Origin of the sequence: Pseudomonas fulva (assembly GCF_023517795.1) — a bacterium.
Classification (GTDB): domain Bacteria; phylum Pseudomonadota; class Gammaproteobacteria; order Pseudomonadales; family Pseudomonadaceae; genus Aquipseudomonas; species Aquipseudomonas fulva_D.
Genome location: NZ_CP082928.1, coordinates 738,226 through 794,575 on the forward strand (window position 1 = coordinate 738,226; position 56,350 = coordinate 794,575).

Below are 56,350 nucleotides of genomic sequence, written 5' to 3' on the forward strand. Positions count from 1 at the left end.
TTGGCTTCTGGACAGCGCTGCCGATCGCCGGCCTGATGGCTGCCACCTTCGGCTGCCTGCTGGGCTTCCCGGTACTCAGGCTACGGGGTGATTATCTGGCCATCGTGACCCTGGGCTTCGGCGAGATCATCCGCATCATGCTGCGCAACCTCACCGACATCACCGGCGGCCCGAACGGCATCAGCTCGATTCCCAAGCCGGAACTGTTCGGCCTGTCGCTGGATCGTCGCGCGCCGGACGGCGGCCAGACCCTGCATGATTTCCTCGGCATCGCCTACAACTCCACCTACAAGGTGATCTTCCTCTACCTGATCGCCCTGCTGCTGGTGCTGCTGGCCATCTTCGTGATCAACCGCCTGATGCGCATGCCGATCGGCCGCGCCTGGGAAGCGCTGCGCGAAGACGAGATCGCCTGCCGCGCCCTGGGCCTGAACCCGACCACGGTCAAGCTTTCGGCCTTCACCATCGGCGCCAGCTTCGCCGGTTTCGCCGGCAGCTTCTTCGCCGCCCGCCAGGGCCTGGTGACGCCGGAGTCGTTCACCTTCATCGAGTCGGCGATGATCCTCGCCATCGTGGTGCTCGGCGGCATGGGCTCGCAGCTCGGCATCATCTTCGCCGCGGTGGTCATGACCCTGCTGCAGGAGATGCGCGACTTCAACGAGTACCGCATGCTGATATTCGGCCTGACCATGATCGTGATGATGATCTGGCGTCCGCAGGGCCTGATGCCCATGCAGCGCCCCCACCTGGAGTTGAAACAACGATGAGCCGCCCGATTCTAGAAGTGAGCGGCCTGTCCATGCGTTTTGGCGGCCTGCTGGCCGTCAACGGGGTCAGCCTCTCGGTCAATGAAAAGCAGGTGGTGTCGATGATCGGCCCGAACGGTGCCGGCAAGACCACCGTGTTCAACTGCCTGACCGGTTTCTACAAACCGACCTCGGGCAGCATCCGCCTGGGCGGTGAACAGATCGAAGGCCTGCCGGGCCACAAGATCGCCCGCAAGGGCGTGGTGCGTACCTTCCAGAACGTTCGCCTGTTCAAGGAAATGACTGCGGTGGAAAACCTGCTGGTCGCCCAGCACCGCCACATCAACACCAACTTCCTCTCAGGGCTGTTCAAGACCCCGGCGTTTCGCCGCAGCGAGCGCGAAGCCATGGATTACGCGGCGCATTGGCTGGAGCAGGTCAACCTGACCGAATTCGCCAACCGCCCCGCCGGCACCCTGGCCTACGGCCAACAGCGCCGCCTGGAAATCGCCCGCTGCATGATGACCCGGCCGAGCATCCTGATGCTCGACGAGCCAGCCGCCGGCCTCAACCCGCGGGAAACCGACGACCTGAAAGCGCTGATCGGCGTGCTGCGTGACGAGCACAACGTGACCGTGCTGCTGATCGAGCACGACATGAAGCTGGTCATGAGCATTTCCGACCATATCTTCGTGATCAACCAGGGCACGCCCCTGGCCGACGGCACGCCGGAGCAGATCCGCGACAATCCGGACGTGATCAAAGCCTACCTGGGGGAAGCGTAATGCTGTATTTCGACAACGTTTCCACCTTCTACGGCAAGATCCAGGCGCTGCACGGCGTCAGCGTGGAAGTGCGCCAGGGCGAGATCGTCACCCTGATCGGCGCCAACGGCGCCGGCAAGTCCACCCTGCTGATGACCCTGTGCGGCACGCCCCAAGCCACCAGTGGCAGCATCCGCTACCAGGGCGAAGAGCTGGTCGGCATGGAAACCCCGCTGATCATGCGCAATAGCATTGCGGTGGTGCCGGAAGGCCGCCGCGTATTCGCCCGCCTGACCGTCGAGGAAAACCTCGCCATGGGCGGCTTCTTCGGCAGCAAGGCGGACAATCAGGAGCAACTGGACAAGGTGCTGCACCTGTTCCCGCGCCTGAAGGAACGCCTGGTGCAGCGCGCCGGCACCATGTCCGGTGGCGAACAGCAGATGCTCGCCATCGGCCGTGCGCTGATGAGCAAGCCCAAGCTGCTGCTGCTCGACGAACCATCGCTGGGTCTGGCACCGATCATCATCCAGCAGATCTTCGACATCATCGAACAGCTGCGCAAGGACGGTGTGACCGTGTTCCTGGTCGAGCAGAACGCCAACCAGGCGCTCAAGCTCGCCGACCGTGGCTACGTGCTGGAGAACGGCAGGATCGTGATGCAGGGCAGCGGGCATGAGCTGCTGAATGATCCGAAGGTGCGTGACGCCTACCTGGGCGGCTAGAAAACTACCTACGTTGCCATCGCTGCGTTGAAAGCAGGCTAAAAATGCTCATGTACAGCTCGTACACTTCGCTTTTTAGCCTGCTTTCGCGGGGCCGCCATCGGTATTGTGCTGGCTGCCTCGCCTACGTTTTCGTACATCTGTGCGAGCAGAGGACATTTACCCTGAACGTTGCCCGGCGCGCTCCAGTCCCAATACTGAACGGACAAAACAGGAGTCGCACCATGCTGAAGTTTCTGGGCAGCACCATCGGCATCATCTTCCTGATCGGCCTGCTGGTCGTGATCGGTATCTTCTCACTGATCTTCTGATCACCCCATCCATAAGCCGGGCACCTTGCCCGGCTTTTTTCATGCCGCGCGCATGAGTCTCTTCGCGACGCTACAATGGGCATCACTTCGCTGACGATGCTCCGCCATGACCGCCCCCCTCCGCCTGTCCAAACGCCTGATCGAACTCACCGGCTGTTCACGCCGCGAGGCTGAACTCTACATCGAAGGCGGCTGGGTCACGGTCGACGGTGAGGTGGTGGACGAGCCACAACGCAAGGTCACCGACGAAACCGTCGCCCTGCTGCCCGATGCCGTTGCCGAACCGCTGCTGCCGGTTACCCTGCTGCTGCATATTCCAAGCGGGCGTTTTCCAGAGCGCGCGGCCGAGGAGATCGGCCCGGAAAGCCGCTGGCCCGAAGACCGCGCCGAGCAACGAACCCTGAAGGGCCACTTCGCTCGCCTGACGCCCTGCATTCCCCTGCAGGCCGGCGCCGACGGTTTGCACGTGCTGACCCAGGACTGGCGCACCGAGCGCAAGTTGCGCGAAGACCTGGCCAAGCTCGAGCAGGAATACGTGGTGGAGGTCAGCGGCGAGCTGTCGGAACGTGACCTCAAGCGCCTCAACCATGGCCTGGTGTTCAACGGCTCGCCACTGGCGCCTTGCAAGGTCAGCTGGCAGAACGAAACCCGCCTGCGCTTCGCTCTGAAGAACCCGCTGCCCGGCCAGCTGGTATTCATGTGCAACAGCGTCGGCCTCAAAGTGCTGGGCCTCAAGCGCATCCGCATCGGCGGCGTGCCCATGGGCAAGGTGCCGCCGGGCCAGTGGCGCTACCTGGGTGCCAAGGAACGCTTCTGAGCCACGCCCCTCCCCTTTCACAGGGTTGCGCCACGCTGGCGCGCCCGTCATCAGGAATACCCATGATCAACAACGATGTACTGCGCAGCCTGCGCTACATGCTCGACATCAGCGACGAGCAACTGGCCGAGATAGTCGAACTCGGCGGTCACGCGGTGAGCGAGGAGCAGATCGCCGACGTGCTGAAAAAGGACGACGAGCCAGGCTTCCAGCCATGCAGCGATGAACTGCTGGCCCATGCTCTCGATGGCCTGGTGTACTTCAAGCGCGGCAAGGACGACAGCCGCCCGGCGCCCGCCCTGGAGCTGCCGGTGAGCAACAACCAGGTGCTGAAGAAACTGCGCGTGGCCTTCGAACTCAAGGAAGACGATATCCACGCCATCATGCGCAGCGTCGATTTCGTGGTGTCGAAGCCGGAAATGAGTGCACTGTTCCGCAAGGCCGGTACCAGCAATTACCGTCCCTGCGGCGATCAGTTCCTGCGCAACTTTCTCAAGGGCCTGACCCAGCGCCTGCGTGACTGACGCGCCATGATTCATCAGGTCTCGCCCATCGGCTACGTGCGCTCCTGTTTCAAGGAGAAGTTCGCCATCCCCCGCCAGCCGCAGCTGGCGCCCGCCGCCCGTGGCGTGCTGGAGCTGTGCCCGCCATTCGACAGCGGCGACGCCGTTCAGGGCCTGGAGCAGGTCAGCCACGTGTGGCTGTTGTTCCTGTTTCACCAGGCCCTAGAAGACAAACCACGCCTGAAGGTGCGCCCGCCGCGCCTGGGCGGCAACCGCGCCATCGGTGTGTTCGCTACCCGGGCGACCCACCGCCCCAACGGCATCGGCCAGTCGGTGGTGAAGCTGGACAAGGTCGACAAGGATCGCCTGTGGCTGTCCGGCATCGACCTGCTCGATGGCACGCCGGTGCTCGACGTCAAACCCTACGTGCCCTATGCCGACAGCGTGCCGGGCGCCCACAATCACATCGCGGCCGATGCGCCGGCGCAAATCGATGTGCTCTGGCAGGACAACGCACTGGACAGCGCCCGCAGCCACGCCCTGCGCCTGGGCGAACCACTGGTGGAACTGATCGAACAGTGCCTGGCCCAGGACCCGCGCCCGGCCTATCAGCAGCCACAACCCGAACGCCGCTATGGGGTACGTTTGTGGGACGTCGATGTGCACTGGCACTACCCGCAGCCGGGCTGCATCAAGGTGCTGGCTATCACCTTGCCCTGAAGGCGCCCCATCACAAGCGGTTTAAGGCAATACGCGGACGGTGAGCAGAGCTTTTGTGGGGGAGGCCGGGCGGCGATCCGCTTTAGCCTCGATTGTGCCTGGCTAGGCGTAAAGAGCTCGGGGCTAAAGCCCCTCCCACAAGATCGTGGCAACGGCCGCTTCGCCACATCCTTGCCTCAATACAAGCACCGGGTCACCTTCCCGCAGACGAAAAAAATCCGCAGCCATCGCTGGCTGCGGATTCGGGATCGTCAGTCGATCAGGCGCCGGCTTTCTGCACGGCATCCTTGATCAGGGTCTGCAGCTCACCCTTTTCGTACATTTCCAGCAGGATGTCGCTGCCGCCGACCAGCTCACCGGCTACCCACAGTTGCGGGAAGGTCGGCCAGTTGGCGTACTTGGGCAGGTTGGCGCGAATTTCCGGGTTCTGCAGGATGTCGACATAGGCGAACTTCTCGCCGCAGCCCATCAGCGCCTGGGAAGCACGGGCGGAGAAACCGCACTGCGGCGCATTCGGCGAGCCTTTCATGTACAGCAGAACGGTGTTGTTGGCGATCTGCTCTTTGATGGTTTCGATGATATCCATTAGGCACCTCAGAACTGGACTATCCGACTCGTGGGTCGATACGGTGCGCGCATTGTAACCAAAAGCCGAGCGCAATGCTCAGTCATGCAGACGCACCGCACCTGATTCAGGCCGCCACCACCTCCACCGGCACGCCGTTGAGCGCAGCGTTGCCCGATAGCGCGTCGAGCAGGCGTTCGTCGGTCAGGTCGTTGGCGCTCACCCCGGGTGTCGCCTGGGCGATGCTCATCTGCACGCCGGGGCGGCCGTGCCCCCAACCGTGGGGCAGGCTGACCACGCCCGGCATCATCTCGGCGCTGCCGAGCACCTCGACCTCCAGCACCCCGACCCGCGAGCGCACGCTGACCCGCTGGCCGTCCTGCAGCCCGCGGCGGGCCAGGTCCTGGGGATTCATCAACAGCTGATGGCGCGGCTTGCCCTTCACCAACCGATGGTAGTTGTGCATCCAGGAATTGTTGCTGCGCACATGCCGGCGACCGATCAGCAGCAACTGGCCATCGGCCAACGCCGGCTGCGCCGCGAAACGCTGCAAGTCCTCCAGCAGTAGCGCGGGAGCGATCTGCACCCGACCCTCGGCGGTTTTCAGGCGAGTCGCCAGGTTTGGCCTCAGCGGGCCGATATCCAGGCCATGGGGATGGGCCAGCAAGGTCTGCAATGACAGTTTGCGTGGCGAGCGATCACCATAGGGCCCCATCCGCAGGCCCAGGTCGATCATCTGCGCCGGCGGCTGGGTCGGCTTCAAGGTGGCACCCGTCTGCGCCGCGAAGGCCTGTGCCAGGCCGACGAAGATCTCCCAGTCATCCAGCGCACCCTCGGGCTTGGGCAGCACCGCCTGATTGAACCGGGTGACGTTGCGCACCGCGAACAGGTTGAAGGTGGTGTCGTAGTGATCATGCTCCAGCGGCGCGGTGGACGGCAGGATCAGGTCGGCATGGCGGGTGGTTTCGTTGATGTACAGATCCACGCTGAGCATGAAATCCAGCCCCTCGAGGCCGCGCTCCAGTTGCCGCCCGTTGGGCGTGGACAGCACCGGGTTGCCGGCCACGGTGATCAGCGCCCGCACCTGCCCATCGCCCGGGGTCAGCATTTCCTCGGCCAGGGCGCTGACCGGCAGCTCGCCGCCATATTCCGCAAGCCCGGATACTCGGCTCTGCCAGCGATTGAAGTGCCCGCCGGAGGTGGCACCCACCAGATCCACCGCGGGCTCGGTGCACAGCGCCCCACCCTCGCGATCCAGGTTGCCGGTGACCAGGTTGACCACCTGCACCAGCCATTGGCACAGGGTGCCGAACACCTGGGTCGAGACGCCCATGCGCCCGTAACAGACGGCACGCTCGGCCGCGGCGAAATCGCGGGCCAGTTGGCGGATCGTCCCCGCCGGTATGCCGCAGCGGGCAGCCATCTCATCCACGCCGAACGGCAAGAGCGCATGGCGCAGCTCATCCAGTCCCGCCGCCGGCAAGTGGCTGGCGCGCCCCAGCCCTTCCTCGAGCAGCGTATTGAGCATACCCAGCAGCAAGGCGGCGTCCTGGCCGGGGCGAATGAACAGGTGTTGATCGGCGATGGCCGCGGTTTCGGTATGCCGCGGGTCGACCACCACCAGCTTGCCGCCGCGGGCCTGGATGGCCTTGAGGCGCTTTTCCACATCCGGCACGGTCATCAGGCTGCCGTTGGACGCCAGCGGGTTGCCACCGAGAATCAGCATGAAGTCGGTGTGATCGATGTCCGGGATGGGAATCAGAAAGCCGTGGCCGTACATCAGGTGGCAGGTCAGGTGATGAGGCAGCTGATCGACCGAGGTGGCGGAGTAGCGGTTGCGGGTCTTGAGCAGGCCGAGGAAATAGTTGCTGTGGGTCATCAGCCCATAGTTGTGCACGCTGGGGTTGCCCTGATAGACCGCCACCGCGTTCTGTCCGTGGGCCGCCTGCACGGCGGCCAGGCGGCTGGCCGCGAATTGGAAGGCCTCCTGCCAGCTGATGGCCTCCCAGCGATCGCCGCTACGGCGCATGGGCTGGCGCAGGCGATCCGGATCGTTCTGGATATCCTGCAGGGCGACCGCCTTCGGGCAGATATGCCCGCGGCTGAAGGGATCGTCGCGGTCACCCTTGATGGCGCGCACCCGGGGCTGCCCATCGGCAGCCTGCTCGACTTCCAGCGTCAGCCCGCAGATGGCTTCGCACAGGTGACAGGCACGGTGATGGAGGGTCGTGGTCATGGCCAGCCTCGCTTTATTGTTGAAGGCCCATCATGGGCGCCAGCGCCGCTGCCTACCAGCAGCTTCGACGCCGTGAATCGCGGGCCATCAGGGCCATGCATCAGGTCGTTCGGAGGCCCGAAATGCCCGTCACATCTGGCAATCCGGGCAAATTTGCGCCTAGGCGTCATTTACTTATAAGATCGGCGGCTTCCCGTTTCGTCGCACTGTGCGGCCCCCAGCCGCAGGTTCTCGCGTTTTTACCGAAAAAAGAGCCTGCGGCCTGTATGTCAAAAGGTAGTTAACGATGAGCGCAAGACACTTTCTCTCGCTGAAGGACTGCACACCGGACGAACTGGTGGGCCTGATCCGACGCGGCATGGAGCTGAAAGGCTTGCGCAACAGCGGCGTACTGTTCGAACCGTTGCGCAATCGCGTGCTGGGCATGATCTTCGAAAAGGCCTCGACCCGTACCCGCGTGTCCTTCGAAGCCGGCATGATCCAGCTCGGCGGCCAGGCCATCTTCCTGTCGCCGCGCGACACCCAGCTGGGCCGCGGCGAGCCGATCGCCGACTCGGCCATCGTCATGTCGCGCATGCTCGATGCGATCATGATCCGCACCTTCGCCCACAGCACCCTGACCGAGTTCGCCGCCAACTCCCGCGTGCCGGTGATCAACGGCCTGTCGGACGACCTGCACCCCTGCCAGCTGCTGGCCGACATGCAGACCTTTCTCGAGCACCGCGGCAGCATCGTCGGCAAGACCGCCGCCTGGATCGGCGACGGCAACAACATGTGCAACTCCTATATAGAGGCGGCCATGCAGTTCGATTTCACCCTGCATGTCGCCTGCCCGGAAGGCTACGAGCCAAGCGCTGCATTGCTGGCCGAAGCCGGCGAGCGGGTGAAGATCTTCCGCGATCCGCGCGAGGCGGTGGCTGGCGTTCATCTGGTGAGCACCGACGTGTGGGCCTCCATGGGCCAGGAAGAGGAAATTGCCGAGCGCCACAAGCTGTTCGCCCCTTACCAGGTGAACCGCGCGCTGCTCGATGCCGCCGACGAGAACGTGCTGTTCCTGCATTGCCTGCCGGCCCACCGTGGCGAGGAAATCAGTGTCGACCTGCTCGACGACCCGCGCTCGGCCGCCTGGGATCAGGCGGAGAACCGCCTGCATGCGCAGAAGGCACTGCTGGAATTCCTGGTCGAACCGGCGTACCACCACGCATGAGCCAGCCGATGCTGTTGAGCCTGCGCAACCTGGGTTGCGGCTACGGTGACCAGCGCATCGTGCAGCAGCTGAACCTGCACCTCAATGCCGGGGAAATCGGTTGCCTGCTCGGCCCTTCCGGTTGCGGCAAGACCACCACCCTGCGCGCCATCGCCGGCTTCGAGCCGGTGCTGGAAGGTGAAATCGCCCTGGCCGGCGAGGTGATCTCCCGCCCTGGCTTCACCCTGGCGCCGGAGAAGCGCCGCATCGGCATGGTGTTTCAGGACTACGCCCTGTTCCCGCACCTGAGCGTGGCGCAGAACGTGTCCTTCGGCATTCGCAAGCAGGCGGACTGCGAGCAGGTGACCCGCGAGCTGCTGGAACTGGTCAAGCTCGACCACCTGGGCAAGCGCCATCCCAACGAGCTGTCCGGCGGGCAGCAGCAGCGCGTCGCCCTCGCCCGCGCCCTGGCCACCAACCCGCAGCTGCTATTGCTCGACGAGCCGTTCTCCAACCTCGATGGCGAGCTGCGCCGGCGCCTCAGCCATGAGGTGCGCGACATCCTCAAGGCCCGTGGCACCAGTGCGATCCTGGTCACCCATGACCAGGAGGAAGCCTTTGCCGTCAGCGATCAGGTCGGTGTGTTCAAGGCCGGGCACCTGGAGCAATGGGACACGCCGTTCAACCTCTACCACGAGCCGCAGACGCCCTTCGTGGCCAGCTTTATCGGCCAGGGCTACTTCATTCGTGGCCAGCTATTGGCGCCCGACGAGGTGCAGACCGAACTGGGCCTGATCCGCGGCAACCGCGCCTACGCCTGGCCGGTTGGCAGCGCGGTGGATGTGCTGCTGCGCCCGGACGATATCGTCCACGACCCCGAGAGCGCGCAAACGGCCAGGATCGTCGGCAAGAGCTTTCTCGGCGCCGCCACCCTGTATCGCCTGCAACTGCCTACCGGCAGCCAGCTGGAAGCCCTGTTCCCCAGCCATGCCGATCACCAGCCAGGCGAGCAGGTCGGTATCCGCATCGCTGCCGATCATCTGGTGGCATTCGCAGCACCAGGCAGCGTGGCTGCGCCTTCGACGCTGGAACTGGCCGACTAAAAGGCTTTATAGGTGCAGCTGGCCGCTGCTCACCAGCCGTGCATGGCCAGCGATCCTCACCCGCTCCCCGCTCAGCCTGCACCACAGAAAACCGCCGCGCTTACCGCCCTGGTAGGCGCTCAGTTCAGCTTTGCCCAATTGCCGCGCCCAGTAAGGCGTAAGAATGCAGTGCGCCGAACCGGTGACCGGGTCTTCGTCGATGCCCACCGCAGGCGCGAAGTTACGTGACACGAAATCCACCGAGTCGCCCTTTGCGGTGATGATCACCGCCGGCCAAGGCAATTGCGCCAACGCGTTGAGATCCGGCTGGCAGGCAGCCACAGCGGCCTGCGACTCGAGCACGACGAGTAACTGCGGCGCATCCAGTACGGCAATCGGCGTCTGCCCGAGAATCTCTGCCAGCCCCTCAGGCATGGCAATCGGCGTCGGTGGCACGCAGGGAAAATCCAGCACCAGGCGATCGCCTTCGCGGCCGACCGACAAGGTGCCGTCCACATAGTTGAAATCGATACGCTGCCCCGGCTCGCCATGGCATTCGAACAAGGCATGGGCGCTGGCCAGCGTGGCATGCCCGCATAGCGGCACTTCGGTGGTCGGGGTGAACCAGCGGATGCGCCAGGCAGCGCTCTCCTTCACCACGAAGGCGGTTTCGGCCAGGTTGTGTTCGGCGGCGATCTGCTGCATCAGCCCGTCCTCGAGCCAATGATCGAGGCGATAGACCACCGCCGGGTTGCCCGCGAAAGGCTTGTCGCTGAAGGCGTCGATCTGGTGAAACGGCAGAGGCATCGGGATTTCCTTATAGGCGGCAAATAGACTCAGCATGCCTGCATCGCGCCGTCTGGCTGCGATACAGCGCGGCGCCAATACGGCGCAACAGTGCGATCAGGGCTGCGTGTGGATGCCGTAGCGCTGCAGCAAGGCATCGAGACGGCCATCCTGCCGGAAACGCCGCACACCGTCGTCGAAGATGTCGCGATAGCGGGGGCTGGAGGGCAGCGCCGGGGAGAACGCGATGTAGATCGGCACGTCCGGCACCCGGCAGCCAACTTCGACCAGTTCGTCATGATTGCCGTGCTGATCCTGGTACATGGCCATGATCCAGGTGTTTTCCAGCAAGGCATCCAGGCGCCCCAGCTCGACCTTGCGCACGTTCAGCGCCAGCGCCTGCTCACCGGCTGCGAGCTGCAGGCGCTCCTGCTCCCGCTGATGACGGCGAATGTATTCATCGAGTTCCTGGCCGTAGCTGTAGCCATTGATCACGCCCAGGCGAATGCCGGCGAGCGAATCCAGCCCGGTATAGCGCCAGGTGCTGTCGGCTCGGGCATAGAAGCAGTTGCGGGAGATACCCGGCGCCGACCTGCCGAAGAGAAAGTCCGGCGCATCGCGTACGCCTGCGCCGACCAGTGCGTTGGCGCGGCCGCTGCGCACGTCCTGCACGGCGCGCGCCCAGTTGGTGACGCGGTATTCGACCTGAATGCCGGCCTCGGCAAAGATCTGCGTGGCCAGCTCGACGAAGATGCCGGGGCGCTCGGCGTCCTGCGCGCAATTGACAGGGCACCAGACGTCGGCCTCCATGACCAGGGTTTCAGCCCGGGCGCAGACGCTGCTCAGCAGCAAAGCCGCCAACAGGCCTCCCGTCACCCAACCAACGCCTTTCACTGTTCGCCTAGCCTCCTGCCGATGCGGACGCCGTTGCCGCCCACTCCATGATACGCCGTACCTGACCCTGACAGGGAAGCGCGGCGGCGATGCCGACAGTGCCAGTGTCTGGCGTTCGCTTCAAGCTCGACGCACCGGCTCGGCAATGCTTGCTGAGCGCCAGGCTGTGGCGCCGGGCGGATCAGCGACCGATATCGGCGAACTGCGCCTGGGTATGTTCGGCCAGGACCTCGGCGCTCAGCTCGACCTCCAGCCCGCGCCGCCCGGCACTGACATAGATGGCGGAAAAATGCTTGGCGCTACTGTCGATGAAGGTTCGCAGGCGCTTCTTCTGGCCCAGCGGGCTGATGCCGCCGACCAGATACCCGGTCGCGCGCTGCGCGGCGTCGACTGGCGCCATGTCCACCTTCTTCACCCCGGCCGCGCTCGCCAGGGCCTTGAGGTCGAGGCTGCCGACCACCGGCACCACAGCCACCAGCAACTCGCCCTTCTCGCTGGCCGCCAGCAGCGTCTTGAACACCTGGGCCGGCTCGAGGTCTAGCTTCTCGGCCGCTTCCAGGCCATAGGAAGCCGCCTTTGGGTCATGTTCATAGCTATGGATTCGATGCGCGGCACGAACCTTCTTCAACAGATTCAATGCGGGTGTCATGCAGGCTCCGGGAGGCGTGGAAAACGACGGGTGCCCGGCGATTCTAGCGCCACGACCGGCGAAACGCTGCGTCAATCTGCAGCCGCCGAGGAAACTTGTTTCACAACGGAACCTATCAGTCGCGAAACTGACCTATTGAACTGTACGTGCGATTGATATCGAAAATATCTAGCCCTTACGCGGTTCGATTTTTGACAATACGCGCAAACCAGATTTACTTTTTTCGATTACGAACATCCAGAGACCCTTATCCCGATGGCAATGGTGCAAACGCCGCCCTATCCCGCAGTGGGCCGCCGTACCTGACACCAGCGCCGCACAACAACAAAAAAGAGGCATCCCCATGACAGCTGCACTACAACAACCCTCGCTATCGGGCCAATGTATGGCCGAGTTTCTGGGCACGGCCCTGCTGATATTCTTCGGCACCGGCTGCGTTGCCGCCCTCAAGGTCGCAGGTGCCAGTTTCGGCCTGTGGGAAATCAGCATCATCTGGGGCGTCGGCGTCAGCATGGCCATCTACCTGACGGCTGGCGTGTCCGGTGCGCACCTCAACCCGGCGGTGAGCATCGCGCTCTGGCTGTTCGCCGGTTTCGAAAAGCGCAAGCTGCCGTTCTACATCCTCGCCCAGATCGCCGGCGCCTTCTGCGGTGCGCTGCTGGTGTACACCCTGTACAGCGGGCTGTTCAGCGAATTCGAACAGGCCAACCAGATGGTTCGTGGCTCCCAGGCCAGCCTGGAACTGGCGTCGGTGTTCTCCACCTTCCCCAACCCTGTGCTGTCCACCGGGCAGGCCTTCATGGTCGAAGTGGTGATAACCGCCATCCTGATGGGCGTGATCATGTCCCTCACCGACGATAACAACGGCCTGCCCCGCGGCCCGATGGCACCGCTGCTGATCGGTCTGCTGATCGCCGTGATCGGCAGTGCCATGGGCCCGCTCACCGGCTTTGCGATGAACCCGGCACGGGACTTCGGGCCCAAGCTGATGACCTTCATCATGGGCTGGGGGGAGATCTCCCTCACCGGCGGCCGTGACACCCCCTACTTCCTGGTGCCGATCTTCGCGCCGATTCTGGGTGCCTGCCTCGGCGCTGCAGCCTATCGCACCCTGGTCGCGCGCCACCTGCCCAGCGTGGTGGAAACGCCGACGGCAGAACGCGCCGCCGACCGCGACGTCAAAGCCTCCTGATTTCAACGGCGTACGGATCGGCACGAGACGCACGCCATTTTGTCCTCCGCTTACCTCAAGGCAATCGACATGACCGACAAGAACTACCTCATTGCCCTCGACCAGGGCACCACCAGCTCCCGCGCCATCATCTTCGATCGCGATGCCAACGTGGTGTGCATCGCCCAGCGCGAGTTCACCCAGCACTATCCGCAAAGCGGCTGGGTCGAGCACGACCCTATGGAAATCTTCGCCACCCAGAGTGCGGTGATGGTCGAGGCACTGGCGCAGGCCGGTCTGCACCATGACCAGGTGGCCGCCATCGGTATCACCAACCAGCGCGAAACCACCGTGGTGTGGGACAAGAACACCGGCCGACCGATCCACAACGCGGTCGTCTGGCAGTGCCGGCGCAGCACCGAGATTTGCCAGCAGCTCAAGCGCGACGGCCTGGAGCCGTACATCAAGGAAACCACCGGCCTGGTCACCGACCCCTACTTCTCGGGTACCAAGCTGAAGTGGATCCTCGATCACGTCGAAGGCAGCCGCGAGCGCGCCCGCAAGGGTGAACTGCTGTTCGGCACCATCGATAGCTGGCTGATCTGGAAATTCACAGGCGGCAAGGTGCACGTCACCGACTACACCAACGCCTCGCGCACCCTGCTGTTCAACATCCACACCCGCGAGTGGGATGCGAAGATGCTCGAGGTGCTGGATATCCCCCGCGAGATGCTGCCGGAGGTCAAATCCTCGTCCGAGGTCTATGGCCATACCAAGAGCGGCATCGCCATCGCCGGTATCGCCGGCGACCAGCAGGCCGCGCTGTTCGGCCAGATGTGCGTCGAGCCGGGCCAGGCCAAGAACACCTACGGCACCGGCTGCTTCCTGCTGATGAACACCGGCGACAAGGCCGTGCACTCCCAGCACGGCATGCTCACCACCATCGCCTGCGGCCCGCGTGGCGAGCCGGCCTATGCGCTGGAAGGGGCGATCTTCAACGCCGGCTCCACCATCCAGTGGCTGCGCGACGAACTGAAGGTTGTCAATGACGCCTACGACACCGAGTACTTTGCCGGCAAGGTCAAGGACAGCAACGGCGTGTACTTGGTCCCGGCCTTCACCGGCCTGGGCGCGCCCTACTGGGATCCCTACGCTCGCGGCGGGCTGCTCGGCCTGACCCGTGGCGTGAAGATCGACCACATCATCCGCGCCGCCCTGGAGTCCATCGCCTACCAGACCCGCGACGTGCTCGACGCCATGCAGCAGGATTCCGGCGAGCGCCTCAAATCCCTGCGCGTGGATGGCGGTGCCGTGGCCAACAACTTCCTGATGCAGTTCCAGGCGGACATCCTGGGCACCCATGTGGAGCGCCCGCAAATGCGCGAGACCACCGCCCTGGGCGCCGCCTATCTGGCCGGCCTGGCCACCGGGTTCTGGAGCAGCCTGGACGAACTGCGTGGCAAGGCGGTGATCGAGCGCGAGTTCGAGCCCCAGTTGGCCGATGCGGACAAGGAGAAGTTCTACGAGGGCTGGAAGAAGGCCGTGGGCCGCACCCGCGACTGGCAGCCCCACGAAGAGCAGCAGTGAGCCCTCAGCCGGGCGAGGGCCCGGCTGTCGCTGGCAGTGAGCAGATTCGTGCGGCATCATGGGGAAATTCCGTGCGGCCCGAAGGACATTCAATGAATCTGCCCCCTCGCCAGCAGCAAATCCTCGATCTAATCCGTGAACGCGGGTACGTCAGCATCGAGGAGTTGGCCACCCAGTTCGTCGTTACTCCGCAAACCATCCGCCGTGATATCAATCAACTGGCGAATGCCAATCTGCTGCGCCGCTACCATGGCGGCGCGGCCTATGACTCCAGCGTCGAAAACACCGCCTACGCGATGCGCGCCGATCAGATGCGCCAGGAGAAACAGCGCATCGGCGAAGCGGTGGCCGCGCAGATTCCCGACCATGCCTCGCTGTTCATCAACATCGGCACCACCACCGAAGCCATCGCTCGGGCGCTGCTCAACCACAACCACCTGAAGATCATCACCAACAACCTCAACGTCGCCGCGATGCTCGCCGCCAAGGATGACTTCGACGTGCTGCTGACCGGCGGCAACGTGCGCCGCGATGGCGGCCTGGTGGGCCAGGCGAGCGTGGACTTCATCAACCAGTTCAAGGTCGACTTCGCCCTGGTCGGTATCAGCGGCATCGACGAAGACGGCAGCCTGCTGGATTTCGACTACCAGGAAGTACGGGTTTCCCAGGCGATCATCGCCAATGCTCGCCAGGTGATTCTCGCCGCCGACTCCAGCAAGTTCGGCCGCAACGCGATGATTCGCCTGGGCCCGATCAGCCTGATCGACTGCCTGGTGACCGACCAGCAGCCGGTAGCCGGCCTTTGCCAACTGCTCGATCAGCACAAGATCCGTCTCGAAGTCGTCTGACGCCCCTCCTGCAAACCGCCGCCGCCCCGGGCCTGACACGCCCATCGCGGCGGTGCGTGTCGTTTTTTATTCCAATTCGAACATCGGGCGAACCTTCTCGGCCCGCAGGCATCTGTAATTGTGTTCGCGAATTTTCATTTCAGCGCATTCCGTGGTTTTTTTGATCGAACACCACTGGATACCCATCTATTCATGCGCTAGTATTTTCGAAAGTGAACATTTATGTTCGATTTGAAAATACAAACGCTATACGAGGCCACGACGATGTCCACATCCAGCCTGTCCACCAGCCCACTGTCCGAGGTTTACGATATTGCCGTCGTCGGCGGCGGCATCAATGGCGCCGGTATTGCCTGTGATGCGGCAGGTCGCGGCCTGTCGGTGTTCCTTTGCGAGAAGGACGACCTGGCCCGCCATACCTCCTCGGCGAGCAGCAAGCTGATCCACGGCGGGCTGCGCTACCTGGAGCACCACGAGTTCCGCCTGGTGCGCGAGGCCCTGGCCGAACGCGAGGTGCTGCTGGCCAAGGCGCCGCATATCGTCAGCCCGATGCGCTTCATCCTCCCCCACCGCCCGCACCTGCGCCCGGCCTGGATGATCCGTGCCGGCCTGTTTCTCTACGACAACCTGGGCAAGCGCAAGGCGCTGCCGCGCTCGCGCGGCCTGAGCTTTGGCGCCGACAGCCCGCTCAAGGCCGAGATCAGCAAGGGTTTCGAATACTCCGATTGCTGGGTCGACGATGCCCGCCTGGTGGTACTCAATGCCATGGCGGCCCGCGAGCACGGCGCCCACGTGCATACCCACACCCGCTGCGTCAGCGCACGGCGCAGCAAGGGTGCCTGGGAAGTCGATCTGGAGCGTGCCGATGGCAGCCGTTTCTCGATCCGCGCCAAGGCGCTGGTCAATGCCGCAGGCCCCTGGGTGGCACGCTTCATCCGTGACGACCTGCAGCAGAAATCGCCCTACGGCATCCGCCTGATCCAGGGCAGCCACATCGTCGTACCGCGCCTGTTCGAGGGCAAGGAAGCCTATATCCTGCAGAACGAAGACCGCCGCATCGTCTTCGCCATTCCCTACCTGGATCGCTTCACCCTGATCGGCACCACGGACCGCGAATACCAGGGCGACCCGGCCGCCGTGAGCATCAGCGAGGAAGAAACCGGCTACCTGCTCAAGGTGGTCAACGACCACTTCCGCAAGTCGCTCAGCCGCGAGGACATCCTGCATAGCTACGCTGGCGTACGGCCGCTGTGCGATGACGAGTCCGACGAGCCCTCGGCCATCACCCGCGACTACACCCTGTCGCTGTCCGCCCAGGGCAATGAGCCGCCGCTGCTGTCGGTATTCGGCGGCAAGCTGACCACCTACCGCAAGCTGGCGGAGTCGGCGCTGGCCCAGCTGGCGCCGTTCTTCCCGAACATGCAGGCGCGCTGGACGGCCGAGGCACCACTGCCGGGCGGCGAGAACATGCAGAGCCGCGAAAGCCTGGTAGAGGCGCTGCGCGCCCGCCACGGCTGGCTGACTACCGAGCTAGCAAAGCGCTGGGCAATCACCTATGGCAGCCGTACCTGGCAGCTGCTCGACAACGTGCAGAGCGAAGCCGACCTGGGCGAGCACTTCGGCCATGGTCTGTACGCCCGCGAGGTGGACTACCTGCGCGAGCAGGAATGGGCCACCGAGGCGGACGACATCCTCTGGCGCCGCAGCAAGTTGGGGCTGTTCCTGACTGGCGCCGAGCGCAGCCGACTGGAAGCCTACCTGGCCCCCGAGGCGCCTGCATTGCTTACATCTGTACCAGCTGCACATCCTGGCGATGCGCTTGCAGATGTGGCAGTACCGCGGCAAGCAACGGCGCCTTGAAGCGCTCCTGAAAGCGGTGGGCCAACCCTGGAATCAGGCGCAGCTCACTGCCCCGGATATGCGCGGCGACATGCACGCCGTGCATCACCGGCAGCAACGGGTCGGCGGTGCCATGCACCACCAGCGTCGGCACCTGCAGACGATTGAGCAGGTCGACCCGGCTGCCTTCGGCAAGAATCGCCAGTAATTGCCGCTCCACCCCCGCCGGGCTGAAGGCCCGGTCGTAGGCGATTTCGGCCTGCTGCAGCAGCGCCGCACGATCATCTACCACACTGGGACTGCCCAGGGCGGCCAGCAGATCGGCCTGTTGTTCCAGGGCCACCTCCCGGCTCGGTGCCTCGCGGCGTGCCAACAGGTGCAACAGCGCCGGACTCGGTGCCGGCAGCCCCTGAGCGCCTGAACTGGTCATCACCAACGTCAGGCTGCGCACCCGCTGCGGCGCCATGTCGGCGATATGCTGGGCGATCATGCCGCCCATGCTGGCACCCAGCAGGTGAAACTCGTCAATGCCCAGTGCATCCATCAGCCCCAGCGAATCGCCGGCCATATCGCGCAAGCTGTACGGCGCACCCACTGCCAGACCAAGACGGTAGCGCAGCACTTCATAGGCCAGGTTGGCGCTGGGCGCCTCGGCGTTCCAGCGGCTCAGCCCGACGTCACGGTTGTCGAAACGGATTACCCGAAAGCCCTGTTCGCACAGCTGCTCGACCACGTCGTCGGGCCAGTGGATCAGTTGCCCGCCCAGGCCCATGACCAGCAACAGTGCAGGATCATTACGGTGCCCGATGCTCTGATACGCCAGGCTAACCTCGCCCACCGAGACGCGCTCGACATCCGTGCCGACCTTGCATGTTTCAGCCGCCAGGGACGGCAGGCTGCACAGCCAGGCAGCCAGAAAAATAACCACGCGCATCTTGGGTTCCACGAACGATAAGCCGGATAGCAGGCAAGTCTCGCAGTGATGGACCATGGCGCGCTGCCACAGATTGGTGACAGTTTGATGAAACCTGCCGGGCGGGCACGTGGAGCGCGACTCGACAGCGGAGCAGCTGATCGGCGACACTGCCCCGCATGAATACTGCTCATCTTATTTCCTGGGCAGTTGAATAGCCTGCAGGTATCCAGATGCTCGAAATTCGCCATTTGAAGACCCTTCACGCTCTGCGTGAAACCGACAGCCTGGTCGAGGCCGCCGACCGGCTGCACCTGACCCAGTCGGCGTTGTCGCATCAGTTCAAGGAACTCGAGGAACGCCTGGGCATGCAGCTGTTCGTACGCAAGACCAAGCCGGTGCGTTTCACCAGTGCCGGTCTGCGCCTGTTGCAACTGTGCGACAGCGTGCTGCCACTGCTGCGCAGCGCCGAGCGCGATCTGTCGCGCCTGGCCGGCGGTACGGCAGGCCGCCTGCACATGGCCATCGAATGCCACAGCTGCTTTCAGTGGCTGATGCCGACCATCGATCAGTTCCGCGACGCCTGGCCGGAGGTCGAGCTCGACCTGGCCTCGGGCTTTTCCTTCGCCCCCCTGCCCGCCCTGGCCCGTGGCGATCTGGACCTGGTGGTGACCTCCGACCCGCTGGAGCTCTCCGGCATCACCTACGTGCCGTTGTTCACCTACGAAGCCATGCTGGCGGTAGCCAACCAGCACATCCTGGCCAATCGCACCTATATCCGCCCCGAAGACCTGCTCAAGGAAACCCTGATCACCTATCCGGTGGAGCGTGATCGCCTGGATATCTTCACCCGCTTCCTGGAGCCGGCCGACATCGAGCCGGCCCAGGTGCGTACCTCCGAACTGACGGTGATGATGATGCAACTGGTGGCCAGCGGGCGCGGTGTCTGCGGCCTGCCCAACTGGGCACTGCACGAGTACAGTTCACGCGGCTACGTGACGGCCAAGCGCCTGGGCGACAAGGGCCTGTTCGCCACGCTCTACGCCGGGGTGCGCACCGACATGCTCGACGCGCCCTTCATGCGCGACTTCCTGCTCACCGCCAAGGACACCTCGTTCGCCAACCTCGAAGGCGTCAGCGTTGCCCGCTAATAACCCCCTTTGATTGCAGGGCCATACGATGAACATCAGCGATATCCCCTTTGGCGTCACCGATTGGAGCAAGATCGAACCGACCGAACATGCCGGCGAAACCGGTGTAGCCTACTGGCGCACCTGCCAGTTCGGTGCGCTGCGCGTGCGTATGGTCGAATACACGGCGGGCTATCTGGCCGACCACTGGTGCAAGAAAGGCCATATCCTGCTGTGCCTGGAAGGCGAGCTGCACACCGAGCTCGACGATGGCCGCCGTTTCGTGATGACCCCGGGCATGAGCTATCAGGTGGCCGACGGGGCCGAAGCGCACCGCAGCTCGACGACTGGTGGCGCCCGCCTGTTCATCGTCGACTGAATAGCCCGCGGGCGGGTTACAGCCCTGGTGTTCTGCCGTTATGCTGACGGTCGATTTCTGCGCCTGGAGCCCGTCATGATCAACGCTTATCGTCTGCCTCTTCTCGCTGGCCTGGTTCTGCTGAGCGCCTGCGCCAGCCCCTCGAAGAGCCTGCAGGTGCAGAAACAGAGCCAGTGCCCGATCGCCCTGCAGGCTGGGCAGCAGTTGATCCTCAGCCTGCCGAGCAACCCGACCACGGGCTATCGCTGGACAGTGCAGGAAGACGCGGCCGCAGTGCTCAAGGCCCTGGGCCCGGAAGTCTACAGCGCGGCCGAAGACTCCGACCTGGTCGGCGGCGACGGCAACTCCACCTGGCGCTTCCAGGCCACCGAGCCAGGCGAGGCCCAACTGCTGCTGACCTACGCCCAGCCCTGGGACACCAGCGCCGCGCCGGCCGACACCTTCGACTGCCAGATCCGCGTGCGCTAGGGCGCCCCACGCAGGCCGACCATCGCATCAGGCGTGCGGCGAGGTTTGGCTAATCGCCGGACTTGGCTAAAATGCGCGCCTTTCCAGCGCCATGCAGACCGACCGTGAACAGACAGCCCGACCAACTCTTCGCCCAGCCACTGGATCAGGTGCCGGATTTCGTCTTCAACGAGGACGTGGCCCGGGTGTTCCCGGACATGATCAAGCGCTCGGTGCCGGGCTACCCCACCATCGTCGAGAACATCGGTGTACTGGCCGGCCAGTTCGCCCAGCCCGGCAGCCTGCTGTATGACCTGGGCTGCTCGCTGGGCGCGGTTACCCAGGCGCTGCGTCGCCATGTGCAGATCGAAGGTTGCCGGGTGATCGCGGTCGACAACTCCGCGGCGATGGTCGACCGCTGCCGCGAATACCTGCACGCCCAGGACGCCATGTTCCAGGAGTTGCTGCCGGTCGAGGTGATCGAGGCGGACATCCTCGCCATGGACTGGCAGCCTGCCTCGCTGGTAGCGATGAACTTCACCCTGCAGTTCATCGCCCCGGAAAATCGCCTGGAGTTGCTGAGCCGTATTCACCGCACGCTGCTGCCGGGTGGCGCCTTGATCCTGTCGGAAAAGCTGCGTTTCGAAGACGACCAGCAGCACAGCCTGCTCACCGATCTGCATATCGCCTTCAAGCGGGCCAATGGCTACAGCGAACTGGAAATCGCCCAGAAGCGCAGCGCCATCGAGAACGTCATGCTCCCCGACAGCCTCGAACAGCACCGTGAGCGCCTGCACGCCGCCGGCTTCAGCAAGGTGGTGCCCTGGTTCCAGTGCTTGAACTTCGCTTCCCTGGTGGCCCTGCCATGATGCGCCGCATGGACCTGGACGCCCTGCAGGCCGAGCTCGCCGGCACGCCGCTGCAGGATTGGAGCGCCGACCTGCCCGCGCAGATCGACGCCAAGCTGGCCATCGGTCATGGCGACCTGCAGCGCTGGTACGCCGCTGTCGAAGCGCTGCCGCCACTGAATGCCGAGCAGATCGACCTGCAAGAGGACTTCCGCCTCGACGGCCCCTGTGATGAGGCCACCCGAACGGCGCTGGACAGTGCTCTGCGCGGCCTGATTCCCTGGCGCAAGGGCCCCTTCCATCCGTTCGGCGTGCACGTGGACACCGAATGGCGATCGGACTGGAAATGGCAGCGGGTCGCCCCGCACCTGGATCTGCAAGGCAGACGGGTGCTCGACGTCGGCTGCGGCAATGGCTACTACATGTGGCGCATGCTCGGCGCCGGCGCCCGCAGTGTGGTCGGCATCGACCCGAACTGGCTGTTCCTCTGCCAGTTCCTGGCCATGAAGAACTACCTGCCCGATATGCCGGCCTGGCACTTGCCGCTCGGTATCGAGGAGCTGCCGGCCAAGCTGCTCGGCTTCGACACCGTGTTTTCCATGGGTGTGCTCTACCACCGCCGCTCCCCCATCGATCACCTGCTGGAACTCAAGGACTGCCTGCGCAAGGGCGGCGAGCTGGTGCTGGAAACCCTGGTGGTGGAAGGTGACGCTCAACAGGTGCTGGTACCTGAAGACCGCTACGCGCAGATGCGCAACGTCTGGTTCCTGCCGTCGGTCCCTGCGCTTGAGCTATGGCTGCGCCGCGCCGGGTTCCTTGATGTGCGCTGCGTGGATGTCAGCGTCACCTCGGTCGAGGAACAACGCAGCACCGACTGGATGCGCTACCAGTCGCTGCCCGAGTTTCTCGACCCGCTCGACCACCGCCGCACCCTCGAAGGCCTGCCGGCGCCACGCCGCGCCGTGCTGGTAGCACGCAAGCCGTGACAGAGACCTAGCCGGCGCCATCACCCTGGCGGCGCCATTCGGCCTGCCGCGCCGCGATCACCGCCAGGGGCATCTGTGCCCCGGCACTGACACGCCCGTGAGCGCTTCCCAGGCGAATCTGCCCGGCGCGATCGAGCATCAACAGGCGGCGCATCCTGCGTCTCCAGCACCAGGCGAAATACCAGTCGCCCAGCCACTGCATCAGCTGGTGCGGGTCGACACCCGGCGACCTAGCCGGCTTGGCGCGCCCGCTGGGTGCGGCGTGCTGATCAGTCGATTTCATGACAACGCTCCTCGGCAGCCTTTGCTCACCGGTTATCGATGAGTGCTTGCCGACAGCTTGGGCTGCGCTTATCGTTAATTAAATCGACAAATACCTAACAGCCGATTAAAAAAAAATTAACCAAAAATGAACAGTCCATCGCCAGCAGACGTGCCCGCCGCATTGCCGCTATTGGAAAGCGATGTGCTGAAGACCTTTGTCGGCATTGCCGAAAGCGGCAGTTTTACCCGCACGGCCGCGCAGGTGTTCCGTACCACGGCGGCGGTCAGCCAGCAGATCAAGCGCCTGGAGGAAACCCTTGGGCGTACGCTGTTTCTACGCGAGAGCCGCCGGGTGCGTCTCACGCCGGATGGCGAGATCCTGCTCGGCTATGCCCGCCGCCTGCTCAAGCTCAACGAGGAAGCGGTGGCCCATTTTCGCGTGCCCGACCTGACGGGTACCGTGCGTTTCGGTACTCCCTTCGACATCGGTGTCGGCTCGCTGCCGGATCTGCTGTCGCAGTTCGCCCTCAGCCACCCGGCCGTACAAGTCGATGTCTCGGTGGGTCGCAGTTGCGAGCTGATCGAACGCCTGGACGCTGGCGAGCTCGACCTGACGCTGCTCAATAGCGGCGACGCCAACGCCGATGACACCCGTGGCGAAGTCATTTGCAGTGAGTCACTGGTGTGGGCAGGTCGCGAAGGTGGCCTTGCCGTCAGGCGCAACCCGTTACCGCTTGCCCTGGCCAATACCGGTTGTGCCTGGCGCCGTGCCGCCCTGGACGGCCTGGATCGCCTCGGGCGCAACTACCGCATCGCCTATTCCAGCGAACAGTGCGCGGGCCAGGAAGCCGCGCTGCTGGCCGATCTGGCCATTGCGGCCTTCCCCGCCAGCCTGGTCAAACCGCCGCTACGCCGCCTTTCTCAGCAGGAGCACGGTCTGCCACCCTTGGGCGACTATCACATCAAGCTGCTGCGCGGCAGCAACCGTGGCGCAGCCGCCGAAGCACTGGCGGCGCAAGTGGCGGTGGCCTACGGCGCAATGCGTTAGCGTGCCGCGGCGCCTGCGATCAGCTGCTTCATCTCCCGCACGGCCTCCTTGAAGCCGACGAACAGCGCGTGGCTGACCAGCGCATGGCCGATGTTCAGCTCGTTGATGCCCGGGATCGCTGCCACCGGCTCGACGTTGTGGTAATGCAGGCCGTGGCCGGCGTTGACGATCAGCCCCAGGGAAACGCCCAGGGCGACACCCTCACGAATACGCTGCAGCTCGGCAACTGCCTCTTGCGGCGTATGGGCATCGGCATAACGCCCGGTATGCAGCTCGATGGCCGGCGCGCCGACGCGCTTGCTCGCCTCGATCTGCCGCGGGTCGGCATCGATGAACAACGACACCTCGCTGCCAGCGGCCGCCAGGCGCGTTACCGCTGCGGCAATCCGCGCCTCCTGACCCGCCACGTCCAGGCCGCCTTCGGTGGTCAGCTCCTGGCGGGTTTCCGGCACCAGGCACACGTGCTCGGGGCGTATCGCCTCGGCGAAGGCGAGCATGAAATCGGTCACCCCCATCTCGAAGTTCATGCGCGTCTGCATGACCTCCTTGAGCACGCGCACGTCGCGCTCCTGGATATGCCGGCGATCTTCGCGCAGGTGTACGGTAATGCCGTCGGCACCCGCCTCTTCGGCATCCAGCGCGGCTTTTACCGGGTCGGGATAGCGGGTGCCGCGCGCCTGGCGCAGCGTGGCGACGTGATCGATATTCACACCCAGCAAAACACGGTTGGCTTCAGTCACGGGTCGGCTCCTTGAGCGTCATGAACAATTCGCGGCTGACCAGGGGCCGGCCGCCGAGATGAGGGGCGAGTGCCTGGCGCATCAGGCGCTTGGCAGCGGCCAGCGCGCCGGGCGTGCTCCAGTCGGCATCGGCCATGGCCAGCAGCTCACGACCGAGAAACGCGCCCGGCTGCCAATGGCCGATGGGCAGAAAACCGCTGTCGGCCTCCAGCCGGTACAGGCCGTCGCTGACCACGGCATTGCCCTGCACATCGCTGTCGAGGGCGAAACCGTAGCCGAGTTCGTCGAGCAGCCGCCATTCGAATGCGCGCAGGATCGGCTCCAGTGGCCGACCCTGAGCCAGCGCCAGGATGCTCATGGCGTAATGCTCGAAGATCACCGGGTGTGGATCTTCGGCGGGCAGCACGCGAATCAGCAATTCGTTGAGGTACAGGCCGCTGAACAGCGCCTCGCCGGTAAGCAGGTTGGGAATGCCGGCAGCTTCCAAGCGGCCGACGTTCTTCAGCTCGCCGCGGCCGCGGGTTTCCAGCTCCAGGGGAATGAACGGCCGGGCCAGGCTGCCGGCCTTGCCCCGCGCGCCACGCAGCACGGCGCGCAAGCGGCCTTGCGGGGTGAGGAAATCCACCAGCGCACTGCTTTCGCGGTAGGCGCGGCTGTGCAGGACATAGGCGGGCTGGCTGGGCGCAAGCATGGGGATAAACTCGCTGGGTTAGCCAGCCGCGGCGCGGCGGATGCCGGGGTCAGATATCGTCGTAACCGAGCGAACGCAGGGCGCGCTCGTCGTCGGACCAGCCACTCTTCACCTTGACCCACAGGTTGAGCATGACCTTGGTGTCGAACATCGACTCCATGTCCTTGCGCGCTTCCTGGCCAATGCGTTTGAGGCGCTCGCCCTTCTCGCCGATGATGATCTTCTTCTGCCCGTCGCGTTCGACCAGGATCAGCGCATGGATGTGCATGATCCGTCCTTCGCGCTTGAACTCCTCGATCTCCACGGTGATCTGGTACGGCAGCTCGGCACCGAGCTGACGCATGATCTTCTCGCGCACCAGCTCGGCGGCGAAGAAGCGCCCGGAGCGGTCGGTGATCTGGTCTTCGGGGAAAAAGTGCAGGCCCTCGGGCAGGCGTTCGCCCACCAGCTTTTCCAGCGCGTCGAGGTTGTGGCCGTGCTGCGCCGAAACCGGCACGATCTCGGCATTGGGCAACTGCTCTGCCAGCCACTGCAGGTGCGGCATCAGGTCGGCCTTGTCTTCCAGGCGATCGGTCTTGTTGACCGCCAGGATCACCGGGCCTTCGACGTACTGGACGCGCTCGAGGACCATCTGGTCCTCGTCGGTCCAGCGGGTGCGATCGACCACGAAGATCACCACGTCGACGTCCTTGAGGGCCGACGCGGCGTTCTTGTTCATGTAGCGGTTGATCGCCTTGTCGTTGTTCTTGTGCAGGCCGGGGGTATCGACATAGATGGCCTGCACCTCGCCCTCGGTCTTGATGCCGAGCATGTTGTGGCGAGTGGTCTGCGGCTTGCGCGAGGTGATCGCCAGCTTCTGGCCGAGGATGTGATTGAGCAGCGTCGATTTGCCCACGTTGGGCCGGCCAACGATGGCGACATAGCCACAGCGCGTTACGGGCGAATCAGTCATTGCCGTTCTCCACACCCAGGGCGATCAGCGCGGCAGTAGCCGCGACCTGTTCGGCGATCCGGCGGCTGGCGCCTTGGCCCAGGGTCTTGTCATTGAGTAGATTGACCTGACATTCGACCACGAATGTCCGGCAATGGGGTTCGCCCTGGATGTCGACCACTTCGTAACGCGGCAGCTCGCAGGCGCGCGATTGCAGGAATTCCTGCAGGCGGGTCTTGGGATCCTTGTTGGTGTCGACCAGGGTCAGGCCGTCCAGTTCGTTGGTCAGCCAGGCCAGCACGCGTTCGCGGGCGACCTGCATGCCGGCATCCAGGTAGATGGCGCCGATCAGCGCCTCGAGGGCGTCGGCAAGGATCGAGTCGCGGCGAAAGCCACCACTCTTCAGTTCGCCGGAGCCCAGGCGCAGGTACTCGCCCAGGTCGAAACCGCGGGCCAGCACGGCCAGGGTCTCGCCCTTCACCAAGCGCGCACGCAGCCGCGACAGCTGGCCTTCGCGGGCCTGGGGGAAGCGCTCGTAGAGCGCCTCGCCGGCGACGAAATTGAGGATGGCATCACCGAGGAACTCCAGCCGCTCATTGTTGCGGCCGGCAAAACTGCGATGGGTCAGGGCCAGGATCATCAGATCCTGGTCCTCGAAACTGTGCCCGAGCTGGCGCTCGAGGCGGGTCAACGAAACACTCACGGCATACGCACACGAAATTCTTTATCGAAATTAACCACCAGATCGATGTTCTCGATCAGGTGCTCACGTTTTTCATACTTGAGGTGGGCAAGAAATTCGTTGCCATCCTGGGTCACTTTCAGCACGTCCTGCATGTTCAGGTCGCGGATGCTGTTGACCGTCATGCCACGGCTGACGTGACTGTAGAAATCGCCCACGGTTTTGACGCTATCCACGCGGTCGGTCTCCACCGAGGTGATGATCTTTTCCATCGACATGTAATCGAGGTAATGCGGCACCACCTTGAACGCCGTGCTGGCCAGAAACGCCACAACAGCCAGTACCACCAGCCAGCTGACGATCGACAAGCCCTGCTGCGAGCGTGCGAATTTCATGTTCATCCCCAAAAATATCCAGATAGTCCGATGCGCACCGGGCGCATCACAAGACTATAGATAGCTGGCAGCGCCGTATTGAACGGCGCCGCAAATTTTCATCAGATCAATGAATCAGCCCGACACGGGAGAAGTTCGGCAGGGTCTTGAACTTCGGATCCGGCCAGCTCATCCAGATGGCGAATGCCTTGCCGACGATGTTGCGATCCGGAACCATGCCCAGCACGTCTTTGGGGATATTCGGGTCGTTCCAGTAACGGCTGTCGTTGGAGTTGTCGCGGTTGTCGCCCATCATGAAGTAGTGCCCATCAGGGATGGTCCACTCCTTGCCGGGCTCGGCGCGATAACGGGTCATTTCCTTGCGGATGCGGTGCTCGACATCGCCCAGGCGCTCGCTGTACAGCGTGGCGCTGCCCAGGCTGCCCGGCTCCTCGCCGATCAACTGCTCGGCAACCGGCTTGCCGTTGACGAACAGGCGCTTGTCGCTGCTGTAGCGAACGTGGTCGCCCGGCAGGCCGATGACGCGCTTGATGTAGTTGACGTTGGGATCGCTCGGGTAGCGGAACACCATGACGTCGCCGCGCTGCGGGTCGCCGACTTCGATCACCTTGGTGTCCAGCACCGGCAGGCGGATGCCGTAGGCAAACTTGTTGACCAGGATGAAATCGCCTACTTCCAGGGTCGGGATCATCGAGCCGGACGGAATCTGGAATGGCTCGACCAGAAAGGAGCGCAGCACCAGGACGATGGCCAGCACCGGAAAGAACGACTTGCCGTATTCAACCAGCAAGGGTTCCTTGTTGAGCTTCTCGACCACTGCGTCGTCGACTTGCTCGACCTTGCCCTGGTAACTGGCGATCGCTGCACGACGCCGCGGCGCCAGGAATACCAGATCGAACAAGGCCAGGGCGCCGCACACGGCGACGGCAATGACCAGCAACAGCGGGAAATTGAATGACATAGGCCTCAGCTATCCAACTTGAGTACAGCAAGGAAGGCTTCCTGTGGAATCTCCACGTTCCCCACCTGCTTCATGCGCTTCTTACCGGCCTTCTGCTTCTCCAGCAGTTTGCGCTTACGGCTCACGTCACCGCCGTAGCACTTGGCCAGAACGTTCTTTCTCAATGCCTTGACAGTGGTCCGCGCCACGATCTGGCCGCCGATGGCCGCCTGGATCGCCACGTCGAACATCTGCCGAGGAATCAGGTCCTTCATCTTCTCGGTCAACTGGCGCCCTTTGTAGTGGGCGTTGTCACGGTGCACGATCAGCGCCAGCGCATCGACCTTGTCGCCGTTGATCAACACGTCCAGCTTGACCAGGTTGGCCGACTGGTAACGGTCGAAATGGTAATCCAGCGAGGCATAACCACGGCTGGTGGATTTCAGGCGGTCGAAGAAGTCGAGCACCACTTCGTTCATCGGCAGGTCGTAGCGAACCTGAACCTGAGTGCCGAGGAACTGCATGTCACGCTGCACGCCGCGCTTTTCGATGCACAGGGTAATGACGTTGCCCAGATGTTCCTGCGGAACCAGAATCGTGGCTTGTACGATCGGCTCACGGAAATCTTCGACCGAGGACACATCCGGCAGCTTCGACGGGTTGTCCACGTAAATGGTTTCACCGGTCTTGAGTACCACCTCGAAAATAACGCTCGGCGCCGTGGTGATCAGGTCCAGGTCGTATTCGCGCTCCAGGCGCTCCTGGATGATTTCCATGTGCAGCATGCCCAGGAAGCCGCAACGGAAGCCGAAGCCCAGGGCGTCGGAGCTTTCCGGCAGATACTGCAGGGACGAATCATTGAGGGTCAGCTTCTGCAGGGCGTCGCGGAAGTCCTCGAAGTCGTCGGAGCTGACCGGGAACAGGCCGGCGTAGACCTGCGGCTGGATGCGCTTGAAGCCGGGTAGCATTTCCACGTCGGGTGTGGAGCTCAAGGTCAGGGTGTCGCCCACCGGCGCACCGTGGATGTCCTTGATGCTGGCTATGATGAAGCCCACTTCGCCGGCCTTGAGGTCGGCAGTGGCGGTGTGCTTGGGATTGAACACCCCGACGCTGTCGACCAGGTGCACCTTGCCGGTGGACTTGACCAGAATCTTGTCGCCCTTCTTGACGCGGCCGTGGCGCACGCGCACCAGGGACACGACGCCCAGGTAGTTGTCGAACCAGGAGTCGATGATCAGCGCCTGCAGGGGCGCCTCGACCTCACCGGTCGGCGCCGGAATGGCCTGCACCAGGCGCTCGAGCACCTCGTCGACGCCCATGCCGCTCTTGGCGCTGCAGGCCACGGCGTCGCTGGCATCGATACCGATGATCTTCTCGATCTCGTCCTTGACGCGATCCGGATCGGCCTGCGGCAGGTCCATCTTGTTCAGCACCGGCATGACCTCCAGGCCCTGCTCGATGGCGGTATAGCAGTTGGCGACCGACTGCGCCTCCACGCCCTGCCCCGCATCGACGACCAGCAACGCACCTTCACAGGCGGCCAGCGAGCGGCTCACCTCATAGGTGAAGTCGACGTGCCCCGGCGTGTCGATGAAGTTCAGCTGATAGGTGATGCCATCTTTCGCCTTGTAATAGAGCGTGACGCTATGGGCCTTGATGGTGATGCCGCGCTCGCGCTCCAGATCCATGGAATCGAGAACCTGAGCCTCCATCTCGCGCGCGGTCAGGCCGCCGCACATCTGGATGAAACGGTCAGCCAGCGTCGACTTGCCGTGGTCAATGTGGGCAATGATGGAAAAATTGCGGATATGACTCAGGTCACTCACAGGACAACACTCGAAAAAGGTCGCAGGCGAATGCCTGCCGAAAATAGCCGCAAAGTTTACCCGAGTGGTTGCCCCCACGTCACGTCAGGACAAGCGTGACAGCGCAGTAATTGAGACCCGCTTGCCTCGCCTGCCTCGAGCGGCCGGTATTTCTCAGGGCATGGCCGGCCAGCTGAGGTCATCAGGCGGCCATAAAAAAGGGCGACTTTCGTCGCCCTTCTCTGCTATTCGGCCAAGCCTACTCGGCCAACTTGAAAGTAATGAAGCTGGCGCGGCCCTGACGCAGCACGCGCATCGACACCGAACGATTCTTCGGCAGCGATTGCGCCACTTCGGTGAAGTTCTTCGCCGAGCTGATCGCCTGATTGTTCAGGTGGGTGATCACGTCGCCAGGACGCAGGCCGATCAGTGCGGCCGGACCATCCTGAACTTCGCGAATCACCACGCCACCGCGCAGGTCCAGGGCCTTTTTCTGCTCGTCGGTCAGTTCGGCAACGCTGACGCCCAGACGGTTGCTGCTGCGCTCGGCGCCTGGCGTGGCACCCGGGGTCGCTTCGTCGGCGTCATCCGCCGGCATGGTGCCCACTGCCAGCTTCAGATTCCGGCGTGCGCCCTCACGGACGATTTCCAGGTTGGCCTTGGTGCCCGGCTTCAAGGCACCAACCAGATGAGGCAGGTCGGCAGACATGATGATCGGCTTGCCATCCAGGCTGAGGATCACGTCACCGACCTGCAGCCCGCCCTTGGCAGCCGGGCCGTCTTCAAGCACCTGAGCGACCAGGGCGCCGGCGGGTCTCTCCAGGCCAAACGACTCGGCGAGATCCTTGTTCACTTCCTGGATCACCACACCCAGCCAGCCGCGGCTGACCTTGCCGCTGGCCTTGAGCTGGTCGGCCACATCCATCGCCACGCTCATGGGAATGGCAAAGGACAGGCCCATGAAGCCGCCGGAGCGGGTGAAGATCTGCGAGTTGATACCGACCACTTCGCCATCCAGGTTGAACAGCGGGCCGCCGGAGTTACCCGGGTTGATCGCCACGTCGGTCTGGATGAACGGCACGTAGCTCTCGTTCGGCAGGCTGCGCCCCTTGGCACTGACGATACCGGCGGTGACCGAGTGATCGAAACCGAACGGCGAGCCGATGGCCAGCACCCACTCACCGACCTTGAGGTTGTCGGAATTGCCCAGCTTCACGGTGGGCAGGTCATCCGCCTCGACCTTGAGCAGCGCCACGTCGCTGCGCGGGTCGGTACCGATCAGCTTGGCTTCCAGCTCGCTGCGGTCGGACAGCCGCACGATGATTTCATCGGCATCGGCGACCACATGGTTGTTGGTCAGAATGTAACCATCCTTGGAGATGATGAAGCCCGAGCCGAGCGACTGCGCTTCACGCTGGCGACCACCACCTGGCGCGCGAGGCTGCTGGGGAATGCTGCGCTCGAAGAATTCGCGGAACATCGGCGGCAGGCCTTCCAGGTCCGGAACGGCGAGCCCGCCATTGCTGGCGACGGCATTCGGCACCTTCTGCCGGGTGCTGATATTGACCACGGCAGGTGAGGCCGCCTCGACCAGGGGGGTGAAGTCCGGCAGCTGTGCATGCGCCGCCACGGGTTGCCCCATCAGAAACACCGCGAACAACGCGGCCGCATAATTTTTCAGGCTAGGCATCGACATTGCAGTTTCTTCCCCATCCAGAACAAACGAGGCCCCTGTGGGGCCAGTGGTACAACAAACAGGCGGCACATCGGCCTTGATCGTTATCGTCGACCGTTACGGCGTGGCATGCACGTCGTCCGCACGCATCGACATGGCGACACGCTCCGCCGTTCCCAGCGGAATTTCGCCCACCACCGTTACCATGACATCTCCATCGTCCGTTGTCAGGCGCCGGGACACTGCCACGGTAGGCCCAAGCTGGTTGCGCGCATCGGCTACGGCAGCATCGTGCAGGGGCTCGAGAAAGACGGAAAAGCGCGCCAGTCCGTCATCATAAACCAGACAATCGACGCTATCGGTGGATAACGGGCTGCGCTGACGGGTTACCGCGCTGAGATTGAAGCCAGGCGGCAACCATTCGGAGCGCCAGGATTCTGCAGACGGCGTACGCGCCTTGACGACGCGCACCGGCGTGCAGTGGGTAGAAGGCTGCAATACGGCAGTTGGCTGCATAGCCGCCGTATCGAGCTGGGTGAACTGGAATCGCTCGAGCAGTTCACCGCGGTCATTGACCAACAGCGACTTGAGCGGCAGGCCGGTTTCCTTGTCCACGTACAGCTGAACGCCGTAACGATGCTGATCACGCGGAACCAAGCCGAGCACCACGGCCGAGCGCCCGGCCACCCGGGACTCGCCACGCAAGCTCAGCTCGTACCATTGCTCGATCTGCTTGGCATCGAGACCATGGGCGGGCCAGGCCTGCTCATCGACGACGGCAGAGGCAATCGGGCCGTTGACGCATTGCGCCTGACCATTCACCCGCAGCATTTCCTGGGGCGTCCCATCGAGTTGCAATAATCGCTCGCGCACAGTTCCACCCGGCTCGACCTGACGCCAGATGCTGTGAGTGGAGAGATTGCCGTTGCGTTCGTAAACGAAGGTGCCTTGGAAGCTTTGCTTGCTTTCGGCCTGACTCAGCCGTTGCAACCATCCCTGTGCATCGGCGGCCATGGCAGGGGTTGCCAAAATACCACCGAGCATCAGGGACGTGACGAGAATGGAGCGCATACGCGTCGTTCTTAACGCTCTTCTACACTCGCAGACCGTGCGAACGGCAGTGCATTTTCAGCAGTGCCAGGGGCGGATTGCTGACCATGCTGACGCAGGTACTCAGGCAGACGCTGTTCATGCCAGCCTTCACCTTCGGCAGACACGGTCTCTACAGCCGGCTGCTCGTCCGAAGTCTTGAAGCCTGCCAGAATGGCCGGCCCCTGAGCTTGCGGCAGGGCGATGGAAGGCTGATCCTGCTGCGCCAACTGGGCACCAGAAACGTCATCCTGATTGTAGAAGCGCACGCCGGCCAGTACGGCGACCGTCACGGTCGCAGCAACGGCTACGCGCCCCAGGCTGCGCCACGGACCACGCACGACCTTCTCCTGCACAACTGGAGTGGCATCGTTTTCCAGAGCCGCGGAAACGGCTGCAGCGATGTCCAGTTTTGGCACGAGCAGGTCCTTGTGCATCGCGGCACGGGCTACCTGGTAACGCGACCAGGTGGCACGCAGATCGGCATCGTCGCTCGCACCGAGCACACGCCGAAGTTCAAGTTCATCCGCTTCGTTATCCATCACCGCGGACAGCGATTCCTGCAGGGCTTCACGACTCATAGCGGTTCCTCTCTTGGCTGTCGCCGCTGTCTCAGGCTTCCTGCAACAGAGGTTGCAGGGACTTGTCGATGGCTTCACGCGCCCGAAAGATTCGCGAACGCACGGTACCAACTGGACACTGCATGACGCTCGCAATGTCTTCATAACTAAGACCATCAAATTCACGTAACGTTAGCGCCGTTCGTAAATCTTCTGGCAGTTGCTGGATGCTCCGATGCACGGTGGCTTCGATTTCATCCCTCAACAGGGCTCGCTCGGGAGATTCGATATCCTTGAGGGCGTGGTCGCCATCGTAGAACTCGGCATCCTCTGCACTTACATCGTTGTCCGGCGGCCGGCGGCCGCGAGAAACGAGATGATTCTTCGCCGTGTTGATGGCGATGCGGTACAGCCATGTATAGAACGCGCTGTCGCCGCGAAAGTTTCCCAGTGCCCGGTAAGCTTTTACAAAAGCTTCCTGGGCGACATCCTGAGCTTCATGGGTGTCGTGCACGAATCGCACGATCAACCCGAGAATCTTGTGCTGATACTTCAGCACCAACAGATCAAATGCTCGCTTGTCACCACGCTGCACGCGCTCGACCAGCTGCTGATCTTCTTCCTGGGTTAGCATGAATACTCCTCGTTGAGCCCGTAGGAGGTCTGCGCCTGCCAGAAGATCGATCTGCCGAAATAGACTCGAGTCATATGCAAAAGTTCTCCCCCTACGAACAAGCTTCCCACAAAACATTTTTTGGTTTTGCACGAAACCACGCACCAGGGCCACTGCCTGCTGCGCGAATTGTCTTTAGATCACCTGACGGGTCGAGTCGAATGGCACGACCACTCCGCTCACCAACTCGCCAGACACATTCCCTCTCCGGGGCGACTCCGCTATAGAACCCTGCCCCATGACAAAGTTCAGACAGGTTTCAGCGGATGAGATGCAGCTCCAGCATGGCGGCCAGCCGCGCAGGCATATCGCCATCCCAACACGATACACGTTCTGCGCCGGACAACCTACCAGGTCGGCTATTGTGCCGTTGCCCCCCTCTATATACTAGGGGCCACCGAGCCGCCGACATGGCCTCCCAAGCCCCACCGCAGGCTCATAGCGACCATCGAGTGATCTCCGGATACAAAAGGCCGTGCCGACAGAGAGCATTCGCAGTGCTCGACAGGCGCATCCTCTCAGTTGCACGCCATCCAGCGGACCCATAACAATGAGCCAACACTTTCAGCACGACGTTCTGGTCATCGGCAGCGGGGCCGCCGGCCTTACCCTGGCGCTCACGCTTCCCGACAACCTGAGCATCGCCGTGCTGAGCAAGGGCGAGTTGACCAATGGCTCGACCTACTGGGCCCAGGGCGGCGTCGCCGCGGTGCTGGATCACGGCGACACCATCGATTCCCATGTCAACGACACCCTCGACGCCGGTGCCGGCCTGTGCCGCGAAGATGCCGTGCGCTTCACCGTGGAGCACAGCCGCGAAGCCATCGAGTGGCTGATCGAACAGGGCGTGCCCTTCACCCGCGACGACGAGCACGATCGCGAGGACGGCGGCTTCGAATTTCACCTGACCCGCGAGGGCGGCCACAGCCACCGGCGCATCATCCACGCTGCCGATGCGACCGGCGCAGCCATCTTCAACACACTGCTCGAGCGCACACGCCAGCGCCGCAACGTGGAACTGCTCGAGCAGCGGGTCGCCGTGGATCTGATCACCGAACGCAAACTGGGTCGAGACGGCCAGCGCTGCCTGGGCGCCTACGTGCTGAACCGGCTCAGCGGCGAGGTGGACACTCATCACGCGCGCTTCGTCATCCTCGCCACCGGCGGTGCGGCCAAGGTCTACCTCTATACCAGCAACCCGGACGGTGCCTGCGGCGACGGCATCGCCATGGCCTGGCGCGCCGGCTGCCGGGTCGGCAACCTGGAATTCAATCAGTTCCACCCCACCTGCCTCTATCATCCCCAGGCCAAGAGCTTCCTGGTTACCGAGGCCCTGCGCGGTGAAGGCGCATTGCTGCGCCTGCCCAACGGCGAACGCTTCATGCCGCGCTTCGACCCCCGCGAGGAACTGGCACCACGGGACATCGTGGCCCGCGCCATCGACCATGAGATGAAGCGCCTGGGCATCGACTGCGTCTACCTGGATATCAGCCACAAGCCGGCGGACTTCGTCAAAAACCACTTCCCGACCGTTTACCGGCGCTGCCTGGAATTCGGCATCGACATCACCCGTCAGGCCATTCCGGTGGTACCCGCGGCCCACTACACCTGTGGCGGCGTGCTCGTCGATCAGGCCGGGCGCAGCGACGTGGCAGGTCTGTACGCCATTGGCGAAACCAGCTTCACCGGCCTGCACGGCGCCAACCGCATGGCCAGCAATTCATTGCTCGAGTGCTTCGTCTATGCACGCTCGGCCGCGGCCGACATCGTCGCCAACCTGGACCAGGTGGCGATGCCCGCCGACCTGCCCTCCTGGGACGCCAGCCAGGTCACCGACTCGGACGAGGACGTGATCATCGCGCACAACTGGGATGAGCTGCGGCGCTTCATGTGGGATTACGTGGGCATCGTGCGCACCACCAAACGCCTGCAACGCGCCCAGCACCGCGTGCGCCTTCTGCTCGATGAAATCGACGAGTTCTACAGCAACTACAAGGTCAGCCGCGACCTGATCGAGCTGCGTAACCTGGCCCAGGTAGCCGAGCTGATGATCCTGTCGGCCATGGCGCGCAAGGAGTCGCGGGGCCTGCACTACACCCTGGATTACCCGGAGCTGCTAGCCGAGGCGCGTGACACTATTCTGCAACCCGCCAACGCTGACGACTGAATTTCAGGCGCACCCGCAGGCGTCGATGCATGTCCGCCGACATGGCGTCGGCAGGGATGCACAGGCTGTAGGTGAACGGGCGCCCCGGCAGACGGAAGCGCACGATGACCAGCCAGGGCAGCGCCATGCTGTCCGCCTGCAGGGTCACGGGCTGCCACGGCCCGCCGCCGCGCTGCACCTGCCAACCGTCGTCGTCGTGCCGTAAACGGTTGAAAACGGCCGGATGGGTCAGCAACACATGCCTGGGCAATACCCAGGCGGCATGGCAGCCGCAAGCCAGCAGGCCGAGCAGGCGCGCCCAGAAGCCAATCTCGACGAGCAGTAACGTCAGCAGCGCCAGGGCCTGGGCGCACAGGTAGATCTCCAGCAACCGCCGTGACGGCCGCCAGTGGCACTCGAAGCGTTTACTTGGGCTGGACACGATCCAGGATCATGCGAACGATGTGACGCAGATCGGCATCCTCCGGCTCGCCACGCTGCATGAACCAGCCGAACATGTCCTGATCCTCGCACTCGAGCAGCTTGCGGTAACGGGCACGATCGTCCTCGTCGAGCGAGGGGTAGACCTCCTGCACGAAAGGCACCAGCAACACGTCCAGTTCCAGCATGCCACGCCGGCTGTGCCAGAAGAGGCGATTGAGTTCAGTGGCGTCGACCATGGCAGTGCTCCTCGGAAAAAGGCCGGCAGTATACCAACAGCGGCCGCTTGCATCAGCGTCGCCAGCCGAAACGCCAGGCGGCGCTTTTGCCTGTAGCTAGACGCTTGCCGCTGCTCTTATCATGGCAGCCTCATTCTTTGCCCACGATTGTCTCGACCATGGCCGACAGCGCTTTCTTTTGCCCGCTCACCCACGAAGGCATCCTTGCCGTGCGCGGCCCCGATGCAGGCAAGTTCCTGCAGGGCCAGATCACCTGCAACATCAACTACCTCGGCACCAGCGGCTCGAGCCTGGGCGCTCGCTGCACGCCAAAGGGCCGTATGCTGTCGAGCTTTCGTATCGTCAGCGTAGCCGACGGTTTTCTCCTGGCCATGAGCCAGGAGCTGCTGGCACCGCAGCTCGCCGAACTGCAGAAATATGCGGTGTTCTCCAAGGCCAAGCTGGGCGATGAAAGCGCCGCCTGGGTTCGCTTCGGCCTGGGTGGCGCGGATGCCGTCCTGCAGGCCCTGGGACTGGATCTCGCCACCCAGGCCGACAGCGTGACCAGTACGGACTCGCTGCTCGCCATTCGCCTCAGCGACGGCCGCGCCGAGTTATGGGCCCCGGCCGAGCAGGCCGAAACCCTGCGCGCACGCCTGAGCGAGCAGCTCGCCGAAGCCAGCCTCAATGACTGGTTGCTCGCACAGATCCGTGCGGGCATTGGCCAGGTGACCGGCACGACCCGCGAGCTGTTCATCCCGCAGATGATCAACCTGCAGGCCGTGGGCGGTGTGAGCTTCAAGAAGGGCTGCTACACCGGCCAGGAAATCGTCGCCCGCATGCAGTACCTGGGCAAGCTCAAGCGCCGCCTGTATCGCCTGCGCATGGCCGGCGAGCAACCGCCCGTGCCTGGTACCGAACTGTTCTCCCCCGTGCACCGCAGCGCGGTGGGCGAAGTGGTGCTGGCCGCCGCGAGTGCCGAGGGTGTCGAGCTGCTGGCGGTCGTGCAGGAAGATGCCGCGCTCGATGGCCGCGTTCACCTGGGCAGCCTCGAAGGTCTACCGCTCGACCTGCTCGAGCTGCCGTACGCGCTGGACAGCAACCGCGAAATCCAGCGCTGACGTACACTGCGTAGCGTCTGCCCTCACTCCGCCAATAACGAGAATTTCATGAGCAAACTCGCCGAAAAAGTCCTGCTGGATCTGACCAGGGCCATCGACCACGATGAACTGGTGCTGCCTACCCTGCCCGAGGTCGCCCTGAAGGTTCGCGAAGCGGCGGAGGATCCCAACGTCGGCATTCCCGAGATGACCAAGGTGATCGGCAACGATGCAGCGCTCACCGCGCGCATCATCAAGGTGGTGAACAGCCCGCTGCTGCGCACCAACCGGGAAATCACCGATCTGCAGATGGCCATCGGCCGCCTGGGCATCAACTACACCTGCAACCTGGCCACCGGCCTGGCCATGGAGCAGATGTTCCAGGCGACCACCGATGTGGTCGACCGCAAGATGCGCGAAGTGTGGACCAAGAGCACCGAGATCGCCGGTATCTGCCACGTGCTGTGCCGCCACTACACCCGCCTGATGCCGGATCAGGCCACCCTCGCCGGCCTGGTGCACCAGATTGGCGTGTTGCCGATTCTCACCTACGCCGAAGAGCACAGCGAGCTGCTGGCCGACTCGATCAGCCTCAACCACGTGATCGAGCAGATCCACCCGATCATCGGCGACAAGATCCTGCGCACCTGGGAATTCCCGGAAATGATCGCCTGCATCCCGAGCCAGTACCTGAACTTCAGCCGCGACGGTGGCAAGGTCGATTATGTGGACATCGTCCAGGTCGCCACGCTGCAGAGCCATCTCGGCACCCCGCACCCTTACACCCAGCTGGACTGGAGCCAGATCCCGGCGTTCGCCAAGCTCGGCATCAAGCCGGACCTGGATATCCATGCCGACGAAGATCTGTCGGCGGCCATGGACGCTGCCATGACCATGCTGCAGTGATCGCAGCGGGGCGAGGCCTGCCTCGCCCCGCGGTCAACCGGCCTCGCCGCGAAATACCACGCGCACCAGCAGCCCATGGGGGCTGGCCTGATGCAGGCTGATATCGGCCCGGTGGGCGCGGCAGATCTCACCGACGATGGCCAGCCCCAGGCCAGCGCCCAGCCCCTGGGCCTGGCGTCGGTAGAAACGCTCGAATACCCGCTCCCGATCCTCCTCGGGAATGCCCGGCCCATCATCCTCGACCTCCAGCACGCCCGGCTCCTGCACCCGCAGGATGACGTTGCCGCCGGCTTCGGTATAGGCCATGGCGTTGTCGACCAGATTGCACAACAGCTCGTTGAGCAGCGTCGGCTCGCCGCGAATCCACACCGGCTGCTCGGCCTCCAGCGCCAGGGCGACGCCGCGCGAATGGGCCAGGGGCGCCAACGCCATACCCAGTTCGCGAGCCAGCTGGCTGAGATCCAGGCGTAATGCGCCGCCCTCGGCGATCGCCCGCGCGCCGCTTTCGATCCGCGCCAGTGACAGCAACTGGTTGGCCAGGTGGGTCAGGCGATCGGCATTGAGGGCGGCGTCTTCCAGCGTCGCGTGCCAGATACGCGGATCCTCATCGCGCAAGCCCAGCTCGACCCGGGCCTTGAGCGCCGCCAGGGGCGTGCGCAGCTCATGGGAGGCATCGGCGATGAACTGCGATTGTCGCTCGAACAGGCCGCGCAGGCGGTCGTTGAACTGATTCAGGGCGTTTACCAGCGGTCGCAGCTCCCTGGGCATGTCCTCGTCCGGCAGTGGCCGCAGGTCGTCGCTGCTGCGTGCGGCGACCGTCCTGCGCAGGCTTTCGAGCGGGCGCAACCCGGCGCTCACCGCCAACCAGACCAGCAGCAGCGCGCTGAGCGACAGCAAGCCCATCCGCCACAGCGTGCCCAACAGCAGGTCGCGGGTCATGCGCTCCCGGGCGCCCTGAGTTTCAGCCACGCGGATCTCGGCGACCCCGCTGTAACCGGGCTCGCTGACCGGCTGCAGAAAGCTCACCACCCGCACCCCCTGGCCGCGGTAGTCGCCGTCGTAGAATTTGGCCAGTGCCGGGTAATCGTTGGTTCGCGGCGTGTCTGGGGGCGCCGCTGGCAGGTCTTCGTAACCCGAAACCAGTTCACCCTTGGGCCCGAGCACCTGGTAGTAGATACGCCCGGCGCTGTCGTAGGCGAAGGTGTCCAGGGCGATATAGGGTACGTTGGCGCTGAGCATGCCCTCGACGGCGTAGAGCCCGTCGGAGATCGCCCGTGCCGATGCCAGCAGGGTGCGGTCATAGGCCGTATCGGCGGCGTGCCGGGCGCTCCAGTAGGCGGTCAGGCTGCTGACCAGAAGGATCACCGTGAACAGCACGGCCAGCCGGCGAATCAGCCGGCCACGCAAACTGCCGGGGCTAACCACCCGTGGCTTCCAGCAGATAACCCAGACCGCGGAAGGTGACGATACGCACCGCACCGCCTTCGAGCTTCTTGCGCAGGCGATGGACGTAGATCTCGATGGAATCGGCGCTCGCCTCCTCGTCCAGGCCGAACACCTGGGAGGCCAGCTGTTCCTTGCTCATGACCCGCCCGGGCCGGGAGATCATCGCCTCGAGCACGGCCTGTTCACGGGAAGTCAGGGCGAGGCTTTCCTCCAGCAGGGTGAAGCGCCGGGTATCTAGGTCATACACCAGGTCGCCACAGCGCAACTGCTGCTCGCCACCGAGCATGCTGCGACGCAGCAAGGCCTTGACCCGCGCCTCCAGCTCGCTCAGTTCGAAGGGTTTGGCCAGGTAGTCGTCAGCGCCCAGGTTGAGGCCGTGCACGCGGTCCTTGACCTCGCCGCGGGCCGTGAGCATCAGCACCGGCACCGTCTTGCCACGGGCGCGCAAACGGGCCAGGACCTCGAAGCCGTCCATGCGTGGCAGGCCGACATCCAGAATCGCCAGGGCGTACTCCTCGCTGCCGAGGGCGAGATCTGCCGCCACGCCATCATGCAGAACATCCACCGTCCAACCCGCGCTCTTGAGCGCCTGGGTGACGCTTGCCGCCAATTGCGGATGATCCTCGACCAGCAGAATTCGCACTGCAACCTCCAACCGAACCATGGACTTGACCGCCATGTGTGGCGAGAGTTTACCGCTAGTGCGAGGAGTTGGCAGTTACGGCGTGCAACGACGGCACATATGCAACAACTTGCCCCATTGAAAGGTTGATGAAAGGTTGCACTTCTAGGATCGCTCCAGGGCGGCTCGATCCGCTCACAAAACGATCTGCGCCGTGCCGTGCGATCGTGAAAACAATAACAACAATGGAGTTACCCCACATGCCAACAGCCATGCGCCAGGCCATCTCGCCGTTGAGCTTGCTCAGCCTCGCACTGCCAACCGCGCTGCTCGCCCCAATGGCTCACGCTGCTTTCGTCGAAGACAGCTCTGCCAGCCTGACCACCACCAATATCTACCTGAACCGTGATTTCCGCGAAGGCACTGGCCAGAACAAACGCGAAGAATGGGGTCAGGGTTTCCTGCTGGACCTGCGCTCCGGCTTCACCGAAGGCACCGTCGGTTTTGGCGTCGATGCGATGGGCATGCTGGGCGTCAAGCTGGATTCCGGCGGCGGCCGCACCGGTACCGACCTGTTGCCGGTTCAGGACGACGGCGGCACGCCGGACGAGTTCTCCCGTCTGGGCCTGACCGCCAAGCTCAAGGTGTCCGAAACCGAGTTGCGCTACGGCTCGCACATTCCCGAGCTGCCGGTGATCAAGGCCAGCGACAGCCGCTTGCTGCCGCAGGTATTCGAAGGCGGCCTGCTGACCTCGTCCGAACTGGACGGCCTGACCTTCACCGGTGGTCGCCTGGACAAGGTCATCGACCGTGCCTCGACCAACTCCGAAGACCTCGTGCTCAACAGCAAGAACGGCCGTTATGCCGGCGGCATCACCGCCGACCATCTCGACCTCGCGGGTCTCGATTATGCGTTCAGCAAAAACGTGACGGGGCGGTATTACTTCGCCGACCTCGACGATATCTATCGCCAGCATTTCTTCGGGCTGCAGACCAAGCACCCCCTGGGCGCCGGCGTACTCTCCAGCGACCTGCGCCTGACCATCAGCAACGATAGCGGCGCGTCCAAGGCCGGCAAGATCGACAACCGCGCCCTGAACGGCATGGTCAGTTACGCCATCAGCAGCCACAAGTTCGGCCTCGGCTATCAGGACATGAGCGGCGACACCGGCTTCGCCTACATCGATGGCAGCGATCCGTTCCTGGTCAACTTCGTGCAGATCAACGACTTTGCCAACGCCGACGAACGTTCCTGGCAAGCCCGCTACGACTTCGACTTCGCCAAGGTCGGCGTTCCTGGCCTGAGCTTCATGACCCGCTACATCAGCGGTGACGACGCCAAGATCAGCGGCAGCAACCAGACCGGCGGCGATTGGGAGCGCGACATCGAACTCAAGTACGTGGTGCAGAGCGGCGCGCTGAAAGATCTCTACGTGCGCTTGCGCAATGCCAGCTTCCGCTCCGATTTCGCCCGCGATGCCGATGAAAACCGCATCATCGTTGGCTACTCGCTGCCAATTTGGTAACTCACAATAAAAACTCTGAGGACCCGTCCCATGAAAAAAACCTTTACCCGTATAGCCCTGACAGCCGCCTGCATGGCCTTCGCAGGCCCGTTGCTGGCCGACGAGCCCCGTCGTCCGGAATGCATCGCGCCGGCGGCCCCCGGCGGCGGCTTCGACCTGACCTGCAAGCTGGCGCAGAGCGCGCTGGTGGAAAGCAAGCTGCTCAAATCACCGATGCGTGTGACCTACATGCCCGGCGGCGTCGGTGCGGTGGCCTACAACGCGGTGGTCGCCCAGCGTCCGTCCGAAGCGGGCACCATCACCGCCTTCTCCAGCGGCTCGCTGCTCAACCTGGCCCAGGGCAAGTTCGGCCGTTTCGACGAGAACGCCGTGAAGTGGCTGGCCGGCGTCGGCACCAGCTATGGCGCCCTGGCGGTACGCAAGGACTCGCCGTTCAAGACCCTCGACGATCTGGTCAAGGCGCTGAAAGACAACCCGGGCAAGGTGGTGATCGGCTCCGGCGGCACCGTTGGCAGCCAGGACTGGATGCAGACCGCGCTGATCGCCCGCGCTGCCGGCATCGACCCACGGGAACTGCGTTACGTGGCAATGGAAGGGGGTGGCGAGCTGGCCACCGCCCTGCTCGGTGGCCACATCCAGGTAGCCAGTACCGATATCTCCGACTCGGTGCCACACATCGAAAGCGGTGACATGCGCATTCTCGCGGTGTTCTCCGAAGAGCGCCTGCCGGGTGACGTGGTCGCCAGCATTCCGACCGCCAAGGAGCAGGGCTTCGATGTGGTCTGGCCGGTGATCCGCGGCTTCTACCTCGGCCCGAAGGTCAGCGACGAAGCCTACACCTGGTGGAAGAATTCCTTCGACCAGCTGCTGGCCTCCGAAGACTTCGCCAAGCTGCGTGAGGATCGCGAGCTCTACCCGTTCGCCATGACCGGTGACGAGCTGGACGCCTACGTCAAGAAGCAGGTCGCGCAATACAAGGAACTGGCCCAGGAATTCGGCCTGATCCAGCAGTAACACCCGCTCCGCATCCTTTACCCCGTCATCCTCTGGGCACCGCCCAGGGGGTGCCTTCGCCATGCAAAAAAAGAGGATTTCCTCAATGTCGCAACGCATTTTCGGCGTCGTGCTGCTGCTCGCCTGTGTCGCGCTGGGCATCGTTGCCTGGGGCTATCACGCGCCCTTCTCCTATGAACCGGTGGGCCCCCGTGCCTACCCGATGCTGCTGCTGATCCTCATGGGTCTGGGCGCCATCTACCTGCTGGTCAAGAAGCCTTCGAGCAGCGCCTCGCACAGCGACGAGCCGCCTCTGGATCGTCACGTGATCGGCAAGGTGGTCGGCTGCGTGGTGATCCTCACCATCTACGCCGCCCTGTTCGAACCCCTGGGCTTCGTGCCGGCCAGCCTGATTTTCGGCATCGCCATGGCGCGCCTGTACGAAGGCACCTGGGTCGCCAGCGTGATTTCCGGCGTGGTACTGGCCATCGGTCTGTACCTGCTGTTCGACAAAATCCTCGACGTACCGCTGCCGCTCGGCATCCTGTCCTCCCTGGAGATCTGATCCGTGGATACTTTTAGCTACCTGGGTCAGGGCTTCGGCGTCGCCCTGAGCCCCTACAACCTGTTCACCGCCCTGTGCGGCACCCTGATCGGCACCATCGTCGGCCTGCTGCCGGGCCTGGGCCCGATCAACGGCGTGGCCCTGCTGATCCCGATCGCCTTCGCCCTCGGCCTGCCACCGGAAACCGCGCTGATCCTGCTCGCCGCCGTGTACCTGGGCTGCGAATACGGCGGCCGTATTTCCTCGATCCTGCTGAACATCCCGGGCGAAGCCTCGGCGGTGATGACCACCCTGGACGGCTACCCGCTGGCGCGCCAGGGCAAGGCCGGTGTGGCCCTGTCGATCTCCGCCTGGAGCTCGTTCGTCGGTGGCCTGATGGCGACCTGTGGGGTGGTGATCTTCGCCCCGCTGCTGGCCAAGTGGGCAGTGGCCTTCGGCCCGGCCGAATACTTCGTGCTGATGGTGTTCGCCATCGTCTGCCTGGCAGGCATGGCCGGCAACAAACCAATGAAGACCGCCATCGCGGCCTGTATTGGCTTGTTCCTGTCGTGCGTCGGTATCGATTCGAACAGCGGCGTGTACCGCTTCACCTTCGGCAGCCTGGGCCTGGCCGATGGCATCCAGTTCGTGGTGCTGGTACTGGGTCTGTTCTCGGTCAGCGAGATTCTGGTGCTGCTGGAGCGTACCCACCACGGTCAGAAGGCCATCGAAGCCAAGGGCCGCATGCTCTTCAACCTGAAGGAAGGCCTGTCGGTGCTGGCCACCAACCTGCGCAGCGGCGCGGTCGGTTTCGGCCTGGGCATCCTGCCCGGCGCAGGCGCGACCCTGGCCAGTGCGGTGGCGTACATGAGCGAAAAGCGCCTGGCCCACAAGGACAACAAGTTCGGCAACGGTGACCTGCGCGGCCTGGCGGCCCCGGAAACCGCCAACAGCGCCTCGGCCTGCGGCTCCATGGTGCCGATGCTGACCCTCGGCGTTCCCGGCTCCGGCACCACCGCGGTGATGCTCGGCGCCCTGACGCTGTACAACATCACCCCGGGCCCGCTGCTGTTCCAGAACCAGCCGGACATCGTCTGGGGGTTGATCGCCTCGCTGTTCGTGGCCAACGTCATGCTCATCGTGATGAACGTGCCGATGATCAAGATATTCACCAAGATCCTCGCCGTGCCGTACTGGGCACTGGTGCCGGCCATCGCCATCATCACCTCGATCGGCGTCTACGCCGTGCACGCCACCGCGTTCGACCTGTACCTGATGATCGGCATCGGCATCGCCGGCTACATCCTGCGCAAGATGGACTTCCCGCTGTCGGCGATCCTGCTGGGCTTCATCCTCGGCGGCCTGATGGAACAGAACCTGCGCCGCGCCCTGTCGATCTCCAACGGCGAGCTGGGCATCCTGTTCGCCAGCCCGATCACCTGGGGCGTGTGGACGCTGATCGTGGCGATGATCGCCCTGCCGTTCTACCGTACCTGGCGCAAGCGCAGCCAGCGCAAGGCCGAAGCGGCCAATGCCTGATAGCGACGCCCCCCACGGCAACCCCAGGCACCTGCGCAACTGGTGGCTCACGCCACTGGTTGGCGCAGCGGGTGGTTATCTGGCCAGCCTCATCGGCTGGCCTTTGCCTTGGGTGATCGGGTCCCTGCTGGCAGTTATCCTGCTGCGCTGCAGCGGTGTGCTCAGCCAGGAAATGCCCGGCGGGCGCCAGGTGGGCCAGTGGCTGGTGGCCGCCGGCATTGGCCTGCACTTCACCAGCGAAGTGCTCGAGCAGGTACTCGGCAACCTGACGATCATCCTGCTCGGCGCCTTCGCTACTCTCGCCCTCAGTGCCATTGGCATTGCCGGTCTGCGCCGCGCCGGGGTGGATCGTGCCAAGGCGTTCTTCGCCAGCATGCCGGGCGGCGCCAGCGAGATGGTCAACCTGTCCCGTCGCCACGGCGCGCAACCGGCACGCATCGCCGCTGCGCACAGCGTGCGCCTGCTGATGGTCATCCTGCTGATCCCGGCACTGTTCACCTGGGGCCTGCCGCCCGTCGAACCCGCAGCGCCGATGGCGGTGGACTGGTTCTGGCTGGCCATCCTGCTACCGGCAGGTGCCTTGCTGGCTCTGCTGTGGCGACGACTCGGGCAACCCAACCCCTGGATGCTCGGCCCATTGACGCTGTGCGCCGCGGCCAGCGTGACCTTCGATCTGCATATCGGCATGCCGGGCTGGCTCGGTCAGCTCGGCCAGTGGCTGATCGGTTGCGCCCTTGGCTGTCATTTCGACCGGGCGTTCTTTCGCAGTGCCCCGGGTTTTCTCGCGAGGGTGGTGCTGTTCACCCTACTGGCGATGATCGTCACGGCGCTGCTCGGCTCGGCCATCGGCTGGCTGAGCGGTAACGAATCGGTGTCGCTGATGCTCGGCATGATGCCCGGCGGCATCACCGAGCTGTGCCTGACCGCAGAAGCGCTGCAGTTGTCGGTGGCCCTGGTCACGGCGCTGCAGGCCTTGCGCCTGTTTCTGGTGATGTTCCTGGCCGAGCCCTTGTTCCGGCTATGGCAACGCCACTCGCCGCAGCCCTGACCGCCCAAGCCTGACTCCGTGGGCTTTTTTTAGCGGATATGTCCAAACGGGTGCTGTCGATATGGCTGGCGTACTCTTTGCCAGTGCGCGCCAAGAGGAATCGACATGCCCGGGTATCTGAAGAGCTTGCTCCTGCTGCTATCGCTCGGCCTGCTGGTCAGTGCCTGCAGCAAGGCCGGCCTGGCCTATCGCAACCTGGACTGGGTGATTTCCTGGCGGGTGGATCAGTACCTGGATCTCGATTCACAGCAGAAGGCCTGGTTCAAGCCCAGGCTACAGGAACACCTGGCCTGGCATTGCAGCAGCGAACTGCCGCGTTACGTGGACTGGCTGCAGCGCACCGAGCAGTTGGTCCAGCAGCCTGCACCGGATGCCGGCCAACTGGAAACGCAGATGATCGAGGCCGAGCAGGCCTTCAACGCCATCATGCAGCAGACCACCCCGACGACCGTCGCCCTACTCGCCGACCTGCGCCCCGAACAGGTCCAGCGGTTGTACGCCCGTATGGAAAAGGACAACCGCGAGGACCGACAGAAGTTTCTCGAACCGCCCATGGAAACCCAGATCAGCGAGCGCGCCGAACGCCTGGAAAAACGCCTGAACCCCTGGTTCGGCAGCCTCAACGAAACGCAGAAGGCGCGCGTCGCCCAATGGGCCAGCGAGCGCCGCGATCAGAACCGTCTGTGGCTGGAAAACCGCGCACGCTGGCAGGGCGAGTTTCGCCGCGTGCTGGATGAACGTGATGCCCCGGACTTCGCCCAAAGCATGAGCCATGTGCTGGAGAACCGCCGCGGCGGCCATGACGAGCAAACCACCCACGCCTACGAACAATCGCGTCAGGCCATGGCCGCACTGCTCAGCGACCTGCTGGCTGCAGCCGACGACAGCCAGCGCGACCGGGTGACCCAGCGCCTGGCTTCCATAAGCTCCGACCTAGCCGCAGAGATCTGTAGCGGCTGACTAGTTCTGAAGCGGCGGTAGACGCCAGTCGATCGGCGTCAGCCCGTTCTGCTCGAGGAACTTGTTGGTGCGGCTGAAATGGCCGTTGCCGATAAAGCCCCGATGCGCCGACAACGGCGACGGGTGCGGCGAACGCAGCACCAGATGCTTGCTGGTGTCGATCAGCCGCTCCTTGCTCTGCGCATGGGCGCCCCAGAGCAAAAACACCAGATGCGGGCGCTGCTCGCTGACCACCGAAATGATCCGGTCCGTGAACGGTTGCCAGCCCTTGGCCGCATGGGAGCCGGCATTGGCGCGCTCGACGGTGAGCGAGGTGTTGAGCAGGAGTACGCCCTGCTCCGCCCAGGACTGCAGATAGCCATGGTTGGGAATATCGATATTGAGGTCGCGCTTGAGCTCCTTATAGATGTTCACCAGCGACGGCGGCGTGGCCACTCCGGGCTGCACCGAGAAGCACAGGCCATGGGCCTGGCCTGGACCGTGGTAAGGATCCTGGCCGATGATCACCACCTTGACCTGATCGAGGGGCGTGGAATCCAGCGCGTTGAAGATCAGCGGGCCGGGTGGATAGATCTCCTTGCCTGCCGCCTTTTCCTGGCGCAGGAAATCGCCCAGGGCGCTCATGTAAGGCTTGTCGAATTCGTCGTGGAGCGCCTGTTTCCAGCCGGCCTCCAGCTTGACCTTGTCTGCGGCGGACATGCCTGCTCCCGGTAATCCAGTGAAACCGGCACGCTAGAGAAGCCTCCTGCTCAAGTCAAGGCAACCCCCCGGTCAAGAGCGACGGCAAGGTTTGGCGGCGGCAATTTCTTAGACCAAAAGCGAATCACGGGAACAGCCGCAACAGGTTAAAACGGAGCAGCCAATGCTCGATCAGCCCGGTGGCGTGGGTAGGTGGTTTCGTCCGGCGGCGGCGCACGCGCTGGTAGCCTGGCGAGCGGCACCAGCCTGGCCATTCGGGCATACGGCAAACCGAATCGCGTAACGCCGGCCGGCCTTTGGCGCTACAGTAAAGACAACACCGCTAGCAGAGGACACCTTATGAGTACGGCGCTGGAACCCTACAAACCCGGTATCTTCGACCTGACCCACAAGCTCACGGTGGAAAAGCACGGCCACACCGCCCTGCTGACCATCAACAACCCGCCCGCCAATACCTGGGACCGGGAATCACTGATCGGTCTCAAGCAGCTTGTCGACCATCTGGACCGCGACGACGACATCTATGCCCTGGTCATTACCGGCCAGGGCGGCAAATTCTTCTCGGCCGGCGCCGACCTGAAACTGTTCGCCGACGGCGACAAGGCCCGCGCCCGGGAAATGGCCAGCCGCTTCGGCGAGGCCTTCGAGCGGCTCAGCGCCTTCCGCGGTGTGTCCATCGCGGCCATCAATGGCTACGCCATGGGCGGCGGCCTGGAATGCGCCCTGGCCTGCGACATCCGCATCGCCGAGCGCCAGGCCATGATGGCCCTGCCAGAGGCCAGCGTCGGCCTGCTGCCCTGCGCCGGCGGCACCCAGAACCTGCCCTGGCTGGTGGGTGAAGGCTGGGCGAAACGGATGATCCTGTGTGGCGAGCGGGTCGATGCCGACACGGCACTGCGCATCGGCCTGGTGGAGCAGGTGGTCGATACCGGCGAAGCCCGTGGCCATGCCCTGCTGCTGGCCGCCAAGGTCGCCAGCCAGAGCCCGGTGGCGGTACGCGCCATCAAGCCGCTGATCCAGGGCGCCCGGGAACGCGCGCCGGCCACCTGGCTGCCGGCCGAGCGCGAACGCTTCGTCGATCTGTTCGACGCCGCCGATACGCGCGAAGGGGTCAACGCCTTTCTGGAAAAGCGCACGGCCAACTGGCGCAATCAATGACGTCTGCCGGCAACTGCCTCGGGAACTGCACATGAATGTCACCTTCGAAGAACGCCCCAGCCTGCATGGCTACCGCATCGCCATCGCCAGCCTGGACGCCCCTGCCAGCCTCAATGCCCTGTCGCTGCCGATGATCGACGCCCTGCAGGATCGCCTGCGGGCCTGGGCCGACGACGCCGGTATCGCCTGCGTGCTGCTGCGCGGCAACGGCAGCAAGGCGTTCTGCGCCGGCGGCGATGTGGTGCAACTGGCCAAGCAATGCCTGGCCAGCCCCGGTGAGGCACCCGAACTTGCCGAGCGCTTCTTCGCCCGTGAGTATCGCCTCGATCACTATCTGCACACCTACGCCAAGCCGCTGATCTGCTGGGCTCACGGCCACGTGCTGGGTGGCGGCATGGGGCTGCTGCAGGGCGCCGGGATTCGCATCGTCACGCCGAGCAGCCGGCTGGCCATGCCGGAAATCAGCATCGGCCTGTTTCCGGACGTCGGCGGCAGCCACTTCCTGTCTCGCCTGCCCGGCAAGCTGGGCCTGTTCTTCGGGCTGACCGCCAGCCCCCTGAATGCCCGCGACGCCCTCGACCTGAACCTGGCCGATCGTTTTCTGCTGGACACCCAGCAGGACGCCCTGATCGACGGGCTGATCCAGCTGAACTGGCGCGAACAGGCCGACCTGCAACTGCACAGCCTGCTCAAGGCGCTCGAGCAGCAAGCCTGTAGCGAGCTGCCCGCCGCGCAATGGCTGCCACGCCGCGAGCGCCTCGACGCGCTGCTCGACCAGGCCACCCTGCCCCTGAGCTGGCAAGCCCTGGCCAGCCTGGAGAACGATGACGACGCCCTGCTCGCCAAGGCCGCCAAGACCCTGCTCGGCGGCAGCCCGCTGACCGGACATCTGGTGTGGGAGCAGATCAGGCGCGCCCGGCACCTGTCATTGGCCCAGGTGTTTCGGATGGAATACGGCATGAGCCTGAGCTGCTGTCGTCACCCTGAGTTCGCCGAAGGTGTGCGGGCCCGGCTGATCGACAAGGATCACGCCCCGCGCTGGCACTGGCCGGACGTGAATCAGGTGCCGGAGCAGGTGATCGCCGCGCATTTCGCGGCGCTCGACGATCACCCGCTGGCCGACCTGGCCTGACCGATCAGCGCTCGCGCAGCGCCTCGGCGCGAGCGCGGATGATCGGCTTGAGCAGGTAGCTGAGTACGCTCTTCTTGCCGGTGATGATGTCCACCGAGGTAACCATGCCCGGAATGATCAGCAGCGGGTGCTCCTCGGTACCGAGGTGGCTTTTCTCGGTGCGCAGCTTGATCAGGTAGAAACTGTTGCCTTCCTCATCGGTCACGGTGTCTGCACCGATCTGCTCCAGCTTGGCCTTGAGGCCACCGTAGATGGTGTAGTCGTAGGCGGTGAACTTGACCACGGCTTCCTGCCCCGGGTGCAGGAAGGCGATGTCCTGCGGGCGGATGCGCGCCTCGACCAGGATGGTGTCGTCGATGGGCACGATTTCCACCATGTCGCTGCCGGGCTGGATCACACCGCCGATGGTGTTGACCAGCAGCTGCTTGACGATGCCCCGCACCGGCGAAGTGACCAGGGTGCGGTTGACCCGGTCCTCGAGCGCCTTGCCAGTGGATTCGATCTTGCTCAGGTCGGTGCGCACCTCGTTGAGCTGGGTCAGCGCCTCGCTGCGGAAACGCCCTCGGGTTTCGTCGATCTTGCGCTCCACCTCCTTGATCGCTGCTTCGGCACGTGGGATGGCCAGGCCGGTCGCCTCCAGCTGACCGCGGGCCTCGACCTCGGCCCGCTTGAGGCGCAGCACCTCGACCGGGGAAACGGCGCCTTCAGCCACCAGTGGCTCGGACATGCGAATCTCCTGGCGCAGCAATTCCAGGCTGTTACGGAATTGACCTTGCTTGGACGCGTATTCCCGCACTTCCTGACGGCGCTGGGTCAACTGTTCCTGCAGCCCGGCGATCTCGTCCTGCAACTGCTGCTGACGGCTGAGGAACAGCGCCCGCTCGCTCTGTGCCAGGCCTGGTGCCTTGGCGGCGATGTCTTCGGGAATGGCCAGCTCACGCCCTTCGACCTCGGCGCTCAGGCGTTCGACGCGCATGGCCAGCGACAAGCGATCGGCTTCGGTCTCGCCCACGTTCGACGCGAACCGTGTGTCGTCCAGGCGCAGCAAGGGCGTGCCGGCTTCGACCACCTGCCCTTCGTGGACGAACAGCTCGGAAACGATGCCGCCTTCCAGGTTCTGGATCTTCTGCACCCGCGAGGACGGGATGGCCTTGCCGTCTCCGCGGGTCACCTCGTCGACTTCGGCGAAATTGGCCCACAGCAGGCAGAACACCACGAAGGCGATGATCCCCCAGAGGGTCAGGCGCAACACCCGCGGCGCATCCTCGATGAGCGCCTTGCGCACCTCGGGCAGCGGCTCGTCGCCAACCTCGTCACGGGGGCCGAAATAGGCAGCGGCAGCGCGCATGAAGCGCTGGAAGGCGTGCTTAACTGACACTGATCTGCCCCTTCTTCAATGCCTCCATGACGCTCTCTTTCGGGCCGTCGGCAATGATGCGCCCCCGGTCGACGATGACCAACCGCTCCACCAGGCTGAGCATCGAGGCGCGGTGGGTGACCAGCAGCAGTGTCTTGTTCTTGCTGATGGCGGCAAGGCGCTGCTTGAGGCGCTCCTCGCCGGTGTTGTCCATCGCGCTGGTGGGCTCGTCGAGCAGCAGGATCGGCGGATCCAGCAGCAGTGCCCGGGCCAGGGCCACGTTCTGGCGCTGACCACCGGAAAGGTTCTGGCCGCGCTCGCCGACCTGCAGCTCATAACCGTTGGGGTGCAAACGCGCGAACTCGTGCACGCCGGCCAGCTCGGCGGCCTGCAGCACCAGTTCGTCCTCGACGTAGCGTGCGCCCGACACCAGATTGTCGCGCAGGGTGCCGGCGAACAGCTGGATATCCTGGGGCACGTAGCCGATGTTGTAGCGCACGTCGCTGACATCCAGCTGGCGCACATCGATACCGTCGACCAGCAGGCTGCCGGCATCGGCCTGGTAGAGGCCGACGATCAGTTTGGCCAGCGAGCTCTTGCCGGAGCCGCTGCGGCCGATGATGCCGACCTTTTCACCAGGACGGATCACCAGGTTGATGCCCTGCAATGCCGCCTGCTGCTGGTCCGGGTAATGGAAATCCAGCTGGCGAAATTCGATGCCACCCTGTAGCGTCTGGCGCTTGAGGGGGCGCTCGTCGGCCTGGCGCTCCTGGGGCAGCTCCATCATCTGGTTGACCGAGTCCAGCGTCACGCGGGCCTGCTGGTAACGGATCAGCAGACCGGACACCTGCGCCAGGGGCCCCAGGGCGCGGGAGCTGAGCATGTAGCAGGCAATCAGGCCGCCCATGCTCAGGTTGCCGGCGATGATCTGGTACACGCCCAGCACGATGATCACCACGCCGGCGAGTTGCTGCAGCAACAGCGTCGAGTTCATCGCCAGGCTCGACAACATCCGCGCCTTGAGTTCGAAGCGGCCCAGGGTGCCGATGGTCTGCTCCCAGAGGTACTGACGCTCGCTCTCCGCGTTGTTGACCTTGACCGCATCCAGGCCGGCCAAGCTCTCGATCAGGCCGGACTGGCGCTCGGCCGCCAGGGCCATGCTGCGCTCCATGGTCTTGGCCAGCGGTTTTTGCAACGCCCAACCGATCAGCGCAACCAGCGGAAAGGCCAGGATGGGGATCCACACCAGATGCCCGCCCAGGTAGGCGATGACCGCGAGAATCAGGATGGTGAACGGCAGGTCGATAACGCTGGCCAGCGTCAGGGACGCGAGAAAGTCGCGCAGGCTCTGAAACTCGTGAATGTTCTGGGCGAAGCTGCCGACCCGCGCCGGACGATGCTTCATCGCCATGCCGACGATGCGCTCGAACAGGGTGGCAGAGATGATCATGTCGGTCTTCTTGCCGGCCAGGTCCAGGCACAGGCCGCGCAACGTCTTGAGCAGCAGATCGAAGATGAACACCCCACAGATGCCGACGGCCAGCACCCACAACGTCGCCTCGGCCTGGTTGGGCACGACGCGGTCATAGACGTTCATCACGAACAGCGGGGTGACCAGGCCGATCAGGTTGATCAGCAGGCTGGCCGCGACCGCGTCTATATACAGCCAGCGCGAGCGCTTGAGGGTATCTTTGAACCATGAGCTGGCTCGGGGAATGAGCTCGCCACGGGTGAAGTCGAACTTGTGCTGAGGCTGGGCGAAGAACACCCGGCCGCTGTAATCCTCGGCCAGGGTTTCGATGCTGACCCGTACCTCACCGCCTTCCGTCTCGCTGGGCATGATGCGCGCCTGCCCATCGGCCTCCCAGCCAAGCAGCAACGCACTGCGGCCGTCGCGCAGCAACAGCAGGGCGGGCAACGCCAGTTCGGGGATCTTGTCGAGATTGCGCCGCAACCAGCGGCCCTGCAGCCCGGCGCGGGCGGCAGCCCGGGGGAGCAACTCGGCACTCAGGCGCTGCTTGGGCAGCGGCAGCCCGGCAGTGAGCATGGCCCGGCTGACGGATTTCTGATGGAGACTGCACAACGACAGCAAACTATCCAGCAGAGGATCGTCGTAACGGTCACGAGGATCGTTACGTGGCTGGGATGGATCAGGTTCTACTGCCACTGCACATTTACCCTTACCTAAAAAACCGAACTCTAGTTCATGTTGGGCAGTTGCACATTAGTCTTGACCGTATCGAGCGGCACGGATGCCATCGGCGCCGCGATTCCCTGGCTCTTGAGCAGCGTACCGGTGGTCGCCTTGATGCGGTAATGGGTGAACAGTTCGGTAAAGCGCACTTCCTGGAGGCGGCGGGCGGCAGTGAAGTATTCGTTTTCGCTGTCCAGCAGATCCAGCAGCGTGCGCTCGCCCAGCCCGAACTGCTTCTGGTAGGAGTCACGCACGCGGGAGCTGTGGTCGACGTATTGCTGAGCGATCGGCAGTTGCGCGCGGGCGTTCTGCAGTGCGTTCCAGGCCAGCCCGACTTCCTCGTTGAGCACGCGCAATGCATTGTTGCGGATATCCATGGCCTGGTTGCTCAGGTACGCCCTGGAGCGCACGTTGGCGCTGTCGCTACCGCCCGCGTACAGGTTGTAGCGCATGCGCACCATTGCCTGCCATTCCTTGTTCTCCCCTTCCACACCATCGACGTTGTCGTTGAGGCCGGTGGACACTTCGGCATCGAAGCGTGGGTAGTAGATGCTTTTGGCCGCGGCGTATTGCGCCTCGGTCGCCTTCACATCGGCCTCGGCCGAGCTGATGTTGGGGTTGTTGGCCAGCAATTCGTCACGGGCAGCCGTCAGGCTTTCGGGCAGGTGCACGCCCATGCTGTCCGGCATGGCGAGGTCGACGGGCTCGCGACCCACCACGCTCAGGTAGGTGATCTGGGCATCGGCCAGATTGGTCTGTTCGGTCAGCAGGTTGTTGCGCGCCTGGGCCAGGCGCGCCTCGGCCTGATCGAGATCGGCCATGCGCCCGACACCGCGCTCGCTGCGCAGGGAAATCTGATCGTAGATGCGCTCGTGGCTGCGCAGGTTCTCTTCTGCCAGGCGCGCCAACTCCTGACGCTGCAGGACATCCAGGTAGACCTGGGCCACCTCCAGCGCCGTGCGCTCGGAGTTGGCCAGCAGCGCATAGGCACGGGCGTTGACGGTAGCGCGCTGACGAGCGACTTCATTGCGGGTGGCGAAGCCGTCGAACAGCATCTGCTGAACGGTCAGGCTGGCTTCGGAACGGTTAAGCGTCCGATAACCGCTGTCGTCACTGGCACGGGTACTGTTGTTCTCGGTACCCTCGCGGCCATAACCGGCCTGCACGTCGACACGCGGCAGATAGCCTGCCCGCGCCGCCTTCATATCCTCTTCCACCGCCAGCCGCGCATTGATACCGGACTGGATTTCAGGATGCACGGTGAGTGCGTTCTGCATGGCCTCGGTCAACGTCTGCGCCTGGGCTGAAACGGAAATGGCAAGGGCAAGAGGAAGCGTGGCAATGAAACGCATGGTCAGTAAATTCCCTGTTAAAGCCGACATGTTTTATCGGTGTATATCAAGTCGCCGAGCAACCGGCCGAAGACTATCATTGCCACTGAACTTCAAGTGTTTAATAGAAGACAAAACAGCTGAAAATATCAAAGTGACATCAATGGGTCCGATTGTTTATGATCAGACCCGAAGGGTCAATAGTCTGGCGGTTAACCTCGCGCAATAAATTTCCGCCAATTATATGACGACGTATTTTCAGCATTATCCGCTATAAATCGGTATAGACGCTTTTCACAGATTTTACCTCGCGCATGCGCATGGAGCTGGTTATGAGCAATTTCGCCGCCGTCATCAAATCCTTGATTGGCCAAGTCTTTGTCACCTCGGTTGACGGAATTCGGCGTCAGGTATTTGAGGGGGATCGCATCTTTGCCGGCGAGCAGGTCACCACGGCCGACGGCGGCTCCGTGACCCTTGAGATGGCGAATGGCGAAACCGTCAAGCTCGGTGCCAACAGCTCCTGGCAAGCCGGCAATCCCGACACCCAAGACGTTGCGGATGCTGCGCAAGCGCCCGCCAGTGAACTCGAGCAGGCACTGGCGGCGGGCATGGACCCCACCGTCGACCTCGAACCCACCGCGGCAGGGCCCGGCGCGGGCGGTGGCGGCGGCGGCGGCGCAGGTGGCGGCCATAGCGCGGTAATGCTCGACGAGACGGCACAACGCGTCGACCCGACGATCGGTTTCCAGACCACCGGCCTGGGTACCCCCGGTTTCAACCTGATCGAAGACAACGACCCGGCCATTTTCACCACTGCGGCGGCCACGGCCACGCCCGACACAACCGCTCCGGTGGTAACCATCGGCATCGATCCGATCACGGGCGATGACATACTCAACAGCGCCGAACTTGGCGCCACCACCGTGATCATCACCGGTACGGTGGGCGGCGATGCGCGAGTTGGCGACGCGATCACCCTGAACCTGGGGGGCAACCTCTATAGCGGCACCGTCATCGTTCTCGGCAACGGCGCGCTCGGCTTCAGCATTCCGGTCAGCAGTGCTGACCTTGGCAGCTTCAGCAGCATCAGCGCGACGGTCAGCAGTGCGGATGCAGCAGGCAATGTCGGCACCGCCACGGCCAGCCGCCCTTACACCGTCGATACCACGGCGCCGGTCATCACGGTCGATGCGCCGGCCATTACCAACGACACCACGCCGACCATCACCGGCACCACCGATGCGCCGGTGGGCAGCACGGTTACCCTGACCATCACTCAGGGCAGCACCGTCATTACGGTGACCACTCCAGTTCTGGCTGGCGGTACCTATAGCGTCGAGCTGCCACAAGCACTGGCTGAAGGCC

Annotated in this window: 57 protein-coding genes (2 of these 57 running past the window's edge); 31 read left to right on the top strand and 26 right to left on the bottom strand. The window is 63.9% G+C overall.

The genetic code is table 11. The features are described from left to right. From K8U54_RS03310 to tsaA, 7 genes are all read left to right on the top strand, one after another. On the top strand, positions 1-767 hold the 3' portion of the coding sequence (locus K8U54_RS03310; RefSeq protein ID WP_249908861.1) for a high-affinity branched-chain amino acid ABC transporter permease LivM. Its footprint begins 493 nt before the window's first position; the window shows 767 of its 1,260 coding nt (coding positions 494-1,260); its start codon lies beyond the left edge, outside the window; it ends in the stop codon at positions 765-767. Then, the gene (livG, locus tag K8U54_RS03315) at positions 764-1,531 is read left to right on the top strand and encodes a high-affinity branched-chain amino acid ABC transporter ATP-binding protein LivG (protein ID WP_249908862.1); all 768 of its coding nucleotides are present in this window, start codon (positions 764-766) and stop codon (positions 1,529-1,531) included. Before K8U54_RS03310 ends, livG begins: the two co-directional genes overlap by 4 nt. Then, on the top strand, positions 1,531-2,232 hold the full coding sequence (locus K8U54_RS03320; protein WP_249908863.1) for an ABC transporter ATP-binding protein: 702 nt from the start codon (positions 1,531-1,533) through the stop codon (positions 2,230-2,232). Before livG ends, K8U54_RS03320 begins: the two co-directional genes overlap by 1 nt. A gap of 44 nt (positions 2,233-2,276) precedes the next feature. After that, positions 2,277-2,543 carry a hypothetical protein gene (locus K8U54_RS03325; RefSeq protein ID WP_249908864.1) on the top strand — a complete coding sequence of 89 codons (267 nt, stop codon included), beginning with the start codon at positions 2,277-2,279 and terminating at the stop codon, positions 2,541-2,543. A gap of 106 nt (positions 2,544-2,649) precedes the next feature. Then, a complete protein-coding gene (locus K8U54_RS03330; RefSeq protein ID WP_249908865.1) occupies positions 2,650-3,360 on the top strand; it encodes an rRNA pseudouridine synthase in 711 nt (236 codons plus the stop codon). A gap of 62 nt (positions 3,361-3,422) precedes the next feature. Further along, positions 3,423-3,884 (top strand): DUF1456 family protein, encoded by a 462-nt coding sequence (locus K8U54_RS03335; RefSeq protein WP_249908866.1) that lies wholly within the window; start codon positions 3,423-3,425, stop codon positions 3,882-3,884. A gap of 6 nt (positions 3,885-3,890) precedes the next feature. Next, positions 3,891-4,583: a tRNA (N6-threonylcarbamoyladenosine(37)-N6)-methyltransferase TrmO gene (tsaA, locus tag K8U54_RS03340; RefSeq protein WP_249908867.1), complete on the top strand. Its 693-nt coding sequence runs from the start codon at positions 3,891-3,893 to the stop codon at positions 4,581-4,583. 259 nt (positions 4,584-4,842) lie between these two features. On the opposite strand, the gene grxD is transcribed toward tsaA, so the two are convergent. Together grxD and K8U54_RS03350 are read right to left on the bottom strand one after the other, a co-directional pair. Next, complete coding sequence (gene grxD / locus K8U54_RS03345; protein WP_070886621.1) at positions 4,843-5,169, bottom strand: Grx4 family monothiol glutaredoxin; 327 nt, start codon at positions 5,167-5,169, stop codon at positions 4,843-4,845. 106 nt (positions 5,170-5,275) lie between these two features. Continuing rightward, positions 5,276-7,384 (bottom strand): molybdopterin oxidoreductase family protein, encoded by a 2,109-nt coding sequence (locus K8U54_RS03350; protein WP_249908868.1) that lies wholly within the window; start codon positions 7,382-7,384, stop codon positions 5,276-5,278. 286 nt (positions 7,385-7,670) lie between these two features. Here K8U54_RS03350 and argF point away from each other — a divergent pair, with 286 nt between their 5' ends. Together argF and K8U54_RS03360 are read left to right on the top strand one after the other, a co-directional pair. Next, positions 7,671-8,591 (top strand): ornithine carbamoyltransferase, encoded by a 921-nt coding sequence (argF, locus tag K8U54_RS03355; RefSeq protein WP_249908869.1) that lies wholly within the window; start codon positions 7,671-7,673, stop codon positions 8,589-8,591. After that, positions 8,588-9,673, top strand: a complete 1,086-nt coding sequence (locus K8U54_RS03360; protein WP_249908870.1) for an ABC transporter ATP-binding protein — start codon at positions 8,588-8,590, stop codon at positions 9,671-9,673. Before argF ends, K8U54_RS03360 begins: the two co-directional genes overlap by 4 nt. A gap of 6 nt (positions 9,674-9,679) precedes the next feature. On the opposite strand, the gene K8U54_RS03365 is transcribed toward K8U54_RS03360, so the two are convergent. The 3 genes from K8U54_RS03365 to ybaK form a co-directional block, all read right to left on the bottom strand. Then, positions 9,680-10,459 (bottom strand): PhzF family phenazine biosynthesis protein, encoded by a 780-nt coding sequence (locus K8U54_RS03365; protein ID WP_249908871.1) that lies wholly within the window; start codon positions 10,457-10,459, stop codon positions 9,680-9,682. A 96-nt stretch (positions 10,460-10,555) separates the two neighbouring features. After that, a complete protein-coding gene (locus K8U54_RS03370; RefSeq protein WP_249908872.1) occupies positions 10,556-11,299 on the bottom strand; it encodes a substrate-binding periplasmic protein in 744 nt (247 codons plus the stop codon). Between the two features lie 214 nt (positions 11,300-11,513). After that, entirely contained in the window at positions 11,514-11,981 is a 468-nt protein-coding gene (gene ybaK / locus K8U54_RS03375; RefSeq protein WP_249908873.1) for a Cys-tRNA(Pro) deacylase, read from the bottom strand. Between the two features lie 343 nt (positions 11,982-12,324). Between ybaK and K8U54_RS03380 the strand changes: the two genes are divergently transcribed. The 4 genes from K8U54_RS03380 (at position 12,325) to glpD (ending at position 17,447) form a co-directional block, all read left to right on the top strand. Continuing rightward, complete coding sequence (locus K8U54_RS03380; RefSeq protein WP_249908874.1) at positions 12,325-13,173, top strand: MIP/aquaporin family protein; 849 nt, start codon at positions 12,325-12,327, stop codon at positions 13,171-13,173. A 69-nt stretch (positions 13,174-13,242) separates the two neighbouring features. Next, complete coding sequence (gene glpK / locus K8U54_RS03385) at positions 13,243-14,739, top strand: glycerol kinase GlpK (RefSeq protein WP_249908875.1); 1,497 nt, start codon at positions 13,243-13,245, stop codon at positions 14,737-14,739. A gap of 92 nt (positions 14,740-14,831) precedes the next feature. Further along, positions 14,832-15,587 (top strand): DeoR/GlpR family transcriptional regulator, encoded by a 756-nt coding sequence (locus K8U54_RS03390; protein WP_249908876.1) that lies wholly within the window; start codon positions 14,832-14,834, stop codon positions 15,585-15,587. 264 nt (positions 15,588-15,851) lie between these two features. Next, the gene (gene glpD, locus K8U54_RS03395; protein WP_249908877.1) at positions 15,852-17,447 is read left to right on the top strand and encodes a glycerol-3-phosphate dehydrogenase; all 1,596 of its coding nucleotides are present in this window, start codon (positions 15,852-15,854) and stop codon (positions 17,445-17,447) included. Here glpD and K8U54_RS03400 read toward each other — a convergent pair. Next, entirely contained in the window at positions 17,371-18,360 is a 990-nt protein-coding gene (locus K8U54_RS03400; protein ID WP_249908878.1) for an alpha/beta fold hydrolase, read from the bottom strand. The genes glpD and K8U54_RS03400 overlap by 77 nt on opposite strands. 212 nt (positions 18,361-18,572) lie before the next feature. On the opposite strand from K8U54_RS03400, the gene metR reads away from it, so the two are divergent. The 5 genes from metR (at position 18,573) to cmoB (ending at position 22,129) form a co-directional block, all read left to right on the top strand. Continuing rightward, positions 18,573-19,490, top strand: coding sequence for a transcriptional regulator MetR (gene metR / locus K8U54_RS03405; RefSeq protein ID WP_249908879.1), 918 nt, complete (start codon positions 18,573-18,575; stop codon positions 19,488-19,490). 28 nt (positions 19,491-19,518) lie between these two features. Beyond that, complete coding sequence (locus tag K8U54_RS03410; protein ID WP_249908880.1) at positions 19,519-19,848, top strand: DHCW motif cupin fold protein; 330 nt, start codon at positions 19,519-19,521, stop codon at positions 19,846-19,848. A gap of 75 nt (positions 19,849-19,923) precedes the next feature. Beyond that, positions 19,924-20,316, top strand: coding sequence for a protease inhibitor I42 family protein (locus tag K8U54_RS03415; protein ID WP_249908881.1), 393 nt, complete (start codon positions 19,924-19,926; stop codon positions 20,314-20,316). Between the two features lie 71 nt (positions 20,317-20,387). Then, positions 20,388-21,164, top strand: coding sequence for a carboxy-S-adenosyl-L-methionine synthase CmoA (gene cmoA / locus K8U54_RS03420; protein ID WP_249908882.1), 777 nt, complete (start codon positions 20,388-20,390; stop codon positions 21,162-21,164). Beyond that, entirely contained in the window at positions 21,161-22,129 is a 969-nt protein-coding gene (cmoB, locus tag K8U54_RS03425; RefSeq protein ID WP_249908883.1) for a tRNA 5-methoxyuridine(34)/uridine 5-oxyacetic acid(34) synthase CmoB, read from the top strand. The genes cmoA and cmoB overlap by 4 nt, the downstream gene beginning before the upstream one ends. Positions 22,130-22,136: 7 nt before the next feature. On the opposite strand, the gene K8U54_RS03430 is transcribed toward cmoB, so the two are convergent. After that, positions 22,137-22,412 carry a hypothetical protein gene (locus tag K8U54_RS03430; protein WP_249908884.1) on the bottom strand — a complete coding sequence of 92 codons (276 nt, stop codon included), beginning with the start codon at positions 22,410-22,412 and terminating at the stop codon, positions 22,137-22,139. Positions 22,413-22,538: 126 nt separating this feature from the next. On the opposite strand from K8U54_RS03430, the gene K8U54_RS03435 reads away from it, so the two are divergent. Continuing rightward, positions 22,539-23,441, top strand: a complete 903-nt coding sequence (locus K8U54_RS03435; protein ID WP_249908885.1) for a LysR substrate-binding domain-containing protein — start codon at positions 22,539-22,541, stop codon at positions 23,439-23,441. Here K8U54_RS03435 and pdxJ read toward each other — a convergent pair. From pdxJ to rpoE, 11 genes are all read right to left on the bottom strand, one after another. Beyond that, positions 23,438-24,181: a pyridoxine 5'-phosphate synthase gene (gene pdxJ, locus K8U54_RS03440; RefSeq protein WP_249908886.1), complete on the bottom strand. Its 744-nt coding sequence runs from the start codon at positions 24,179-24,181 to the stop codon at positions 23,438-23,440. The two genes, K8U54_RS03435 and pdxJ, sit on opposite strands and share 4 nt — an antisense overlap. Further along, positions 24,174-24,872 carry a DNA repair protein RecO gene (gene recO / locus K8U54_RS03445; RefSeq protein WP_249908887.1) on the bottom strand — a complete coding sequence of 233 codons (699 nt, stop codon included), beginning with the start codon at positions 24,870-24,872 and terminating at the stop codon, positions 24,174-24,176. The genes pdxJ and recO overlap by 8 nt, the downstream gene beginning before the upstream one ends. A gap of 49 nt (positions 24,873-24,921) precedes the next feature. Further along, positions 24,922-25,824: a GTPase Era gene (era, locus tag K8U54_RS03450; RefSeq protein ID WP_249908888.1), complete on the bottom strand. Its 903-nt coding sequence runs from the start codon at positions 25,822-25,824 to the stop codon at positions 24,922-24,924. Further along, positions 25,817-26,506 (bottom strand): ribonuclease III, encoded by a 690-nt coding sequence (gene rnc / locus K8U54_RS03455; RefSeq protein WP_249908889.1) that lies wholly within the window; start codon positions 26,504-26,506, stop codon positions 25,817-25,819. The genes era and rnc overlap by 8 nt, the downstream gene beginning before the upstream one ends. Next, positions 26,503-26,880: a DUF4845 domain-containing protein gene (locus K8U54_RS03460; protein WP_249908890.1), complete on the bottom strand. Its 378-nt coding sequence runs from the start codon at positions 26,878-26,880 to the stop codon at positions 26,503-26,505. The genes rnc and K8U54_RS03460 overlap by 4 nt, the downstream gene beginning before the upstream one ends. A gap of 106 nt (positions 26,881-26,986) precedes the next feature. Further along, entirely contained in the window at positions 26,987-27,841 is an 855-nt protein-coding gene (gene lepB / locus K8U54_RS03465; RefSeq protein ID WP_249908891.1) for a signal peptidase I, read from the bottom strand. 5 nt (positions 27,842-27,846) lie between these two features. Continuing rightward, on the bottom strand, positions 27,847-29,646 hold the full coding sequence (gene lepA, locus K8U54_RS03470) for a translation elongation factor 4 (protein WP_249908892.1): 1,800 nt from the start codon (positions 29,644-29,646) through the stop codon (positions 27,847-27,849). A gap of 238 nt (positions 29,647-29,884) precedes the next feature. After that, entirely contained in the window at positions 29,885-31,315 is a 1,431-nt protein-coding gene (locus K8U54_RS03475) for a DegQ family serine endoprotease (protein WP_249910384.1), read from the bottom strand. Positions 31,316-31,417: 102 nt separating this feature from the next. Beyond that, positions 31,418-32,371: a MucB/RseB C-terminal domain-containing protein gene (locus tag K8U54_RS03480; protein ID WP_249908893.1), complete on the bottom strand. Its 954-nt coding sequence runs from the start codon at positions 32,369-32,371 to the stop codon at positions 31,418-31,420. Between the two features lie 11 nt (positions 32,372-32,382). Then, complete coding sequence (locus K8U54_RS03485) at positions 32,383-32,970, bottom strand: sigma-E factor negative regulatory protein (protein WP_249908894.1); 588 nt, start codon at positions 32,968-32,970, stop codon at positions 32,383-32,385. Positions 32,971-33,001: 31 nt separating this feature from the next. Next, a complete protein-coding gene (gene rpoE, locus K8U54_RS03490) occupies positions 33,002-33,583 on the bottom strand; it encodes an RNA polymerase sigma factor RpoE (RefSeq protein ID WP_013792331.1) in 582 nt (193 codons plus the stop codon). Positions 33,584-34,172: 589 nt separating this feature from the next. On the opposite strand from rpoE, the gene nadB reads away from it, so the two are divergent. Next, positions 34,173-35,789: an L-aspartate oxidase gene (gene nadB, locus K8U54_RS03495; RefSeq protein ID WP_249908895.1), complete on the top strand. Its 1,617-nt coding sequence runs from the start codon at positions 34,173-34,175 to the stop codon at positions 35,787-35,789. Here the strand turns inward: nadB and K8U54_RS03500 are convergent. Next, on the bottom strand, positions 35,758-36,210 hold the full coding sequence (locus K8U54_RS03500; RefSeq protein ID WP_249908896.1) for a protein YgfX: 453 nt from the start codon (positions 36,208-36,210) through the stop codon (positions 35,758-35,760). The genes nadB and K8U54_RS03500 overlap by 32 nt on opposite strands. Beyond that, positions 36,194-36,448, bottom strand: coding sequence for a succinate dehydrogenase assembly factor 2 (locus K8U54_RS03505; protein ID WP_249908897.1), 255 nt, complete (start codon positions 36,446-36,448; stop codon positions 36,194-36,196). Before K8U54_RS03505 ends, K8U54_RS03500 begins: the two co-directional genes overlap by 17 nt. A 158-nt stretch (positions 36,449-36,606) precedes the next feature. Between K8U54_RS03505 and K8U54_RS03510 the strand changes: the two genes are divergently transcribed. After that, a complete protein-coding gene (locus K8U54_RS03510) occupies positions 36,607-37,548 on the top strand; it encodes a YgfZ/GcvT domain-containing protein (protein WP_249908898.1) in 942 nt (313 codons plus the stop codon). A 48-nt stretch (positions 37,549-37,596) separates the two neighbouring features. Continuing rightward, the gene (locus tag K8U54_RS03515; RefSeq protein ID WP_070886590.1) at positions 37,597-38,433 is read left to right on the top strand and encodes an HDOD domain-containing protein; all 837 of its coding nucleotides are present in this window, start codon (positions 37,597-37,599) and stop codon (positions 38,431-38,433) included. Between the two features lie 33 nt (positions 38,434-38,466). On the opposite strand, the gene K8U54_RS03520 is transcribed toward K8U54_RS03515, so the two are convergent. Next, entirely contained in the window at positions 38,467-39,858 is a 1,392-nt protein-coding gene (locus K8U54_RS03520) for a sensor histidine kinase (protein ID WP_249908899.1), read from the bottom strand. After that, positions 39,851-40,522: a response regulator gene (locus K8U54_RS03525; RefSeq protein ID WP_249908900.1), complete on the bottom strand. Its 672-nt coding sequence runs from the start codon at positions 40,520-40,522 to the stop codon at positions 39,851-39,853. The genes K8U54_RS03520 and K8U54_RS03525 overlap by 8 nt, the downstream gene beginning before the upstream one ends. Before the next feature lie 239 nt (positions 40,523-40,761). Here K8U54_RS03525 and K8U54_RS03530 point away from each other — a divergent pair, with 239 nt between their 5' ends. From K8U54_RS03530 to K8U54_RS03555, 6 genes are all read left to right on the top strand, one after another. Further along, a complete protein-coding gene (locus K8U54_RS03530; RefSeq protein WP_249908901.1) occupies positions 40,762-42,027 on the top strand; it encodes an OprD family porin in 1,266 nt (421 codons plus the stop codon). Positions 42,028-42,057: 30 nt separating this feature from the next. After that, positions 42,058-43,041, top strand: a complete 984-nt coding sequence (locus tag K8U54_RS03535) for a Bug family tripartite tricarboxylate transporter substrate binding protein (RefSeq protein WP_249908902.1) — start codon at positions 42,058-42,060, stop codon at positions 43,039-43,041. An 85-nt stretch (positions 43,042-43,126) separates the two neighbouring features. Continuing rightward, positions 43,127-43,585, top strand: coding sequence for a tripartite tricarboxylate transporter TctB family protein (locus K8U54_RS03540; protein WP_249908903.1), 459 nt, complete (start codon positions 43,127-43,129; stop codon positions 43,583-43,585). 3 nt (positions 43,586-43,588) lie between these two features. Then, the gene (locus tag K8U54_RS03545; protein ID WP_249908904.1) at positions 43,589-45,103 is read left to right on the top strand and encodes a tripartite tricarboxylate transporter permease; all 1,515 of its coding nucleotides are present in this window, start codon (positions 43,589-43,591) and stop codon (positions 45,101-45,103) included. Further along, the gene (locus K8U54_RS03550; RefSeq protein ID WP_249908905.1) at positions 45,096-46,151 is read left to right on the top strand and encodes an AbrB family transcriptional regulator; all 1,056 of its coding nucleotides are present in this window, start codon (positions 45,096-45,098) and stop codon (positions 46,149-46,151) included. The genes K8U54_RS03545 and K8U54_RS03550 overlap by 8 nt, the downstream gene beginning before the upstream one ends. Before the next feature lie 105 nt (positions 46,152-46,256). Beyond that, positions 46,257-47,111: a DUF6279 family lipoprotein gene (locus K8U54_RS03555; protein ID WP_249908906.1), complete on the top strand. Its 855-nt coding sequence runs from the start codon at positions 46,257-46,259 to the stop codon at positions 47,109-47,111. Here K8U54_RS03555 and ung read toward each other — a convergent pair whose 3' ends face one another. Further along, the gene (gene ung, locus K8U54_RS03560) at positions 47,112-47,810 is read right to left on the bottom strand and encodes a uracil-DNA glycosylase (RefSeq protein WP_249908907.1); all 699 of its coding nucleotides are present in this window, start codon (positions 47,808-47,810) and stop codon (positions 47,112-47,114) included. Between the two features lie 339 nt (positions 47,811-48,149). Here ung and K8U54_RS03565 point away from each other — a divergent pair, with 339 nt between their 5' ends. Together K8U54_RS03565 and K8U54_RS03570 are read left to right on the top strand one after the other, a co-directional pair. After that, the gene (locus K8U54_RS03565) at positions 48,150-48,968 is read left to right on the top strand and encodes an enoyl-CoA hydratase (RefSeq protein ID WP_249908908.1); all 819 of its coding nucleotides are present in this window, start codon (positions 48,150-48,152) and stop codon (positions 48,966-48,968) included. A gap of 31 nt (positions 48,969-48,999) precedes the next feature. Then, complete coding sequence (locus K8U54_RS03570) at positions 49,000-50,100, top strand: enoyl-CoA hydratase/isomerase family protein (RefSeq protein ID WP_249908909.1); 1,101 nt, start codon at positions 49,000-49,002, stop codon at positions 50,098-50,100. A 4-nt stretch (positions 50,101-50,104) separates the two neighbouring features. On the opposite strand, the gene K8U54_RS03575 is transcribed toward K8U54_RS03570, so the two are convergent. From K8U54_RS03575 to K8U54_RS03585, 3 genes are read right to left on the bottom strand one after another with little or no spacing between them, the layout of a single operon-like run. After that, entirely contained in the window at positions 50,105-51,448 is a 1,344-nt protein-coding gene (locus tag K8U54_RS03575; RefSeq protein WP_249910385.1) for an HlyD family type I secretion periplasmic adaptor subunit, read from the bottom strand. 19 nt (positions 51,449-51,467) lie between these two features. Continuing rightward, a complete protein-coding gene (locus K8U54_RS03580) occupies positions 51,468-53,624 on the bottom strand; it encodes a type I secretion system permease/ATPase (RefSeq protein WP_249908910.1) in 2,157 nt (718 codons plus the stop codon). Between the two features lie 32 nt (positions 53,625-53,656). Continuing rightward, complete coding sequence (locus tag K8U54_RS03585; RefSeq protein WP_434060010.1) at positions 53,657-55,009, bottom strand: TolC family outer membrane protein; 1,353 nt, start codon at positions 55,007-55,009, stop codon at positions 53,657-53,659. Between the two features lie 305 nt (positions 55,010-55,314). Between K8U54_RS03585 and K8U54_RS03590 the strand changes: the two genes are divergently transcribed. Further along, on the top strand, positions 55,315-56,350 hold the 5' portion of the coding sequence (locus tag K8U54_RS03590; protein WP_249908912.1) for an Ig-like domain-containing protein. The gene runs 14,552 nt beyond the window's last position; 1,036 of the gene's 15,588 nt are visible here — the first part of the coding sequence; it begins with the start codon at positions 55,315-55,317; its stop codon lies off the right edge, out of view.

Excerpts from the sequence above, each read along its gene's own strand:
- K8U54_RS03555 (WP_249908906.1), top strand. The coding sequence starts at position 46,257 with ATGCCCGGGTATCTGAAGAGCTTGCTCCTGCTGCTATCGCTCGGCCTG.
- K8U54_RS03460 (WP_249908890.1), bottom strand. The coding sequence starts at position 26,880 with ATGAAATTCGCACGCTCGCAGCAGGGCTTGTCGATCGTCAGCTGGCTG.
- K8U54_RS03410 (WP_249908880.1), top strand. The coding sequence starts at position 19,519 with ATGAACATCAGCGATATCCCCTTTGGCGTCACCGATTGGAGCAAGATC.
- K8U54_RS03320 (WP_249908863.1), top strand. The coding sequence starts at position 1,531 with ATGCTGTATTTCGACAACGTTTCCACCTTCTACGGCAAGATCCAGGCG.
- K8U54_RS03505 (WP_249908897.1), bottom strand. The coding sequence starts at position 36,448 with ATGGTCGACGCCACTGAACTCAATCGCCTCTTCTGGCACAGCCGGCGT.
- K8U54_RS03390 (WP_249908876.1), top strand. The coding sequence starts at position 14,832 with ATGAATCTGCCCCCTCGCCAGCAGCAAATCCTCGATCTAATCCGTGAA.
- nadB (WP_249908895.1), top strand. The coding sequence starts at position 34,173 with ATGAGCCAACACTTTCAGCACGACGTTCTGGTCATCGGCAGCGGGGCC.
- K8U54_RS03380 (WP_249908874.1), top strand. The coding sequence starts at position 12,325 with ATGACAGCTGCACTACAACAACCCTCGCTATCGGGCCAATGTATGGCC.
- K8U54_RS03335 (WP_249908866.1), top strand. The coding sequence starts at position 3,423 with ATGATCAACAACGATGTACTGCGCAGCCTGCGCTACATGCTCGACATC.
- grxD (WP_070886621.1), bottom strand. The coding sequence starts at position 5,169 with ATGGATATCATCGAAACCATCAAAGAGCAGATCGCCAACAACACCGTT.
- K8U54_RS03330 (WP_249908865.1), top strand. The coding sequence starts at position 2,650 with ATGACCGCCCCCCTCCGCCTGTCCAAACGCCTGATCGAACTCACCGGC.
- K8U54_RS03325 (WP_249908864.1), top strand. The coding sequence starts at position 2,277 with ATGCTCATGTACAGCTCGTACACTTCGCTTTTTAGCCTGCTTTCGCGG.
- K8U54_RS03475 (WP_249910384.1), bottom strand. The coding sequence starts at position 31,315 with ATGCCTAGCCTGAAAAATTATGCGGCCGCGTTGTTCGCGGTGTTTCTG.
- rpoE (WP_013792331.1), bottom strand. The coding sequence starts at position 33,583 with ATGCTAACCCAGGAAGAAGATCAGCAGCTGGTCGAGCGCGTGCAGCGT.
- lepB (WP_249908891.1), bottom strand. The coding sequence starts at position 27,841 with ATGTCATTCAATTTCCCGCTGTTGCTGGTCATTGCCGTCGCCGTGTGC.
- K8U54_RS03350 (WP_249908868.1), bottom strand. The coding sequence starts at position 7,384 with ATGACCACGACCCTCCATCACCGTGCCTGTCACCTGTGCGAAGCCATC.
- era (WP_249908888.1), bottom strand. The coding sequence starts at position 25,824 with ATGACTGATTCGCCCGTAACGCGCTGTGGCTATGTCGCCATCGTTGGC.
- K8U54_RS03550 (WP_249908905.1), top strand. The coding sequence starts at position 45,096 with ATGCCTGATAGCGACGCCCCCCACGGCAACCCCAGGCACCTGCGCAAC.
- K8U54_RS03480 (WP_249908893.1), bottom strand. The coding sequence starts at position 32,371 with ATGCGCTCCATTCTCGTCACGTCCCTGATGCTCGGTGGTATTTTGGCA.
- K8U54_RS03535 (WP_249908902.1), top strand. The coding sequence starts at position 42,058 with ATGAAAAAAACCTTTACCCGTATAGCCCTGACAGCCGCCTGCATGGCC.
- K8U54_RS03415 (WP_249908881.1), top strand. The coding sequence starts at position 19,924 with ATGATCAACGCTTATCGTCTGCCTCTTCTCGCTGGCCTGGTTCTGCTG.
- metR (WP_249908879.1), top strand. The coding sequence starts at position 18,573 with ATGCTCGAAATTCGCCATTTGAAGACCCTTCACGCTCTGCGTGAAACC.
- cmoB (WP_249908883.1), top strand. The coding sequence starts at position 21,161 with ATGATGCGCCGCATGGACCTGGACGCCCTGCAGGCCGAGCTCGCCGGC.
- ybaK (WP_249908873.1), bottom strand. The coding sequence starts at position 11,981 with ATGACACCCGCATTGAATCTGTTGAAGAAGGTTCGTGCCGCGCATCGA.
- cmoA (WP_249908882.1), top strand. The coding sequence starts at position 20,388 with ATGCGCGCCTTTCCAGCGCCATGCAGACCGACCGTGAACAGACAGCCC.
- argF (WP_249908869.1), top strand. The coding sequence starts at position 7,671 with ATGAGCGCAAGACACTTTCTCTCGCTGAAGGACTGCACACCGGACGAA.
- K8U54_RS03365 (WP_249908871.1), bottom strand. The coding sequence starts at position 10,459 with ATGCCTCTGCCGTTTCACCAGATCGACGCCTTCAGCGACAAGCCTTTC.
- K8U54_RS03540 (WP_249908903.1), top strand. The coding sequence starts at position 43,127 with ATGTCGCAACGCATTTTCGGCGTCGTGCTGCTGCTCGCCTGTGTCGCG.
- K8U54_RS03575 (WP_249910385.1), bottom strand. The coding sequence starts at position 51,448 with ATGCGCGCTGCCGCTGCCTATTTCGGCCCCCGTGACGAGGTTGGCGAC.
- K8U54_RS03510 (WP_249908898.1), top strand. The coding sequence starts at position 36,607 with ATGGCCGACAGCGCTTTCTTTTGCCCGCTCACCCACGAAGGCATCCTT.
- tsaA (WP_249908867.1), top strand. The coding sequence starts at position 3,891 with ATGATTCATCAGGTCTCGCCCATCGGCTACGTGCGCTCCTGTTTCAAG.
- K8U54_RS03360 (WP_249908870.1), top strand. The coding sequence starts at position 8,588 with ATGAGCCAGCCGATGCTGTTGAGCCTGCGCAACCTGGGTTGCGGCTAC.
- K8U54_RS03430 (WP_249908884.1), bottom strand. The coding sequence starts at position 22,412 with ATGAAATCGACTGATCAGCACGCCGCACCCAGCGGGCGCGCCAAGCCG.
- recO (WP_249908887.1), bottom strand. The coding sequence starts at position 24,872 with ATGCTTGCGCCCAGCCAGCCCGCCTATGTCCTGCACAGCCGCGCCTAC.
- K8U54_RS03400 (WP_249908878.1), bottom strand. The coding sequence starts at position 18,360 with ATGCGCGTGGTTATTTTTCTGGCTGCCTGGCTGTGCAGCCTGCCGTCC.
- glpD (WP_249908877.1), top strand. The coding sequence starts at position 15,852 with ATGTCCACATCCAGCCTGTCCACCAGCCCACTGTCCGAGGTTTACGAT.
- ung (WP_249908907.1), bottom strand. The coding sequence starts at position 47,810 with ATGTCCGCCGCAGACAAGGTCAAGCTGGAGGCCGGCTGGAAACAGGCG.
- livG (WP_249908862.1), top strand. The coding sequence starts at position 764 with ATGAGCCGCCCGATTCTAGAAGTGAGCGGCCTGTCCATGCGTTTTGGC.
- K8U54_RS03485 (WP_249908894.1), bottom strand. The coding sequence starts at position 32,970 with ATGAGTCGTGAAGCCCTGCAGGAATCGCTGTCCGCGGTGATGGATAAC.
- K8U54_RS03515 (WP_070886590.1), top strand. The coding sequence starts at position 37,597 with ATGAGCAAACTCGCCGAAAAAGTCCTGCTGGATCTGACCAGGGCCATC.
- glpK (WP_249908875.1), top strand. The coding sequence starts at position 13,243 with ATGACCGACAAGAACTACCTCATTGCCCTCGACCAGGGCACCACCAGC.
- K8U54_RS03530 (WP_249908901.1), top strand. The coding sequence starts at position 40,762 with ATGCCAACAGCCATGCGCCAGGCCATCTCGCCGTTGAGCTTGCTCAGC.
- K8U54_RS03565 (WP_249908908.1), top strand. The coding sequence starts at position 48,150 with ATGAGTACGGCGCTGGAACCCTACAAACCCGGTATCTTCGACCTGACC.
- K8U54_RS03435 (WP_249908885.1), top strand. The coding sequence starts at position 22,539 with ATGAACAGTCCATCGCCAGCAGACGTGCCCGCCGCATTGCCGCTATTG.
- K8U54_RS03570 (WP_249908909.1), top strand. The coding sequence starts at position 49,000 with ATGAATGTCACCTTCGAAGAACGCCCCAGCCTGCATGGCTACCGCATC.